This window comes from Rhizobium laguerreae, assembly GCF_002008165.1.
GTDB lineage: Bacteria > Pseudomonadota > Alphaproteobacteria > Rhizobiales > Rhizobiaceae > Rhizobium > Rhizobium laguerreae.
This window is the reverse complement of the sequence record NZ_MRDM01000010.1, coordinates 676,081-732,129: the sequence shown is the minus strand read 5'-3', so window position 1 is coordinate 732,129 and position 56,049 is coordinate 676,081. Positions and strand designations below refer to the sequence as shown.

The following is a 56,049-nucleotide window of genomic DNA, read 5'->3' as shown; positions in this document are numbered from 1 at the left end:
GATTGAGCGATGCTCAGGAGCTGCTGCTGCAGCTGACCGATTTCTTCCTGAACCTTGGCCTTGTCAACGCCGCTTTCAGTTGCAGCAACCAGCTTGGCCTTGATATCGCCGACGACGTCGATGGCGCTGTCCATTGCGGTGTAGGCGGTATCGACCTTGGCAGCGCCTACGCCGAGAGCGTCGGAAACAGCCGAGAGAGCCTTGTTGTCCGAACGCATGGTCGTTGCGATCGACCAGTAAGCGGCGTTGTCGGAAGCCTTTTCGACGCGATAGCCCGACGAAACGTGGTTCTGCGTCTGGTTGAGGCCCTGGTTGACGGCACGCAGCGTCTGGAGAGCGGCCATTGCGGAAGAATTGGTGTTAATGCTTGTCATAAGTCTGTCCCCTGGAAAACAAGATACAAAAAGGAGGACATACCGGACTATAGTACCGGCGATGACGGACCAGCTTCATGCTACTCGGCGCCTTTTTGTTTGGCCCAAACCCGTCATGTCCAGAGCAATTTCGCAGCCAATGCTTGCCAACTTCTTAAAAATACAGACCCTGGGCCGGCTCCTTGCAGGGCATAGTTAATGCCTTCTCACAAGGCTTAGTTAATGCCTGCTGAAGATAATTTTTGGCATCCGAAAGGTGCGCTTTCCTGGGACAGTCGAAGGCTTTCCGGACAAAGCAGGCGCTCATCGCGCCACCGGTTTCAAGCAAGCTTCGAATGCCAGTGTGGCGGATGCCGGGATAGCATCATCGGACCGACCCCGTTTTTGGGAGGACGACCCATGCGCGCTTCGGCGATCGACAGCCATGCCAGAACATTTCCTTCACGGAGTTGAGTTTTGAACAGCAAAGTTTCGTTCTCTGCGGCATCCAAGGATTACCAGATGGGCCGCTACACACAGTCCTTGGCGACGCTCAACCAGTTGATGGATATCCAGCAGGACGCCAAGACCTATGCGCTGCTGGCCAAAAACCTCGTGCAGCTCGGTTTCAAGGCCGATGCTGCGAAAGCCTATGGCCTGGCCGGCAGCTGCGAAGGACCGAACGCCTACGAATACCAGAAACAGGCTGCCAAGCTGCACTACGAGACCGGCAGCGAGGACGACGCCCTGCTGATCGCCATGCGGAACCTCAGCAAGGCGCAGGAAGACCCGGAACTCGCCTTCATCATCACGGCGATCTATCTGAAGCGACAGCAGCGGGATATCATTCGCCCGTTCAAGACGGTGCTGTCGGAGAGCCAAAATCCCGATCATATGCGCTTGGCAGCCCTGCTGCTGAGCGACGATCTGCACGACGCAACCAACCAGGCCCTGGCGCGCAACCTCTTCAAACGTTTTCCCGGCAATCTCGCATTCCGCTTCCTTCATCTTGTTTTCGCCCGCGAATTCAACGAGTTCGAAGAGGCAAGCAGACATCAGGCAGTGATCGACGCCACCCTTGCAAAGGGCGATGTCGAGATCCTACGTAAGGACAACCCGTTCTATCATCTGCACTGGTGCGGCAACGAGGATTTCAACCGGTATGCGACGATCGGCACCACGGCCCTCAACCCGGAACGGGTGACCTTCCGCCGCAGCCAGCCGCACACATGGTCGGACAAGATCCGGATCGGCTACATGTCATCGGACTTCTGGGATCGCCACGCGACGATGAAGCTCTTGCAGCGCATCCTGGAACTACACGACAAGAACCGTTTCGAGATCACCCTTTTCTGCCACACAGGCCCGGAGTTCCTGAAGCACAACGATACCGACCGCAGCCGCTGGGGCAGGATCATCGACGTTCACGGCTTCTCCGACCAGGCAGTGCTGGAGGCGGTGCGACAGCATAATATCGACATCATGGTTGACCTGAAGGGTCATACGTCGGGCAGCCGTGCAACGGCCTTTAACTTGCCGCTGGCACCGGTGCATGTCGGCTGGCTCGGTTTTCCCGGGAGCACCGTCAATATCGATCTCGACTACGTCATCGGCGACCATGCGGTGCTGCCTGATGTGGCAAAGCCCTTCTATCACGAGAAGTTCTGCCGCCTGCCGGAAAGCTACCAGCCGAACGACCCGATGCATCGTCCGAAGCCGCGTGCTGTTACACGCGAGCAGCTCGGCCTGCCTGATGACGCCTTCATCTTCGCGTCCTTCAACGGCAACCGCAAGATCACGCCGGAGACGATCGACAGCTGGTGCCGCATTCTCAAGCGTGCGCCGAACAGCGTCCTCTGGCTGATGGCGAATACACCGCGCAACCAGGCAAACCTCTTGAAGCAGTTCCAGACGGCGGGCATTTCGCCCAAGCGCATCATCTTCTGCCCGCGCGCCCCTTATGAAGAACATATAGACCGTCAGCAGGCAGCCGACCTCGGCATCGACACCTTCCCGGTCAATGGCCACACGACCACCTCGGAGCAGCTCTGGGGCGGCCTGCCGGTCCTGACCGTCAAGGGCACCAACTTCGCGTCACGCGTCAGCGAGAGCCTGCTCAGGGCCATCGACCTGCCCGATCTCGTTGCGCCCGACCTGCAGGCCTATGAGGATATGGCTGTCGAATTGGCTGAGAACCCCGGGCGGATCGCCGAATACAAAGCGCATCTCAAGGAGAAGCGTTATATCGCGCCGCTCTTCGATGCCGAACGGTTCCGCGACCATCTGGAGCAAGCCTATGAAATCATGGCCGAGCGCGCCAAGCAGGGTCTTGCACCCGATCATATGGACATTCCGGCGCTGCCACCGCGCACGGCGCCGTTCGCGGCCGAGTGAGGCTTTTCGACCACTGCAGCGCCGCGCGTCTTTCAGAGGCGTAAACGACGCTTGGCACCTTGAATTGCTGCATAATGAAAAAACCCGCCGGAGCAATCCGACGGGTTTTCTCATTGGCGAATATCCAAACGGCGGCAGCCGTTCAGCTGAACGAGCGCACCAAGCTGCCGACGAGCAGGTTCCAGCCGTCGATCAGCACGAAGAAGAGAATCTTGAAAGGCAGCGAGATCGAGGTCGGCGGCAGCATCATCATACCCATCGCCATGGTGATGGTCGCGACGATGAGGTCGATGACGAGGAACGGCAGCACGACGAGGAAGCCGATCTCGAAGCCGCGGCGAATCTCGGAAATCATGAAGGCCGGGATCAGCACGCGGTAGTCGATCGGATCGGTCGTCTGGATATTCTGTCCGCGTTCGCGCGCCAGATCGACGAAGAGCGCCAGATCCTTGTCGCGGGTATTGGCCGCCATGAAGGTGCGGAAGGGTTCGCCGATACGCTGGACCGCCTCGGTCTCGTTGATCTGATTGGCAAGCAGCGGCTGCACGCCGTTCTGCCAGGCCTGATCGAAGGTCGGCGACATGACGTAGAAGGTCATGAACAGCGACAGCGACAGGAGGATCATGTTGGAGGGCGTCGAGGAGAGGCCCATCCCTGAACGCAGGATCGAAAAAGCGATGATGAAGCGCGGAAAGCTCGTCACCATGATCAGGATACCCGGCGCGACCGAAAGAATGGTCAGCAGGCCGAATGTGCGGATGATCCAGGCGGCGACGGAGCCATCGACCGGTATATTCAACAAGTCAGTCGGCAGCTGCTGTGCCACCGCCAGTTCCGGTACCGCCATCATGGCGGCAAGGAAAACTATGAGACGAATCATTCGATGACAAATGTCCTGAACATGACCTTCGATACCCGCCCTTGCGAGCGAAGGTCAACACGTTCCTGAATGTCATCCTTGAGATATTGAAAGCCCCGCGGCCCCTCGATCTGCTGGAGGGAAACGGTCCTGATATAAGCGAGGATATCCTGGTGAATATCCTCGGAAACCTTGACATCCGGCGGCCCGTTGAAGAGCAGCGCGACTTCGAGTCGCACCCAGTTTTCTGAGGGGTAGGCGAGGTTCGAGGTGATCGGCTCTAGCTGGACGACGTTGTTGGCCTCGGTCGAAATGCGTGCCAGGCCTTCCTCGGCCTTCTTCTTCGCCTCCGCATCCTTGGCCTGCTCGACCTCCTTGGCCCCCTTGATGTTGGGCGCGACGATCGTACCGACCGCCCAGCCGCCGCCGGCGCCGAGCAGGGTCAGCACGGCGATGCCGATGATCGTCATCAGCGCGCCGGATTTCTTCTTCGGTTGACCTGTGCTTGCGTCTGGCTCTGCCATCGTCGTTCAGCCTCAAAGCGGCGAGAAAAGGTCGACGGCCTGCTGGCCGCGCGGAGGCTGCTGCACTTCCATCAGACGGCCGCGGCCACCGTAGGAGATGCGGGCTTCGGCGATCTTGTCGTAGGAGATCTGGTTGTCGGCATTGACGTCCTGCGGGCGAACGATACCGGCGACATTCAGGATGCGCAGCTCCTGGTTCAGGCGGACTTCCTGCGAGCCCGAGATGACGAGGTTGCCGTTTTCGAGAATGCCGGTGACGACGGCGGCGACCAGAAGGGTGAGCTTGTCGGTGCGCTCGATCTTGCCCTTGCCGTCGGTGCTGGTGTCGGAGCCATAAGTCAGGTCGGTCTTCGACTCGGGCGTCCAGCCGAAGATCTGGGCGTTGACGTCCCAATTCATGCCGCTCGAATTCGTGCGGCTGCGGTTGGTCTCGTTGTCGAAGGAGGCCTTGTCGTTGATCTGGATGTCGACGGTCAGGATGTCGCCGACGTTGAGCGCGCGCGCATCCTTGAAGAGGGCGGCCTGAGAATCGCTCCACAGCGAATAGCCCTGCGCTACAGCACGCGGCTGCTTCGGATAAAGCGCCATCTGTGGTGTCTGGCCGTAGGCGAGGCCGCTGCCGATCGGGCTCATGGCAGGCGCACGACCGATCTCGCTGACCGCCGTCGGAGACTGGCAACCTGCAAGGAGTGCGAGGGCGGCGATCGCGGCCGGGAAACGCATATTCATGAAGGATCCTTCGACGTATTGGGATCGGACGCACTGGCGATGACGCTGGCGATGACCGCGGCTTTCTCGGGGTCCATCTCGTTGAGGATGAGGCTCGACTGACGCGGGCCGAGCCGCATGATCACGGCGGAGGCCACCTCGATCTTCATGTCCTGCAACTGAAGCGCAGCCGCATCCGGCTTCATCTTCCTGTAGATTTCGGTGAGGCCGGCTTCCGCCTGCTTCAGGAAATCGTCGCGCCGCTTCAGCCAGTCCTGGTATTCGGCCTTCCGCTTGTCCATTTCCGCCATGCGGGCGTCGATGTCGGCGCGAAGCTTTTCCAGTTCCTGCTTCTGCAGAAGGTAACGCTGGTCGCGGGCGGGCTCGGCGATGTTGGTGCAGAACTGCTTGATCTCGTCCTGGGAGGTGATGTCGCCTGCCGGCGCATGTTCCTGCGCGAAGGCGCTGGGGATCGACAGAAGGACGAGGCCTGCGGCCGGCAACGCCAGCCGGCGCAGCAATTGCAGAACCGTCATGTCAGGGTTGATGGTATCAATCATTGCAGCACAAGCTCCGCCTGCAGGGCGCCTGCCGACTTGATGCCCTGGAGAATGGCGATGATGCCATCCGGTTTCACGCCGATATTGTTGAGGCCGGCGACGAGGGTCCTGAGGTCGGGACCGTCGATGATGGCGACGCGCCCGCCGGTCTGCTCGGCCGCGATATCGGTCTGCGGCTGGACGGCCGTCCGGCCGCGCGAGAAGGGTTCGGGCTGGATGATCTGCGGCGTCTCGGTGACCTGGACAGTCAAGGTGCCGTAGCTGACGGCGACCGGCGAGACCCGGACGTCCGAGCCGATGACGATCGTTCCGGTACGCTCGTTGATGACAACCTTGGCCGGCGTGTCGGTTTCGACGATGAGATTTTCGACGTCGGCCATCAGCCGGGTGAGATCGGCCGCGCGCGGCTTCTGGATCACGACTTCCTGCGAATCCTTGGCCTCGGCGACCGGGCCGCCGAAACGGGCCGAAGCATAACCGTTGACGATGTCGGCGATGCGGATTGCCGTCGAGAAGTCTGGGTTGCGCAGCTGCAGGACGAGATTGACCGAGTCCTTGAAGCGGGACGGCAGTTCACGTTCGATGATCGCGCCGCCGGGCACGCGGCCTGCGGTGGTGACGCCTTCGGTCACGGTCGCCGCCTGGCCCTGCGCCTGAAAACCGGAGACGATGACGGCGCCCTGTGCGACGGCATAGATCTGGCCGTCGGCGCCGGAAAGCGAGGTCATGACGAGCGTGCCGCCGCGCAGCGACGTCGCGTCGCCGAGCGAGCTCACCGTAACGTCGATACGACTGCCGGGACTTGCGAAGGGCGGCAGGTTGGCGGTGACCATCACCGCCGCGGTATTCTTGGCGTTGGACTGGCCGCCCTGCGTCGAGATGCCGAGATTTTGTAGCATTGCCCGCATCGACTGCTCGGTGAAGGGCGAGGCACGGAAACCGTCGCCGGTGCCCTGCAGGCCGACGATGAGGCCATAACCGATCAACTGGTTATCGCGCCCGGCCTGAAGGGAGGCAATATCCTTGATGCGGGAGGTCAGCGCCCAGGCGGGCGCGACATCGGCCAAATTCATGGCGAGAACCGCGACAAGGGTGACGAAACGGAAGAACAATTTCATTTTGCCCTCACATGGACCGTGCCGTCAGCAAGCACCGTGCCGCTGACGATGACGCCGGAGTCCATATTGCGCGCGCGAACGACCTGCCCGATCGTGCCGTCTTCGAGCGGCGTGCCGGCGGCGGAGATCGTCATCGCGCCGAGCGATAAGACCAGGCGGATCGAAGAGCCGCGCGTCACCGTATAGGCTTCGCGCAGGCCCGAAACCGAAATCGTGCGGCCCGGCAACAGCGTGCGCTTGGAAACCATGCCTTCGACCTGGGAAATGGATTTGGCATAATCGCCGGCGAGGTTGGGGTTGGTGACCTCTACCTCCTGAAGCTGGCTCGACGACAATGTGTCGCCGGGGTAGATGATCGTCGTCGGGACGACGGCATAACCCATGCTGGCATCCACGTCCGCGGGCAGGAAAATGCCCGCGACTGCGATCGTGGCTGCCGCCACCCATCCTGAGATGTGTCCTGCCCGGCAAAACATCATGTTTCGGCCCTTCCCTTTACTTCAGGTTCTTGCTGACGATGGAGGCCATTTCATCAGCGGTGGTGATCACCTTGGAATTCATTTCGTAGGCGCGCTGGGCCGAGATCAGCTCGGTGATTTCCTTCACCGGGTCGACGTTCGAAGATTCCAGGTAACCCTGCTTCATGTAGGCGAAACCTTCCTCGTCAGGATTGCCGATGACGGCTTCGCCGGAGGCCGGCGTTTCCTGGAAGAGATTGTCGCCGAGCGGCTGGAGACCCGCCTCGTTGACGAAATCGGCAAGGGTCAACTGGCCGAGCTCGGTCGCCTCCGTCGCTCCCGGCAGCTTGGCCGAGACCTGGCCGGAACGGCTGATCGTCAGTTCGGTCGAGCCCGTCGGAATGGTGATGCCGGGAAGGACCTCGTAGCCGTCGATGGTGACGAGTTGGCCCTGGTCGTTCTTGTTGAAGGCGCCGGCGCGGCTGTAAAGCGTCGTACCGTCGGTCGACTGGATCTGGAAGAAGCCCTTGCCGATCAGCGCTACGTCGAGATCGTTGCCGGTCTGGGTCAGTTCGCCCTGGAGATGCAGGTTGCGGACCGCCGAGGTCTGGACGCCGAGGCCGATATTGGCACCTTCCGGAACGACGGCCTGGTTGGCGCGGTTGGCGACACCCTTGGCACGTTCGGTCTGGTAGAGAAGATCCGAGAATTCGGCGCGGGCGCGCTTGAAACCGGTCGTATTGATATTCGCGATGTTGTTCGCGATGACTTCCAGATTGGTCTGCTGGGCATCCATGCCCGTTGCTGCGATGGCGAGCGCTCTCATGTGTTCGTCCTCAAATCAGTTACATCTGCATCTTGGTGACTTCGAGAAAGGCCGAGACGACCTTGTCGCGGATGGCAATCGCGGTCTGCAGCGTCTGCTCGGCCTGGAGCATGGAATCGACGACTTCACGCGTCGTCGCCGTGCCTTTGATACCGGCAAAGGACATGCTTTCCGCACCCTTCAGGCTGTTGACCGCCTCACTCGCCATGTTGCCCATGACGGAGGCGAAGCTCATGCCGTTGGCCGCTCCTGCGGCGCCCGACATGGTGGCGGCAGACGAGGAGGCGGAATTTTCGGTGTCGACGGCGCCGAGCGCACGGGTCATCGAAAGGTTGCTGACATTCTGGACGCTGCTGATCATTATTATTGGCTCTTCAGGAGGTCGATCGTGGAGGAGATGAGATCGCGGGTCTGTTTGATGGTCTGCAGATTGGCGTCATACGAGCGGTTGGCTTCGCGCATGTCGGCCATCTCGACCAGGATATTGACGTTCGGCAGTTTGACGACGCCCTTCTGGTCCGCAGCCGGATTGCTGGGGTCGAATTCAGTGCTGAAGTCGCCTTCGTCGACGCCGACCTTTTTGACGCCGACAGTCTCGACGCCGTTGCTGCGATCCATCTGCTGGCCGAAGGTAATCGTCTTACGGCGATAGGGATCGGCGCCGGGCGTGTCGCCGGTCGAGCGGGCATTGGCGATGTTTTCCGAAACGATGCGCAGGCGCGTCGATTGCGCCTCGAGCCCGGAACCGGCGATTTTCATTGCTGCTGAAAGCGGATCCATGACTTTACCTCCTGACCGTCATCAACATCATGCGGTTGAAGGAACTGACCAGCGAAGTGTTCAGATCGTACTGGCGTTTGATATCGCCCGACTTGGAGAGCTCCTCGGCCAAACCGACCGTATTGCCGGATTCCTGGACACCGATTTCCTGGTCGAGCGCGGCGTCCTTGACGTCGATATCGCCGCTGTCGCTGAAATCGTTGCCGCTGAGATGCGCCGGATTGGTGCGCGCCATGTTGATATCGGAATTGTCGAGCACCGCATCAAAGGGCGTAACGTCCTTGGCGCGGAACTTCGGGGTATTGGCATTCGCGATGTTGCCGGCAACAACCTGCTGACGGATCGTCAGCCATTCCGCCTGCCGCGAAGCCAAGTCGAAAAGTTGGATCGGTTGCATGAGAACTCTCCGTTTTTACTGTCCCGAACCTAGTGCGGTAATCTTGCGTGGGACTTACGGGGAATTCAGGCGTCGAGGCGGTTTTCGGGGGAACGCCGCCGCGACGCTGTAACTCTTTGAATAGCTGCGTCATTCCATAAATCGGAATCGATCTAAGAAATGACGGAATAAAAAACAGGGGCTCCGGCCGGTTCACGGCGGAGCCCCTGTTGCCTTCAGCGTTTACGGAAAGGTTCAATTGTTCTGGTAGATCTCGCCTTTGGAGGTGACGATCACCCATTTGCCGTCGCGCTGCTCGAGTGTCGCAAGGCGGCTTTCGTCGGGCAGGATCGAGCCGATGCGCACCACATACATGCCCGAGGGATCCTCGATCAGCGCCCGGCCGTTGGAAACATGCAGCAGGCGGAAGGAAGATTTGCCGGGGAAAGGCTGATCTTCCTGTATGGCGCGGCCATCGCGCTCCTTGCCGAGATCGGAGACCGTCGCCGTCGTCAGCGGATCGATCGGCGGGGCCTTCTTGTCCGCCTCGTTCCTGTTGACCATGGCAAGCGGCGAGACGCTGAAGACGTTGCGGGCCGGCCAATCCGGCAGTTCACGCGAATTCTCGCTGGCGGCGACATTGATGCCGAATTTGTCCGCATTGAAGAAGACGTACCAGGGAAAGAAGGCGGAGGCGCCGGCAAGCGCCAGGCCGGAAAAGGTCAGAAACCGATCCAGGATGGCGGCTTTCCTGCGCTGCTTCAGTGAACCGATACGTTCGTCGTCGAAATCAGCCACGTCTAGCCTCTCCTCTGAATAGGGGCGCCCTGATTGCCCATGCCGGCTGCAGCCTTGAGCGCGCCGGCGAGATCGGCGAAAGCGTCGAGCGAGTCACGATCGCCCGGAGACTGCTTCAGGACGTCGTAAATAATCGGCACCTGCTTGATCGCCATGTCGAGATCGGGATCAGCACCCTGGCGGTAACCGCCGATCATGCGCAGGTCGCGCGTCTCTTCGAAACGATGGATCAGCACCTTCAGCCGCGATACCAGCTTTTCCTGATCCGGCGTCCAGGCCTTGCGGGCAAGGCGCGAGATCGAGGCGAGCGGATCGATCGGGGGATACCGCCCTTCTTCGGCGAGACTGCGCTGAAGGACGATATGTCCGTCGAGGATGCCGCGGGTCGAATCAGCGATCGGGTCATTGTGATTGTCGCCGTCGACGAGGATCGAGATGATCGCCGTGATGGTGCCGGCGCCCTCGGGACCGGGACCGGCGCGTTCCAGGAGGCGAGGCAACTCGGTGAAAACGGAGGCGGGATAACCGCGCGCGATCGGCGGTTCGCCGGAGGCGGTCGCCACCTCGCGGATCGCATGGGCGAAACGCGTGACGCTATCGACGATGAAGAGGACATTCTCGCCCTTGTCGCGGAAATGCTCGGCGATGGTGACCGCCGTCAGCGGCGCCATCTTGCGCAGCATCGGGCTCTCGTCGCTGGTGGCGACGACGGCGATCGCCTTCTTCATATTGCTGCCGAGCGTATCCTCGATGAATTCGCGCACTTCACGGCCGCGTTCGCCGACGAGCGCAATGACCACCTTGTCGAAGGCATCGGCGCGGGCGAGCATGGACAGAAGCGTCGACTTGCCGACGCCGGAACCGGCGAAGATGCCGAGGCGCTGGCCGAGGCAGAGCGGCGAGAAGATGTCGATCGCGCGCACGCCGGTCTTGAAGCCGGTCTCGACACGCTTGCGGGTCATCGAGGGCGGCGCGGTATTGGAGATCGAGCGGCGATCGAGGCCCTCGGTGATCGGGCCCAGCCCGTCGATCGGCTCGCAGAGCGAGTTGACGGTGCGCCCGCACCAGCTGTCCGTCGGTGAAATGCGGAAGGCGCCCTTGCGGATGACGGTATCGTGGATACCGATCGGTTCGCCGGGTTCGATCGGGCAGACATAGATCAGTTCCGGCTCGACACGCACGACCTCGCCGAGATGGATGCCGGTGGCCGATTTATGGGCCACGAACTCGCCGAGACGAACATGGCGGGAGAGACCGTGAACCGTGTAGTGGCCTGCAGCGATGGTCTGCACGCGGCCGCCGTGGGCAACCGCGAACTCCGGCGATGCGTATCGGTCGACGAGGTCCGCCAGATGCGCCAGCTTCGGAGAAAGACCGTCCACTGATAGTAGCGTGGTGCTCATGCTTCAAATCCCGCCCTAAAACACGTCGCGTACAGCTTGCTGCATGCGACGTATTTTGGATCTTTGTTCTTGTGCATGTCGCCCAAAACCGCCGGACACTTTTGGGCGGCATGCATCAGCGGCTGCCCCCAAGCGTCTGGACGGCTTCCTTGAAGGAATCCTCGCTGTCGCGCATCAGCGACGAGACGCTTTCGAAGGCGCGGTTGACTTCGATCAGCTGGGTGATCTCGCGCATGGCGTTGACGTTGGAGTTTTCGAGATACCCCTGCTCGACGCCGACATTGAAGCGGTCGACGACGGCGCGCGGCTGGTCGGTGGTCATGATGCCGCTGTTTTCGTAGCGCAGGTAACCCTTGCTGATATCGGCCTCGAACAGGCCGAGCGAGCCGACCTGGCGGCCGCCCTGATAGATGATGCCGTCGCTGCCGACGGCCGGCTCGCCGCCTGTCGTGTTGAGCTGGATCGGCGCGCCGCCGGCGTCGAGAACCGGATATCCCCGGATCGAGACGAGTTCACCGGTATCCTTGATCGTGAAGCGGCCGTCCCGCGTCAGGACGCGGCCGGCCGGCGTATCGAGCGAAAACCAGGCATCGCCCTTGATGGCAAAATCGAGCATGTTGCCGGTCTGCTGCAACTCGCCATTTCCCTCGTTCAGGTAGTCGTTGCCCTGGGAAACGAAGGCGACCTTGGTGTTCAGCTTGTTCTTGGTGGCTGCCACCATCTCGTCGAACTTCACCTCGGTGGCGCGAAAACCGGTCGTGTTCACGTTCGCCATGTTGTCTGCGATGGTGGTCAGGCGCTTTTCGAGGGCCATCTGCGACGACAGAGAAACATAAAGACCGGATTGCATGTCGGTAAGCTCCAAGCATTGGCGATGAACGGAACGAAAAGCCGGGCGTCGTCTTATGCGGTTCGGCCGGGATTTCGCTGAGGCGGCATCTCAGAAACGGGCATGGGCACCCATTCGTCCCCTTTAGACTGACGGCAGATGCTTGCGCGAAGCTGGCACGCGGAAATGCCTCGCGAGCGGGCCTTTCATCAGCCTCACGCAAGGCAGAAACCCTATCGGTCTCAATGAAAAGCAACGTTCAGATTGGGCTGACGATGAACATCATTATCGGATTTATAGTGACTTGCGGCTGTGTCATCGGCAGCTTCATGGCGATGGGCGGTGACGTGAACGCTCTGTTCCAGCCCTTCGAATTCGTCATCATCGGTGGCGCCGGTCTCGGCAGCTTCATCATGGCGAACCCGATGAAGGTGGTGAAGGATTCCGGTAAGGCGCTCGGCGAAGCCTTCAAGCATGCCGTGCCGAAGGAACGTAACTATCTCGATACTCTCGGCGTGCTCTATTCGCTGATGCGCGACCTGCGCACCAAGTCGCGAAACGAAATCGAAGCCCATATCGACAATCCCGCCGAATCGACGATCTTTCAATCGGCTCCGACCGTTCTGAAGAACAAGGAACTGACGGCGTTCATCTGCGACTACGTGCGCCTGATCATCATCGGCAACGCCCGCAGCCACGAGATCGAGGCGCTGATGGATGAAGAGCTCAACACCATCATGCACGACAAGATGAAGCCCTACCACGCGATCCAGATCATGGGCGATTCCTTCCCGGCGATCGGTATCGTCGCGGCCGTTCTCGGCGTCATCAAGGCGATGGCTCACATCAACGATTCGCCTGAAGTGCTCGGTCACCTGATCGGCTCGGCGCTCGTCGGCACCTTCCTCGGCATTCTCTTGTCCTACTGCGTCTGCTCGCCGCTGGTCTCCCAGATCAAGGTCGTGCGCAACAAGCAGCACCGCCTCTACGTCATCGTCAAGCAGACGCTGCTTGCCTATATGAACGGCTCGGTACCGCAGGTCGCTCTCGAATACGGTCGCAAGACGATCTCGGCTTACGAGCGTCCGTCCATCGATGCGGTTGAGCAGGAAATGATGAACCCAGGTGGCGAAAACAAGGCGGCTTAAATGACTATGAGCAATGCTTCGCATGACAAACCGGCAATGGATCCTGCCCTCCTCGCCAAGCTGACAGGCGGGCTTGGCGACAGAGGCAGGGTCGCCAAGATCTGCAGCTCCTTCGGGGAAATCTACAGCGAATTCTTTCCCGACGTCATCAAAAGCGAGACCGGCCTCGACGTGACGGTCAACTATCTCGGCTGCGAGATTGGCTATAAGAACCACCTCATCGAAGACCTGAGCGCGAACGTCACGCTCGTCGACGCGACACTGCGCAACTGGTCGCAGAACATTACGCTTGCCTGCGGCAACGGCTTCGTCATTACGCTGATGGAGCATCTGCTTGGCGCCACAGCCGATACGATCGAGGAACCGGCCGACCGGCTGCTGTCGATCATCGAGCTCGATCTGGCGGTCATGGTCTTCGACAAGATCGCCAAGGTGCTGCGATCGGCTGTCAACGCGCCGGGCGGTTTCGAACCGAGCCTTTCGGCTCCGTACGGCCATGACATGCGCGCCCGGCCGCAGGAGGATCGTCCGGATGAATTCGCGGCCGCCATCAACATGTCGATCACGCTTGCCGGCATCGTTTCGGAATTTTCGTTGATCGTTCCGCAGACGGCACTGCTCAAGACCAAGGTGACGCCGCCGAAGCCGAAACGCCAGGCCAGCAGCAACTCAGCGGAATGGACCGAACAGCTCGGCGACCAGGTCCGCCGCTCACATGTCACGCTCGAGGCGAAGGTCAGGCTGCAGGACCTGACGCTGCGCACGATATCGAAGCTGATGGTCGGCGACATCATTCCGTTCCGCGACCACGGCGAGGTGCGCGTCGAAGTCAGCGCCAACAGCAAGGAATTGTATGTGTGCGAGTTCGGGCGTTCAGGCGAAAACTACATGGTCCGCGTCAAGGATACGATGAACTCGGATGACGAACTCATCCGTCATTTAATGAATTAATCGGTTCTCTGGCCTTTGGGCTGCAAAGGCAGTTTGAGGCAAGTTTCAACTGGAATAGTGATTTCATGGCTACGAAGAAAACACAGCAGAACAGCGACCTCTCCCTGGATCTTCCGGGCAGCGAAGCCGATCTCGACCAGGCGATCGACGATCTGCGCGGCGTGCTGAAGCAGGATGCCGATGGCGACCTGTCGCAGTTTGGCGGCGACCTGCAGAGCGATCCCTTCGCAGCAGGAACGGACCTGGCGGCCTTTGGCGGCGAGACTTCGGAAACTCCGTTTGGCAGCGACGATTTCGGCGGCGACTTCGGCGGCGGCGATGCCGACCCGGCGGCCGGCATGGATTTCGGCAGCAACCCCTCCTTCGAGGCGTCGCCGGCCCCGCTCGGCAGCGCTTTGAATTCCAACTTCGACCTGATCATGGACATCCCGATCGACGTCCAGATCATGCTCGGCACCAGCCGCATGCAGGTCTCCGGCCTGATGAACCTCAATGAAGGGGCGACGATCGCCCTCGACAAGAAGATCGGTGAACCGGTCGAGATCATGGTGAATGGCCGCAGGATTGCCCGCGGCGAAATTACGGTGCTTGATAACGACGACACGCGATTCGGTGTGAAACTGATTGAAGTTTTGAGTACGAAAAAAGCCTGATCCCTGTGTGGGACGGAGAGGTTAGACCATGATGGACTTTGACGATTTCGGCGGCGCACTAGCCGGGAAACCGTTGACCCAGGCTGAAAAGGCGGCGGCTGTTCTTCTCGCTATGGGAAAGGGCGTCGCCGGCCGGCTGTTGAAATATTTCACCCAGGCCGAACTGCAGACCATTATCTCATCCGCCCAGTCGCTGCGCGCTATTCCGCCGGACGAGCTCCTGTTGCTCGTCTCCGAGTTCGAAGACCTCTTCACCGAGGGCGCCGGACTGATGGACAACGCCAAGGCGATCGAGGCCATTCTTGAAGAAGGCCTGACGCCCGACGAGGTCGACAGCCTGCTCGGCCGCCGCACCGCATTCCAGGCCTACGAAACCTCGATCTGGGATCGCCTCAGTGAGGCGGAGCCGACATTCATCGCACAGTTCCTGCTGCGCGAACATCCGCAGACCGTCGCCTATATTCTTTCGATGATGCCCTCCGCCTTCGGCGCCAAGGTGCTGCTGCAGCTTCCCGACAACCGCCGCGCCGACATCATGAACAGAACGGTCAACATGAAGGCGGTCAGCCCGAAGGCTGCGCAGATCATCGAAAACCAGGTCATGACGCTGCTTGCCGAGGTTGAGGCAGAGCGCAATGCAGCCGGCTCGACGAAGGTTGCCGATCTCATGAACGAACTCGACAAGCCGCAGGTCGACACGCTGCTCAGCTCGCTCGAATCGATCAGCCGCGAGTCGGTCAACAAGGTTCGCCCGAAGATCTTCCTGTTCGAGGACCTCATGTACATGCCGCAGCGCAGCCGCGTCATGCTGCTCAACGACATCTCGACAGACGTGCTCACCGTCGCGCTACGCGGGTCGCCGCCCGAGATCCGCGAATCGGTTCTCTCCGCCATCAGCCCACGCCAGCGCCGCATGATCGAATCGGATCTGCAGAGCGGCATGGGCGGCGTCAATCCGCGCGAGATCGCGATTGCCCGCCGCGCCGTGGCGCAGGAAGCGATTCGCCTGGCCAATTCCGGCCAGATCGAGCTCAAGGAAAAGGCAGGCGACGCTTCGGCGGCCGCCTAAAACGTCGAGACTGTTGACAAATCCGGCATGCCGAAAGGCGGCTGTTGATCGCCGTGTCACAGACGACTACCCTTCCAACAATAGACCGTGCTCTAGAGCGCGTCGCATAGAACTCGGTTCTTGCGACGCGCTTTAGGTCTTTGTTCTGATGCATGTCGTCATCCCAAAAGAGCTGCACGTTTTTGGGCGACATGCATTAGGCGCGGCCTATTTCTTTGACGGAGGGCCGCGACTTGGCAGACGATGACAAGGACAGCAAAACAGAAGCCCCAACCGCGAAAAAGCAAAGCGATGCCGCGGAAAAGGGCAACGTGCCGTCTTCGCGCGAACTTTCGATCTTTGCGACCATCCTTGCGACCTTCATTTACCTCGTATTCTTCCTTCCCGACAGCGTCGGGCGCATGAGTGAAATGCTGCGCGACATCTTCGAACAGCCCGACCAGTGGAAGATCGAGACGGGGCCGGATGTCCTGGCGCTGTTCGTCCGGATCGGCTGGGCAAGTGCCGCGCTGCTGGCGCCCGCCTTCATCCTGTTCATGGTATTCGGCGTCGCCTCCTCCGTCTTCCAGAATCTGCCGACACTGGTGCTTGAGCGCATCCGCCCGCAGGCCTCGCGTATCTCGCCGATCAAAGGCTGGTCACGGCTCTTCAGCGTGCCCGGCCTGGTCGAATTCGGAAAGTCGCTGTTCAAGGTGGTCGTCGTCGGGGTGATCCTGTTCTTCGTGCTCAGGAGCGAATATTTCGGCTCGATCGACGCGATGTTCTCCGATCCGCAAACGATCCTCGTGCGCGTGACGGCGGCGATGCGCAAGATCATCATCGTCATGCTGATCGCCACGGCTATCGTGGCGATCGCCGATCTTTTCTGGACGCGCCATCACTGGTTCACCGAACTGAAGATGACGCGGCACGAGGTCAAGGAAGAAAACAAGCAGGCGCAGGGCGATCCCTTGGTCAAGAGCCGGCAGCGCTCGCTGATGCGCGACCGGGCGCGCCGGCGCATGATCGCCAACGTGGACCGCGCGACGCTGGTGATTGCAAACCCGACGCACTATGCGGTGGCGCTGCGTTACGCGCGCGAAGAGAACGACGCGCCGGTGGTGCTGGCCAAGGGTCAGGACCTGATTGCGCTCAAAATCAGAGAGATCGCCGAGAAGAACGGCATACCGGTGTTCGAAGATCCGCCGCTTGCACGCTCCATGTTTGCGCAAGTCTCGATCGATAGTGTCATCCCGTCAGTCTTCTATAAGGCGGTAGCGGAGCTCATCCACCGGGTCTACGCTGCGGACGCCAAGAACAAACGGGTAAGATAAGCCGAATGAAAAAATGCCCCCACTCTACCCAGCGTGAAAAGATCCTCGCAGACGCGATCAGCCCGGTCGCCACTGAACTACGCCTTCTGGATGCTTCTGACCTTATTTCACTGCTGCGCTTCGAGTATTACGGCAATCTTTCCGATCTCGTCGCTTCGGCGGCGGAGCTTTTCTTTCATCCGGGCACGGTGAATTTCGGCCTTGGCGGCAACTATACTCTGGAGTGGGGCGGCAAGCCCGAAGTCGTTCTCGATCTGGAAATCAAGCCGCGCGGCGTCACCGTTTACGCGCAGCTCACCCTTGCCGAAGATCACGCCGGCATCGAGATCAGCCATATCGCTTTCCAGGAGCCCTCGGCCGATCCTGACGAGAATACCATCTTCCTCAAAAAGAGCCTTCGGGAAGCGCGTTACAGCGTGAACCAGCCGCCTCAGGCGCTGGCCGGCTGACTTTCTTTCGAGACAATCGCGCTTTCATTTCGACTTGGACAACAAGTCAAAGCTTGACAGCGTCCGTTGCGGTCAAGGACTGGGCGGGTTCAGCTGATATAACCGAGCCGGATCGCCTTAGCGATCGCCTGGATACGATTGACGGAATCGAGCTTGATGGTCGCCGAGCCGAGATAGGCGTTCACGGTGTGCACGGACAGGCCGAGCTTGTCGGCAATCTCTTCGCTGATGCGGCCGTCGCCGGCAAGCTGCAGACAGGCGATCTCGCGTTCGCTGAGCGCCTCGGCGGCAGCCGTGCGGCGTTCGTCGAGCGAGAGCAGGTCCATCATGATGTGGCAGCAGCGACCGTGCAGCTCGACGATGGTATCGCTCGAAGGGTCGATCTCATCGCCGGTGAAAAGGATGAAACCATTGCCGACGGCGCCGAGCCGCACCGGAAAGGCAAGTCCGGAGAAGGGCAGAATACCGTCCTGCAGTCGCGTCATGAACGGCGAGAAGTCTGCCGGACCGGGTGCCGCACGGTCGTAACCGCCGGCCCATGAGAGCGGCAGCAGCGACTTGTCGATATGATCGAGAAGAATATCGCCGTAGGCATCCGTGAAGGCCTTGCCGAAACCGGCATTGGAAGAACCCCAGTTCTCAAGCTCGCAGACAAGCCTCTGCTTTGCCGGAAGGCCCGAGCCGCTGACGCGGAAGATCGCGAAGCCTTGCGCATCGGCGAGCTTCTGCATCGCGATCAGCCGCGGAAAAAGATCGGACCGGCTGGAAATCCTGTTCACACGCACCGTGCGCAGCTGCTCGGCGCTGCTCATCGTCCTGCCTGCTGGATAGCCCATAGATCCCCCTATACGAGATTATTGCGGACGGCGAAGGCAATGGCCTCGGACCGGGTCTTGGTCGCCGTCTTGCGCATCACGCTGGTGATGTAGTTGTTGATGGTATTGCGAGAGATTCCGAGGATCATCGCGATCTCGTCGCTGGTCTTGCCTTCGGCGATCCAGAACAGGCATTCCAGCTCGCGGTCGGTCAATTCGAAATCGCGATCGACCTTCGTACCACCGCAGCGCAGGAAGCTCGCGACATAACCTGCAAGCAGGCCTACGTCCCGCAGGCGCTCCGGCGAAAGGATGAACCCCTCGCCGAACAGGAACATCAAGGCCAGCCGCGACCGGCCGACATTGAAGGTCACCGAACAATATTGGCGGCTGGCGCCATCCGGAATCTCGGCACTGTCAGGCAGAAGAGCAAAATTCGGCTGGAAGACCTGCATGCATTTTTCCAGCTCTGTCGAGCGGGCATAGCCGCGGACCAGATCATTGGCGATGTCCCTGACCAGATCGAAAGGCCAGTCCGACGAAACGATGAAATCGAGGCCACTTTCCTGAAGGAGATCGCAGCGCGCCAGAAGGTAGTGCGAAGCACCCACGTAATCCGTCAGAGCGCGCAGACCAGACTGCAACCTGCCGGTGCTGGCAACGCCGTGGAGGCGCTGGAGCAGCTCATCGCGCGGCAGCAGATCCGGCACCACCGCACTCGCGAAATTCGCCATATGCCTCTCGCCTTTGCTCGCCTGAATTACATTCATATCCATTGGCAATGTCCTGCGGCTGAGAAACGATCGAACTCGGTGCAACAGCATTTTTTCTGTAAAGGATTCAGGTCAAGTCCCGCTCGAATCCCATTTCGAATCACCTAAGGGTAAGCCAGCCGATGCAAATCACCATCTCCGACTTCTAGGGATTTACTTTCGCTGTCGCCAATGCACTGATTCGACCACTCGTTCCAGCCTTCAAGATCTAAGGAGGCTAAGGTGATTCTGGCGGCATCGCAACCAGCTTCGCGTTTTACGCGAATCCCTCTCATCATGTCGCGTTACAGCCGCATTTAAGGAGTCGGGTCTATAGTGTTGTTCGAATTCCCAACCCTGATTGTCATGCCCCAAGTCTCTCACATAGCCGGTCATGGTTTTCAGCAACAGCGGTCAGGAAATCCAGCTTTGGTACCGATATGAAAAAAGGCCGGTTGCCCGGCCTTTCCTTTACGCTGCTTCGTCGATCGCCCATTTCCTGAGGATTTTCGCGGCGCGTTCCTCGTTGATCTCGACCATACGGGAAAGCTTGCGTTCCGGACCTTCCTTGACACGGCGATTGAAGTTTCCATCGTCGTCGCCGAGGCTGAGCAGGTCTTCGGTACTGTCGAAGCCGAAGTCGGACCCGAAGCCGTCCATGAGAGCGCCGCCGGGTGCTGCCGATGCAGGCGCGAAGTCCGGAAGCTCGAGGCCGGCCGCTTCCGGCGTCGCGTCGCCGAAAGCCGCGGAGCTGCCGTTGCCGTTGATGCTGCGCACCAGAGGCCGCAGGCCCATCCAGACCACCACGAAGGCGACCGCGACAAAGGCGAGCGAGTTGATGATGCCGGCAAGGTTGCGGCTCAGCATGTCCATGACGCGGACACCGCCGGTGGCGTCTTCGAGCAACTGGTTCTCGAGGAAGTCCATGGCCGTCACGGTGACGACGTCGCCGCGCTTGGCGTCGATGCCGGCCGCCGACGCGACGATCTTCTGCATTTCGGCAAGATAGGCGTCGACCTTGGTCTGATCGGCGGGCTCACCGACCATCTTGGCGATGCGGCCCTTGTTGACCACCACGGCGATCGAAAGCTTTTCGACCTTATAGCTGCTGCGGGTCGTCGCCGTCGTCTTGCTGTTGATTTCGTAGTTGGTCTGCTCTTCGCGCTTGTCGGACTTGTCCTGCGATTCAGGCCCGGCGGAGCCGCCGGCCTCGGGAGCCGCCTGCGGAATGTTCTGTTCGACCGTCGTCGCGCTATCGGACTGCTTCTGCTGCGACTGCTGGGCTTCCTTCGTCGAGCGGACCGAGCGTTCGACCTTGGATTCAGGATCGAAAACCGTTTCCTGGATCTGCTGGGCGTCGGTGTTGAGATCGGCGGTGACGCTGGAGCGGAAGTTGTCCATGCCGAGGAAGGGTGCCAGCGCCTTGTCTATGTTGGATTCGACTTCCTGCTGAACGTTCTGAACGATGTTGAGCGAGCGGTTCAGCGAGCTGTTGCTCGCCTCGTCGCCGGAAGCGAGCAGTTGGCCGGCGGAATCCAGGATCGTCACGTCATCGACGTCAAGCCCCGGCACGGCCGAGGCGACGAGGTGGCGGATCGAGGTCGCCGCGCTCCGCCCGGTGGTGGCGCTCGCGCGAATCATGACGGATGCGGTCGGTTTTTGCTCCGCCTTCCGGAAGTTTCCGACCTCCGGCATGACGATATGAACGCGCGCGGCGGTGATACCAGAGATCGACTGGATGGTGCGGGCGATTTCGCCCTCCAGCGCTCGAACCCGCGTTACCTCCTGCATGAAGGAGGTCAGGCCGAGGGAGCCGACATTGTCGAAGAGTTCGTAACCGGCATTGGCGCTGTTCGGCAGGCCGCGCTCGGCAAGCATCAGGCGGGCCTTGCCCGTCATCCCCGCGGGAACACTGATGCTGGAGCCGTCCGTGCCAACCTGGAAATCGACGTTGGCTTCGGCAAGCGCCATGCTGATCTGGTTGAGATCCGGCGAGTCCAGACCGACATAGAGCGTTTCCTGTGCCGGTTTGTTGACGAAAAGGGCGGCCGCAAGGACGATTGCGATGGAGACGGCACCGACACCTCCGAGAATCATCAGGCGTGTTCGGCCCAGGGAACCGAAGTTCTTAAAGATCTGAACTAATTGATTTAACAGATTCATTCTGTTCTCGCACGATCCGTCAAAGACAAAGCAGGCTTATTGCCTCATCTGACGAATAGTCGGCGAAACTTGTGCGAGCGTTTCGTGAGAGCGTGCGGGAGCGAAAAGGCCTAAAGTAATTCCAGCAAAAGTGCGCAGCGGTTGCGTCCGGAATTGCGCTAGAACAAAGAGAGAGCGTTTCCGTGACTCGGAGAAAAACGGGTCGTTCTAGAAGAAATCGAAGTCGCCGGCTGCCTTGCTCAATGGCTGGGAGTGGCCGTGACGTGTGGCGCCGCCCAATGCCTTTTGCATCTCCGCCAGCTTGACGAGGCTGAGCGCGGTTGCGACGTCGACTGCCCAGCCGTGCGGGATTTCGCCGGTGATGGTGTCGATGAATTCTGCAAGGCCGCGTGATTTCTGCACAGCCAGATCGATGCCCTGCATGACCTTCATGGCATCCGGCGAATTCAGGATTTCGGCGCCGCCGAGGTCGAGAAGCTGCGGCTCGATACGCTCGATGAGATAGGCGACATCGTGCAGTTCGGACACGATGCGCATCAGGATGTCGCTCAGCGCTTCGACAGGCGCAGGCGGCTCCATCATCTGGGTAAATGTCATATGAAAATCCTCGCCATCAAAAAAATTCGATACTGGTTTCGACGGGCTTCTGCGGAGTGGCGGGGCGCTGCTCGAGAGCGACGGTTCTCTGCGTTTCGGCGCCGGTCAGGGGGTATTGCCGGGCACGACCGGAGACCGGCCAATATTCAAGCTTGCGTCCATGCTCTCCGCCGGTCGAGGAACCGACCACCGGAATGCCTTCATCCCTCAGGAACTGCACGGCGAAGGCCGCGTTCTGCTCACCGACATTGGAGAATGTCGAGATCGTCTTCGCGCCGCCGAAGATCTTTGCCTCCAGCCGGTCGCGCCGGGCGCCCTGCTTCAGGAGACCGTTGATCAGCAGTTCCATCAGATGCACGCCGTACCGCGTGGCATCGCCGCCTGACGTCGGCGACGTCGCCGAACCGGGCAGCAGAAAGTGGTTCATACCGCCGACACCGGCGACAGGATCTCTGAGGCACGCAGCCACGCACGAACCGAGAATGGTCGAGAGGACCGCATTCGGATCGTTCAGAACCTTATACTCGCCCTGAATGATGTGCACGCGGCGGGCTGCCCCCTCAGTGATCATTTCAGGGCTCCAAACACGGCTTCGATGGCCGCTTTCATCTTCTCGATCGTGAACGGCTTGGCGAGCACGTTGTTGGCGCCGAGCTGGGCCGCCTTCTGCACCAGTGCGCGGTCGCCCTGGGCGGTCAGGATGATGAAGGCCGCCTTCTTGGTGTTGGGGTTGGTGCGCACCGCCTGAAGGAAGCCGATGCCATCCATCTTCGGCATGTTGAAGTCCGAGATTACCAGGTGGTGCGGCTGCTCGGCCATGATCTTCATGCCCTGCTCACCGTCACCGGCCGACGTGATCTGCTTGAAACCGAGCTGGGTCAGCGCATCGCTGAGCAGCAACCGGCTCGTTACCTGATCGTCGACGATCAGAACTTTGATTTTCTCCGCGAGCGACATTTATTCGGTCCCTTCCTTTCGGGCGGCTGTCATTTTCAATATTTCTTCACCGATGGCAGACAGCGGCAGCTGCTGCTCAACGGCGCCAAGTTCGTGAGCAACCCTTGGCATTCCGTAAACGACACAGGTTTTTTCGTTCTGGCCGAGCGTTCTGGCGCCGGCGTGGCGCATTTTCAACAATCCGGCGGCGCCATCGCGGCCCATTCCGGTCAAAATCACGCCGACGGCATTGCGGCCCGCCAGTTCCGCGACCGAATCGAACAGCACGTCCACCGAGGGGCGGTGACCGTTGACCGGCGCGCGGTCAATGAGACGGCAGCAAGGCGCCGAGGCACCGCTGACCTGGAGGTGGCGTTCGCCGCCGGGCGCCAGATAGATCTTGCCGATTTCGAGCCGGGCGCCATCGGTCGCTTCCTGCACCACCGGCGCACAGAGGCGGTTCAGCCGTTCGGCGAAGCTCTTGGTGAAGGTCGGCGGCATATGCTGGGTGATGACGGTCGGCGGGCAATTCGCCGGAAATTTCTGCAGCACGGCAATGAGTGCCTCGACGCCGCCGGTCGACGAGCCGATCGCAACGATCTTGCGGCCGACGCGGAAATCGGCGACCGAGGGTGGTGGCGCGACGGCGGCGACGGGCTGGGAATACTGGCGTTGCGTGCGTGCGGCGGCCTTGACCTTTTCGGCGAGGTCGCCGAAAGGCCTGAGTTCGCCCGGCGCCGGCTTGCCGACGCAGTCGAACGCGCCGATCTCCAGCGCCGCAAGCGTCGCCTCGGCGCCGCGATGGGTCATCGTGGATACCATGATCACCGGCATCGGACGCAGCGTCATGATCTTTTCGAGGAAATCGAGGCCGTTCATGTTCGGCATCTCGATGTCGAGCGTCAGGACGTCGGGGTTCAGCCGCTTGATCGCCTCGCGCGCTTCCAGCGCGTCGCCGGCCTGGCCGATGACGTTGACCTCGGGATCGGAACTCAAGACGGCGGTGATCAGCCCCCGCATCGTCGGCGAGTCGTCAACAACGAGAACCCTTGCCGGAGCGCTCATGCCTTCCTCCCGAGACCTTTGGCCGTATAGCGATAGGTCGTGATGCCGATATTGTCGAAGACGTGTTTTGCCTCGCCCGAAACACGTTCGGAATGGCCAATATAGAGATGCCCGCCCTCCGGCAGCAGACCGGCGAAACGCTGCCAGATCTTCATCTGCGTCGGCTCGTCGAAATAGATGACGACGTTGCGGCAGAAGATGACGTCGAACTTGCCCTTGAACGGCCATTGCGCCATCAGGTTCAGTTCGTTGTAGGTGATCAGCCGCTTCACGCGGTCGTCGACCTGGAACTTCCGGCGGCCCTGCACCTCGACTTCGCTGAACCATTGCTTGCGCATGGCGGGCGATACGGTTTCGAGCGCGCTCTCGTCATAGGCGCCGGCCCGGGCGATCGCGAGGATCTTCGGATCGATGTCGGTTGCCAGGATCTTGAAGTCGTAATCGGCGACATTCGGCATCAGCGACAGCACCGTCAGCGCGATCGAATAGGGTTCCTGCCCGTCGGAGGACGCGGCCGACCAGATGCGCACCCTGCCGCCCGATCTCGCCCGCTGCAGAAGCTCCGGCAGGACATGGTCGCGCAGATGGTCGAAATGATGGTTTTCGCGGAAGAAACGGGTAAAATTGGTCGTCAGATGCGAAAGCATCTCGCGACGCGGCGCAGCACCCGCCGGCGAAGCGACGAGGTCGCAATACTCCCGGAAGCCGGACAGGCCGAGATTGCGAATATGCTTCGACAGGCGCGAATAGACGAGCGACGCCTTGGTCTCGTTGAGGAAGATGCCGGCATCTGAATAGATCATCGCAGCGATCTCGGTGAGGTCGCGGCGCGTCAGCGGATATTCTCCGCTCGCCAGGACCTCGTCGGATCCTTGCCTCTGATCTTTTGCGCCCATTACACTCATGCGGCTTCGCTTTCGGTCTCTGGAAAGAGGGATTCGAGTTCGATCAGGCAGATCAGGCGCTTCTCGATGGCGAGAACGCCGCGAGCAAATTGACGCTCGAGCTCGGAGGTGATCTCGGGCGTCGGCTGAATGGTTTCTTCGGTCACCGTCAGGATGTCGGAAACGGCATCGACCAGCAGGCCGACGACCTTGCGCCGGACCTGGGCGACGATGATGACATGTCGGGCAGTCGGATCGGCCGGCTTCATGCCGAGCCGGGCCGCAAGATCGATGATCGGCAGCACCGCGCCGCGCAGGTTGATGACACCCAGCATATAGCCAGGCGAATGCGGCATCGCGGTTGCCGGGGTCCAGCCGCGGATTTCGCGAACCGACATGATGTTCACGCAAAATTCCTGATCCCCGATGCGGAACGCGATCAGCTCGCGATCCCCCTCGTTCAGATTTTTTACAGTGTACGACATTCCCTTATCCCACCGCTGCTAACGACATTTCCGCTTTGAGCGACTGGCCGCGCGAGGCACCGACGACCGCGTCGACATCGAGGATGAGAGCGACGCGCCCGTCACCGAGGATGGTGGCGGCGGCAATGCCCGGCACATGGGTGTAGTTCGCTTCCAGGCTCTTGATGACCACCTGGCGCTGACCCTGGATGGCGTCGACCATCAGGGCGCGCTGGCCGCCGCCTTCGGATTCCACCAGAAGCGCCACGCCCTCGACCGGATTGGCCTGGGTAGCGCGGAAGTTCAGGATGCGGCCGACATCGACCAGCGGGCAGAAGCTGTTGCGGATCGAGATCAACCGGTGGTTCGCACCGAAGGAGTGGATCGCGGCCGCTTCCGGCTGCAGGGTTTCGACGATCGCCGTCAACGGCACGACCAGCGTCTGGCCGGCGACGGTGACCACCATGCCGTCGAGGACGGCGAGCGTCAGCGGCAGGCTCATGGTGAAGACCGAGCCGTGACCCGGCTTCGAGGTGATGTTGATGCGGCCGCCGAGCGCCTGGATCGAGCGCTTGACGACGTCCATGCCGACGCCGCGGCCGGAGATGTCGGAGATCTTGTCGGCCGTCGAGAAGCCCGGCAGGAAGATCAGGTTGTCGATTTCTTCGTCCGACAGGTTGGAATCGGCCGGGATGAGGTCGTTGTCGATCGCCTTCTGGCGGACCTTCTCGCGGTTGATGCCGGCGCCGTCGTCGGCAAGCTCGATCAGGATGCGTCCCGAACGATGCTTGGCGGTCAGGCGGACGGTGCCTTCGGTGTTCTTGCCGGCGGCTGCGCGCTTTTCGGGCGTTTCGATGCCGTGGTCGACGGCATTGCGGATCATGTGGGTCAGCGGTTCGGCGAGCTTGTCGATCACCGTCTTGTCGACTTCGGTGTTTTCACCCTCGGTGATCAGGCGGATCGACTTGCCGGTCATGTCGGCGATTTCGCGAACGATACGCGACATGCGCTGGAAGACCGGCTTCACCGGCTGCGCGCGGATGGCCATGACCGAGTCCTGGATCTCGCGGGTGAGCTGCTGCAACTCCTCGAGGCCCATATTGATCGAAGAGGTGCCGGTCGTGTCGTTCTCGATGACGCTCTGCGACAGCATCGCCTGGTTGATGACCAATTCGCCGACGAGGTTGATGAGGCGATCGACACGGTCGAGATCGACGCGGATCGTCTGGCCGGCGCCGGCGGCATTGTTCTGGGCGGCGGCACTTGCTGCGGCCGCTGCGGCGGCTGCCGATTCCTTCTTCTCGACGCGGGCGGCGACCATCTGCGTGACGTTGGAGGCAGTCTCGGCGGCAGCAACGGCTGCGGCCGTCTCCCGCGCGTCCGAGGCGGAAACTTCTTCCATTGCGCCCGTTTCGTCCAGGATCGACAGATCGAAGGGAACCGGCACCATCGGCAGTTCGTCGTTGCTGGTGGCGCCGGCCCTTGCTTCTTCGACCGGCTTGACCGTCAGCTCGCAATCCCACTCGGCGAATTCGAAGACGGTGCGGATGGCGTCCTCGCCCTTGTCCGTCTTGATCGTGACGTTCCAGAAGAAATAAGCGCCTTCCGGGTCGAGTTCCTCGAGGCCCGGCAAGTCATCCGTATTGCAATAGATCGTCATTTCACCCAGGCGCGAGAGATCACGCAGCAGCAGGGTGGCGTCATTGCCCTTTGAATAGAGTTCGTAGCGCGGCTTGAAGATGACTTCATAGGTCGGCATGCCGCCCGCATCGTCTTCGCCGCCAAAATCGTCGAAGGAAAAGGGGACCGGCTGGAAGCCGCTGTCGTCAGTCGGCTTGGAGGTCGGCGCCGGAGCGGCCGGAGCAACTTTTGCGGCGGTCTTCGGCGCAGGCGCCTCGGCTGACGCAGAGGGAGACGGCAATTCGCCGTTGGCCAGCGCCTCGAGCTCCTTGACGAGGCCGCGGCTGCGGCTTTCATCGACGCTGCCGCCGTCGCGTGCAGCATTCGTCAGGTCGGCGAGCACGTCGGCCGACTTCAGCATCACCTTCAGGACATCCTGGCTCGGCTCAAGCTTGTTGGATCGAACGCAATCGAGAGTGGTCTCGAAGACATGGGCGAAGGCGACCAGATCGTCAAGGCCGAAGGCGCCGGCGCCACCCTTGATCGAATGCACGGCACGGAACACCGCATTGACGGTTTCCGGATCGCGATCGCCATCATTCAATTTCAGAAGACCGGATTCCAACTCGGCGAGCTGTTCCTCGCACTCCTGGAAAAAGATCTCTTTGATTTCGTTCATATCCATAGGAGCAAATCCTGGGTTTAAGCGGTTACACGCTCAATGGCATCGATCAGCTTGGCCGGGTCGAAAGGCTTGACGATCCAGCCCGTGGCACCAGCCTGGCGGGCGCGGTTCTTCTTTTCCGCGTCGCTTTCGGTGGTCAGAACCAGGATCGGGATCGCCCGATATTTCTCGTTGCGGCGGACACCTTCGATGAAGCCGAAACCGTCGAGGCGCGGCATGTTGATGTCGGTCACGATGACGTCAGGATTGGACTCTTCGAGGATCTCGAGGCCCTCGATGCCGTCTTCCGCCTGGATCGTCTCGAAGCCGGCATTGTTCAGCGTCACGAGAAGCATGTTTCGGATGGTGCGGGAATCATCCACGGTCAGCACTTTTTTCTTCATTGCCGGATCTCCTTGGCAAGCAGGTGGTCAATATTGACGCCAACCAGCTGCATGGTTTTCTGAAATGCGTCGGACACCTTGGAGAAGGTGAACGGCTGCTTGTCCTGCTCCCAGGTCTTCTCGGCGGACATCAGAACCTGGGCGCAAAGAGCACCGATCCGTTCGACGCCGGAAGCGTCTATCGAAAGACCGCTGCCCCGGAGAGAGAGGAGTTTATCGCGCAAGGCGGAAGCCTCGTTGAGGTCGAGCACCGCCGTCAAGTCCAGCGTCTTGCCACTCTTCTTTGCTGCCATCAGCTTTTCCTTATCCCCTTATCCCCGGCCCGAAGACGAGCTGAGGCAATCATCCGATAGGTTAGTAAACATTCCGCCCACCTCCGACGTTTGCGAACGCTTGCGGAAGGCCAAAATCGTCATTTTTGTATTCGTCCACGACCGGTGCCGGGCGGGTAGCGCCCTCAAGGGCGCGCGGCGGTGTCACGCGCACCGGCGCCGGGCGCCCGGCTGTGGCGTTTTCCCGGGCGATGCGGAATTCGCGAATCGTCTGGCCGAGCTCGAGAATGACGGTGTGGAGGTGGTCGGCGCCTTCGGTCGAGCGCTCCGCAAGGTCGGCGCTGTCGGCCACCTCGCTACCCAGGCCCTTGACGTCGGCTGTCACGCTGTCGAGGCTTGCGGCATGTTCGCCGGTTCGGGTGGCGATGCCTGATATGGCGGCGTTGATGTCGGTGACCTGACGCACGATGCTGCCGATCGAATCCTGTGTGCGCCCGACCATCTGCACGCCGGCATCGACCTGCGCCTTAGTCGTCGTCACCAGGGTCTTGATCTCGCGGGCGGCTTCAGCCGAACGCTGGGCAAGGGCGCGGACTTCCTGGGCGACGACGGCAAAGCCGCGGCCGGAATCGCCGGCGCGAGCGGCCTCGATGCCGGCATTCAGCGCCAGAAGATTGGTCTGGAAGGCAATCTCGTCGATCGCACCGATGATCTGGCCGATCTTTTCGGCCGACTGCTCGATATCGGCCATGGCGCTGATCGCGCGGCCGACGACCTCACCGCTTTCCTCAACGGCGGCGCGCGTCGAGGCGGCCGCCTGTTCGGCAGCGCGGCTGTCGGCGGCGCCATTCCGGACACTGCCGGCGATGCCGGCAAGGGCAGCGGCGGAAAGCTGCAGCCGGTCGGCCTGGCCGGAAGCCGTGCCGGCGAACTGCCGCGACAGACCGGCAAGCGAGCCTGTCTCCGCTTCGGCCTTGGCCGTGCGCTCGGTAATAGTGGTAAACTCGGCCTGGAGGCCATCCAACGCGCCGTTCAGCGCGGCGGCGATCCCGGCATGAGCGCCGTCACCGTCGATGGGGGCGCGCCGCGTCAGGTCGCGTGCGGAAAGACCTTCGATGACATCGCCGAAGATCCTGATGATCTCGGCCTCGTTGTCGGCGCGCTGATCGGCGAGCGCGCGGCTCTGGGCGGCGCGCAGCGCATTGAAGCGGAGCGAGACGGCAATTTCCACATCGACCATGACGATGCGGATGATCGCCGTCATCAGATCGGAGATTTCGCGGGTGCGACGCTTGGCCGACGGCAGCAGCGGACGGCCGGCTATCTCTTCGGCGAGACCGGAAACGACATGTTCCAACATAACGCCATGGCCGGCGACGTGCCAGCGCGGGTCGAGGCCCATCTTGCTTTCGGTATCGGAGAGAACCTTGACGCGCTCGGCATAGAGGCTGTCGAACCGCGCATCCGTCAGCACGTCCCAATGCGAGGATTGCAGATCGTGCAGGCGCTCGACCTGGCGCTCGCTCTCGAAATTGCGCGAGGCGTCGGGGAATGACTGGAACCTGTGGAAGAGATCCCTGAGGCCTGCCTTCAGATGCGCTTCAAGCGCCGTCCGGTTGCGGCGCACCAGCTCGCACTGGTCGGCATCGAGACCGGCAAAGCGCAGGCGGTCGCGCAAGCTGCCTGCCTGCGCTCCACGAGCCTGATCTGATGGCATGTCCTGCCTCAACGCCTGTCCCCAACCACTTTCCGGGCGAAGGCCCGGCCAAAAACTTGCGCAGCATCCGTTGAACGCGAAGCGTGGAGACGGTTCTCACCACCGGTTACAACCGGCGGATCGAAACCCCCTGATCAGCTATGTTTCGGAGCTGTCTGAAGAGATGGATACCGGATCAACCCGGTACGGCGGGACGGCGTCATGCCTGGTGGGAACGAGTGCATCTTCCCATTCCGACGTGTACATCAATGTTTATGGTTAATTCCTTGCCTGAAGGTTAATAAGCCTTTCGCCGTGCAGGCTTTTGAAGCAATTCAAGGCCGTTCGCAGCAAATACTGTTGCGGAGTTGCATGGCTGCTACAAGGCACACGCAAGCTCCGTGTTATATGCCGGTCGATAACCAAGACATGACGTCGACAAGGACAGAGCAATGATTGTTCTCGGATTGGGTGCCTGCTTGATTGCAATGACGCTGCTTGCAGCCGTCGCCCGCCTCGATTCCCTCGCCGCAAACCGCGATATCCGCGCCCTTCGGGTGTTCTAAAGCGCGTCGCAATCTCCACCCTTGCCCGTTGGCAGTCCGGCGCCTTTGGTGTATCGCACTCGCGCCTTTCATGTCAGCGGAACTATCGGTTCATGTCCCCCAGATCTGGTCTCCTCATCGTTCTTGGCTTCACGCTCTGGCGCGTCGTCACGCTCAATTTCGATGCGACGGATCTTTTCGTCGACGAGGCGCAGTACTGGTTCTGGTCACAAAACCTCGACCTCGGCTATTATTCCAAGCCGCCGATGATTGCGTGGGTAATCCGGGCGATGACCGAGCTTTCCGGCTCCAACGCCATCTATTGGATCAGGCTGCTCGGACCGCTGATCCACATGGCCGCGGCACTGGTATTGATGAAGACGGCAAAACGTTTCGTCGGGCCGGAGATCGAAGGCTGGACGGGCGCCACCTACATCACGCTCCCCGGTGTGGCGCTTTCTTCGGTGTTCTTCTCGACCGACGTGATCCTGCTGTTTTTCATCGCGATCGCCCTGCTTGCCTATTTTGGCTTGACGCAGCGGCGCTCGGTCGGGCTGGCGCTGGTCATGGGCCTTGGCGTCGGCCTCGCCTTCCTGACGAAATATGCCGTGCTATTCGTCGTTCCGGGCGGCGCGATTGCCCTCCTCCTCATTCCGGCGGCGCGCATCGCCATTCGCGATTTCATCATCGCGGTCGCGGTCGCGGCGGTCGTCGCCCTGCCGAACCTCTGGTGGAACCTGCAGCACGACAACACGACGGTGCGGCATACGCAGGACATCGCCCATTGGAGCGAACTCGGGATCAATCTCCGTCGCGGGCTTGAATTCTTCGCCGCCCAGTTCGGCGTTGTCGGGCCGATCATCTTCTTTGCGATGCTCTGGGCGGTGTACCGCATGATCAGGGGCAAGAGCGACGATCGGGAAAAGATGCTGGTCTGGCTGTCGATGCCGGTAGTGCTGCTGATCACGCTGCAGGCAACGGTCGCCAAGGCTTACGCCAACTGGGCGGTGACCGCCTATGTTGCCGGCACCATCCTTGCCGTCTGGCTGCTTTACCTGAAGTGGCCGAAGGGGCTCAGGCTGTCGCTGACCATCAACGGCATCGCCAGCCTGCTCTTTCCTCTGGCGACAATCTTTCCGCATCACTTGCTGCTGCCGAACGGCGACGCGCTGATGAAGCGCTATCTCGGCCGCGCCGAGGTCAGCCGCGAGGCCGCCGCACTCGCAACTCAAGCCGGCACCGATATCATCGTCACCGACAATCGCGATATGGTCGCCGATCTTTTCTATACGCTCCGCGATGCATCCTACAGGATCTATGCGCGGGCGCCCGCGGGCCTTCCTGAAAGCTATTACGAGCAGGAATTCGCTTTGCCTGCCGACATCACCGGCAAGGTGCTTTTCCTGACAGACGGACCCTTCACCTGCGCCACCGAGACGCCCGAGGTGCTGAAGAACTGGCAGCCGACGGAGGGCAACTACAAGGGCAAGGCGCTCCACATCTACAAAGTCTCCGCCGCCTGCCTGGCGCCCTGAGCCGGTTCAGCCTGCCCGATGACAGCGTCGCGCGTCTCGAGGCGCAAAGGCTGTAACACTTTGAATTATGCAGCGGGTAGGCAGAGACCGGTGCCCGTCCCTTCGATCTCCACGAATTTGACGCCGCCTTCCTCGAAGGCGAGGCGCAGCTGCGCCTCCGTCGCCCGATGGATGTCGTGGTGCCGACCCTCGTAATCGCGGATGGTGCTGCGCGAGACCGCGGCCCTCTCGGCAAGATCCGTCTGGGTCCAGTCCAGCAGGCCCCGCGCCGCGCGGCAGAGAGCGGGGGTGAGAATTGTTTCCCTTGCGCCTTGACCCATGATTTCAAGTTGCCCATATTGGTCGATATAGACCATATATGTCATATTACGGACGGGATTTCCAGATCGGGAGACAAGGATGCCACACGATACGCCCTTGATTTCGACAATCGTCGGCGGCATCGTGCTGGCTTTCATCTTTGGGGCCTTCGCCCATCGGCTGCGGATGCCGCCGCTCGTCGGTTATCTGATCGCCGGCGTGCTCGTGGGGCCACATACGCCGGGTTATGTGGCGGATCAGAGCCTTGCCCCTGAGCTTGCCGAAATCGGCGTCATCCTGCTGATGTTCGGCGTCGGGCTGCATTTCTCCCTGAAAGACCTGCTGTCGGTGCGCGGCATCGCCGTGCCCGGGGCGATCGTGCAGATCGCTTTCGCGACATTGCTCGGCTGGGGGCTCGGCGCCTTCATGGGCTGGTCGACCGGCGGCAGCCTGGTCTTCGGCCTGGCGCTTTCAGTCGCCTCCACCGTCGTGCTCCTGAAGGCGCTGCAGGAGCGGCGCCTGGTCGAAACCGAGCGCGGCAGGATCGCCGTCGGCTGGCTGATCGTCGAGGATCTCGCCATGGTGCTGGCGCTGGTTCTGATCCCGGCCGCAGCCAGCATCGGCGGTGAGGGTCACGCTCCCGTCGAGCCGCTCTCGGCCGCGCTGAGCAGCCTGTTCGGCCTCGATCTCGGCATCGGCGGCATGATCGCCATGACGCTGGTGAAGGTGGCATTGTTCGTGGCGCTGATGCTGGTTTTCGGCCGCAAGCTCATTCCCTGGACGATGCACCGCATCGCCCATACCGGTTCGCGCGAACTCTTCCGGCTCGGCGTGCTGGCGATCGCGCTCGGCGTCGCCTTCGGAGCGGCGAAGCTCTTCGGCGTGTCGCTGGCGCTCGGCGCCTTCTTTGCCGGCATGGTGCTTGCCGAAAGCGAGCTCAGCCATCGCGCCGCGCAGGAAAGCCTGCCGTTGCGCGACGCCTTTGCCGTGCTGTTCTTCGTCTCGGTCGGCATGCTGTTCGATCCGAACATCCTGATCGACAAGCCGCTGCCGATCCTCGCCACCATCTTCATCATCGTCATCGGCAAGTCCGTCGCCGCCTTCCTGATCGTGCTCGCCTTCAAGAAGCCGCTCGGCACGGCGCTGACGATTTCGGCAAGCCTCGGCCAGATCGGCGAATTCTCCTTCATCCTCGCCGCCCTCGGCGTCGAACTAGGCCTGCTGCCGGAGGAGGGCCGCGATCTGATCCTTGCCGGCGCCATCATCTCGATCATCCTCAATCCGCTGCTGTTCTTCCTCTGCGACCGCATGCGGCCGCTGCTGGATGGCGCAAAGCGCGAAGACGTCGTGGCAGACCCTGCTCCCGTTGCGGATGCGATAGCAGCGCAGGAGGAGATGCTGCCCGAAGACGACGAGGTGCACCCGACCGCTCTCAGCGGCCACGCCATTCTCGTCGGCTACGGGCGGGTTGGCAGCATCGTCGGACAGAATCTCAAGTCGTCAGCCACACCTTTTCTCGTCATCGAGGACTCCGACAAGCGCATCGGCGAGCTGAAGGCGCAGGGTATCGAAACTCTGTCGGGCAATGCGGTGATGCGGGAAACGCTCGACCTTGCCAATCTCTCTGGCGCCCGCAGCATTGCCATCGCCATCCCGAACGCCTTCGAAGCCTGCCGCATCATCGAGCAGGCGCGCAGCGTCAATCCCTCGATCCTCATCGTCGCCCGCGCCCATTCCGACGCCGAGGTCGATGAGCTGAAGCAATATGGCGCCGACACGGTCATCACGGGCGAGCGTGAAATCGCGCTGGGCATGGTTGACCGGCTCGCTCAAGTGCATCATGAGAGTGTGCCCTATGAAGACGGGCATGGGCCTGATACAATTATGCCGACGGATGACCCTCCGCCGGAAAGAGAATGAGAGATTGGCGCGCTTTTGAGCCGATACGGGAGTGACATAACCGAGACGGGGAAGATGGAGCTGGACCAGCGCCGTCTGACGAGCCGTATCGCCGCCTCCCTCCTCGTCGCCGTCCTTGCCTATCTCGGCCTGCTTTTCGGCGGCAATCTGGTGATCTCGCCGGTCGCCGCCGCCAATACGCTTTCCTCTTCCGATCGGGATCCGCAGCCGCCGCAGCTGACTGCGCGCGATGCCGTGCGCGGGTTGCTCGCCACTGAACGCAAGCTTGCACCGAAGCAGGCGGCGCATGACGCCGGACCGCCTGCCCTGGCCGCCGCCCCGGCCGTCGATTTTTCCGGCTGGACCACTGCCGCCCCTTTTCCGGCATTTGAAGCTTCGCTTCATGCCGCAGTCTCCAGGACCCATCAGCCGCGCGCACCGCCGGTCGCTGCCTGACGCTCGCGCCGATCGGCGCTTCCGACCATTGACGACATGCCGCCAGCGCCCGAGCGCCGGCCCTCGATATCAAGGAATACAACATGCGTACTTCACCATGGCTGGTGCTCACCTATACGGTGATCATCCTACTCGGCCTATTGATCGCCCTGCCGAACGTCCTGCCGCAATCCGTCCTCCAGCGCGTGCCGGCCTGGCTGCCGCATGAGCAAGTGTCGCTCGGCCTCGACCTTCGCGGCGGTTCGCACCTCGTTCTGGAAGTCGACGAAGCCGACCTCACCAAGGAGCGGCTGCAATCGCTGCTTCAGGACGCGCGCCGCGTGCTGCGCGAGAAGGGCATCCAGCCGAAAGCCGTGGTCCGCAGCCAGAACCAGATCGTCGTGACGCTCGCCGATGCCGCGCAGAGCGATGCTGCCGTCACCGAACTCAAGACGCTTGCCAACCCGATCAGCACCGGCCTCAGCGCCGGCCAGGCGGATCTTGATGTCACGGCGAACGGAGCGACCATTACCGTCGGCTTCTCGCGGGCCGGCATCTCCGCCAATGTCGACAACGCCGTCCAGCAGAGCCTTGAAGTCATCCGCCAGCGTGTCGACCAGGTCGGCGTTTCCGAGCCGACCATTCAGCGCATCGGCGCCAACCGCGTGCTCGTCCAGCTTCCGGGCGCGCAGGATCCGTCGCGCCTGCGCGAACTTCTCGGCTCCACCGCCAAGATGTCGTTCCACATGCTGTCGCCGAACAATGCGCCCGGACCCGGTGTGACCATGCTGAACGATGATGAGGGCAGGTCCTATCCGGTTCTCGACCGCGTCGAAATCTCCGGCGACCGCCTTTCGGATGCCCGCGTCAGCTTCGATCCGAATACGCGTGAGCCGATCGTCAGCTTCCGCTTCGACAGCGCCGGCGCCACCCGCTTTGCCGAGATAACCCGCCAGAACGTCGGCAATCCCTTCGCCATCGTCCTCGACAACAAGGTGCTGAGCGCGCCCGTCATCCGCGAGCCGATCACCGGCGGCTCCGGCCAGATCTCCGGCAGCTTCTCGGCTGACAGCGCCACAACGCTGGCCGCCATGCTGCGCGCCGGCGCCCTGCCCGCCAAGCTGACTGTTATCGAAGAGCGCACCGTCGGAGCCGATCTTGGCGCCGACGCCATCAAGATGGGCATCTATTCCGGCATCGTCGGTTTTGCCCTCGTCGCAGCCTTCATCTTCGTTCTCTATGGCTCCTGGGGCTTTCTGGCGAATATCGCGCTGTTGATCCACACGATCCTGACCTTATCGGCGCTAACGCTGGTTGGTGCGACGCTGACGCTGCCGGGCATTGCCGGTGTCGTTCTCGGTATCGGCCTTGCGGTCGACGCCAACGTTCTCATCAACGAGCGCATCCGCGAAGAAACGCGCAAGGGCAAGAGCGCCTTCGCCGCCATCGACACCGGCTTCCGCCGTGCCTATTCGACCATTATCGACGGCAACATGACGGCCCTGATCGCTGCGGCCATCCTGTTCTTTTTCGGCTCCGGACCGGTTCGCGGCTTTGCCGTGACCATGGCGCTCGGGCTGATCATCTCGATGTTCACATCGGTTGCCTTCGTGCGTGTAGCGATGATCGAGATCACCCGCCGCCGCAAGCTCAAGGTGCTGAACATCCGGCCGTTGATCCCGTTCAGCCCCTATGACAAGCATATCGAGTTCATGAAGGCCCGCTTCTTCGGCGTCACCGTCTCGGCGCTGCTTTCGATCGCCTCCGTCGTGCTCTTCATTTATCCCGGTCTCAACTACGGCGTCGATTTCCGCGGCGGCATCCAGATGGCCGTCAAGACCCAGGGTGCGGCCGATCTAGCGAAGTTCCGCGAAGGTCTTGATAGTCTCGGCCTCGGCGAAATCACGCTGCAGTCCTTCGGCGACAAAAGCAGCATTCTCGTTCGTGCCCAACGGCAGGAAGGCGGCGAAGAGGCGCAGACGGCGGCGGTGACCAAGCTGAAGGCCGAAGTCACCAAGATCGACCCGGGCGCCACCGTCGAAGGCACCGACGTCATCGGTCCGAAGGTCAGCGGCGAGCTTGCCTGGGCCGGCATCCTGTCGGTGGTGATCGCAAGCTTTGCGATGCTCCTCTACATCTGGGCGCGGTTCGAATGGCCATTTGCCGTCGGCGCCATCGTCACGCTTGTGCTCGACGTCACCAAGGCGATCGGCTTCTTCGCGATCACCGGCCTCGACTTCAACCTGACAGCGATCGCCGCCATCCTGACGCTTGTCGGTTATTCGGTGAACGACAAAGTCGTCGTCTATGACCGCATGCGCGAAAACATGCGGCTCTACAAGTCGATGCCGCTGCGCGAGATCATCGACAAGTCGATCAACGAGACCTTGGCGCGAAGCCTTTACACCAATGCGACGGCCTTCCTCGCGCTGGTGCCGATGGCGATCTGGGGCGGTAGTGCTGTCTCGAGCTTCGCGATCCCGATGGTCTTCGGCATTCTGGTGGCCGGCGCCTCGTCGATCTTCATCGCAGCACCCATCCTGCTCTTCCTCGGCGACTGGCGCCGCCGCCATGCCAAGGCCGCACCGGCAACCGATGAGGCAGTCGAGATCATTCCGCCGGAACAGGGTCGCCCGCGCAAATCCGCGAGCTAAAATCCCTTTAACGCATCCTGATAGGGCGCCGGTTGCAGAGCCGGCGCCCTCTTTCTATTGTCGGGTACTGCATTATGTGCCAATTCAAGGTGTTACAGCATCTTTCGCGCGTCTCAAAAGACGCGCGGCGCTGTCATTGAGATCGGGGAAGCCGCCAGATGTCATCCGACCCGACAAGACCGCAGGAAACCACCGTTGCTGGAGACAGCGAGGAGCGCATCAAGCGTTTTCTCGCGACCGCTTCGCACGACCTGCAATCGCCGCTCCGCCATATCGCCATGTATGCCGAGCTACTGCTCGACGATCTCGAGGAGACGCTCGACGGCGAACAGCTTCAGAGCCTGCGGATGATCATGGAAAAGGCGCAGACGGCGCAGCGTCTCACCAAGGCATTGATGAGCCTTGCCGGCGGCATACCCCAGGTGACGCCTGAAGAGGTCGATCTGCAGGCGCTCGCCGAAAATGTCTGGGGCGAACTGACCGACGAGGCGGCGGTCGGCGAGGCGACGCTCGAAAGCAACGGCCTGCCCTCCATCCGGACCGACCCTGCCCTCTTCGGTCTGGTGCTGCGGCACTTGCTGACCAATGCCCTCATTTATCGCAGCGAAGCGGCGCCGCATGTGGCCATTGCCGCAGAGCGCGAGGGAACGGACTGGTTCATCCGGATTTCCGACAATGGGGCGGGCATCGATCCCGCCTATCGGGAGCGGATATTCGAGCCTTTCTGGAAATTGCCGAAGCCGGGAACGGTCCAGGGCGCCGGTCTCGGGTTGACCACGGCGCGGGAGTTTCTGACGGCGCTCGGCGGCGATATCAGCCTCGAACATTCGGATGAAAGCGGCAGCCGCTTCATTATCCGCCTTCCGATTGCCTGAGATTAGAGCAATTCCAGCAAAAGTGTGCAGCGGTTTTGCGTCCGGAATTGCGAAGTACAGAGACGACTAAAGCGCGACAAGCGAATCCGAAAGATCGCGACGCGCTTTAGATACTGTAATCGTCCTTCCAGAAATCGGGGACGTCATAGGTCACATATTCGCGGATGATGTGCTGCAGTGCCTGGGCATCGATTTCGTCCTTGCCGATGCGGAAATCGACGCCGTAATCCGGGAATTCCTGGAAATAGCCGCCCGATATATCGGTCGAGACGACGCCGATCGGACCGGTGTAACCGATGCCGCGCAGCTCCGGCACCGTGTCGCGGAAATCGGCATTGGGCAAAAGGCGATTGTCGAGCAGGATGAGATCGAAGCGCGCCGAGCGGATCTTTTCCAGCGCGTCACCGATCGATTGCGAATATTCAACCTCGACAGCCGGCTCGGAGAGATCGGCGATCTTCTTCTTGAGCGCGCGGAATTCGATGAATTCGTCGTCGACAAAGAGGACCTTTACGGCATTCCTTCGGCTCGTTTCGGTGATCATCGTCTCATTTCCCCAATCCGAAACCATCTTCACGAAACCAAACCATTCCTCAAGGCGATCGCCACCATATGAACGCGGTTCACAGCGTCAAGTTTGCGCGCGGCCGCGGTGATGTGCGAATTGACCGTATGTTCGGAAAGACCGAGAATGATCGCGATTTCCGCCGACGTCTTGCCTTCGCTCGTCCATTTGACAATTTCCGATTCGCGCTGGGTCAGCCGTCCGGACATTTCCGGCGTCAGGATTTCCTCATAGAGCTTGTCGAAAATACGCATGGCGTCGAGAAGCATGTCGGCGATCTCACTCTGATCCGGCTCCTGGCGCTCGCCGCTGAGGACGAGGCAATATCGCCGCCCTTCCGGCGTGAACAGCGGGATGAAGAGAAAGACGCCGCTCAGGAACTCGTTGAAAACAAGATCGGACGGATAATCTGCCGGCTGTACGTTCCGGCCATGGACCGGCGTTGCCAGGAACTGGGCGGTCTTCGCCCGGACGGTGCCCAGCGCTTCCTTCAACGTCGTGATGAAAAGGCCGACACGCCGCTCGGCAACATTGGTGATGACGATATCGCGTTCGCCGAAAGGAGCCGAAGCCTCGGAAATGCGAGCAAGCGCGAAATTGTCGAAGTTGTAATGCTGCGCCGCCGATTTCAGCAGACGGAAAAAATCGGTGCGGTTGATCGCCCGGCTCAGCTCCGGTCCGGCATGAAAGGGAATTGCCTGGGCATTGTTCATTCCCACTCTTCCTCTCCTCCCGCCAAGCCTCTAGTCCCGAAATCTTGGGATATACGTCTTAAACGCGAAGAGCTACAAAAATTGCGAGACGATTGATGAGAGATATCGAAAACGGGGACTTTCGATATGTAAGGCGGAAATCATCAATCATCTCAAACGACAGGTGATGCACGGGCAGATTTTACTGAGGGGCAGTAGTTCTTACCTGGGTATCGTATTCTTCCTGCATTCAACATCCATGAATGCGAGAAGGCAGTGCCAGACGTAAGCGCGAGAGAGCCGATAGACCCATTCAGCTAAGGGGTTGGCTGATGTTCGTGGCGGCGAACGCGGGTTGATCGGTTCTCTCAGCGCTTATTTTGCGTTCCATATTCTTCGCTTCGGTTGCATCTTGTGATGCGTCCTCGCCCTTGTCAATTGCGGTTTGTCATATGGTTGGGACGAATGAGGAGGAATAGGTCATGCGGCTTTCGCCGTTTTCTACATCTCAAGATTGAGAATGACCGTGGCAAGGTCAAGTGGCTTTTCCAGATAGACATCGGCGCCCGCATCGAGTGAGCGCGCCCGGTCCTCGGCAGCATCCGATCCGCTGCAGATAGCAAGCCGCATCGCCTTGAAACGATCATCCAGGCGCAACCGAGTGATCAGGCCGATGCCGCTATCGAGCGGCATGTAGAGATCGGCGACCAGAAGATCAGGTGAGGTCTTGCCTTCCGCCGCGCGCGTCTCCAGTGCCTCCAGCGCCATTTCGGCGGTCGAGAAACAGAATAGATCGACGTCTATCTGCTGCTTTTTGCTCATATAGTCGACATAGAAGAGGTCATCCTTGCTGTCGTCGACATAAAATAGGGTGGTCATCTAGCACCGTGATTTGGATATTGTTCGAATGAACCTCGCTGTCCTTCGACATCACGATACCGCGGTTCCACTAAAACTCGATATACCTCATCGCGGATCATTTCGCAAAAAGCGCGGCACCGCCCTGCCTTTGCCTATTGAGTATTGCTCGATTTCGGAAAAGATGGCCGCGCAAACCGAAGGAGGACACACGGGTGCAGGATCAGGGCAACGTGGACCTGCAGGACCAGCCAAGACGGCACTACCGAGCCTTTGCGATTGCCGTCGGCTGCCTGATGTTCCTTCTCGGCGTGACGGCGCTTACCGGCTGGCTGCTGCAGGTCGAGATTGTCATTTCGCTGGTTCCCGGCTTTCCGTCGATGGCCTTCAATACCGCGCTCTGCTTCGTGCTTTCCGGTGTAGGGCTTGCCGCTTCGACACTCGCCGCCCGCCGTTTTCGAGCAACGGCGGCGATCACGGCAGGGCTTGCGGCGGCGATCGCCGCGGCCCGGCTCGTGGAAATCGTCATGATCGGGCGGACTTATCACAATGTCGACCTGTTGATCTCGCGCTTCCTGGTTTCGCCGGATTTCATCACTGAGATCGGCGGTGGCATGGGGCCGAACACGGCGCTGATCTTCCTGATCGCCAATCTTTCGCTGCTGCTCTCGCTCCAGGTGGAGAGGTCGAGAAGCCAGGTGGTGCAGGAATTGACGAGCTATGTCGTTATCACGCTCGGCATGATCGCACTGGCCGGCTATGTCACCGATGCCGAACAGGGCTACCGCTGGGGGCCCTATGCGGCGATGGCGCTGCATACGGCGGTCGGCATGGTGATCTTCGGCTCTGGGCTTCTCGCCCGCTCCTGGTGGATGCAGCCGGCAAACCGGGCGCAGATCCCGCTGTGGATCCCGGCTGCGGTCTGCTTCACCGGCCTTCTCGTCGATCTGTATACGCCGCTGGGTGTCGCCAACGGCATTCTCTATGTGCCGCTGGTGCTGACGGCACTCTGGTTCGGCAACAGAAATGCGCCGCTTTTTTTTGCCTTTGCCTGCACCGTGCTGTTGATGCTCGGCTTCTTCGCCGTCAGGCACGACGAGGCAACATTCTGGCAGGAGATCGCCAACCGCACTATTACGGCTGCCACGCTTTGGCTGATCGCGCTCCTCGTCTTCTATTTCATGCGCAACAATTATAACCTCGAAAGCGAGCGGGTCCGCTTCGGCGCGTTGGTGCGCGGCACGCCTGATGCCGTCATCGTCATCGACGAGCGTGGAACGATCAGGAATTTCAATCCGGCGGCTGAAGCCATGTTCGGCTACTCCCCGCAGGAGACGATCGGCAAAAACATCAAGATGCTGATGCCCGAACCCTACCATTCCGAGCACGACGGCTATCTCGCCCGTTACCGGCAGACCGGCGAGGAGCGCATCATCGGCACGACGCGCATGGTCTCCGGACGACGCAAGAACGGCATCGTCTTTCCGATCGATGTTTCCATCAGCGCCGTCGTCACCGGCCATACCAAGACCTTCGTCGGTATCGTGCGCGACATTAGCGAGCGCGTCCGGCAGGAAGAACGGATGAAAACGACGCTTTCCCAGCTCGAAGCCTATACGGCCGAGCTCGAGCGCAGCAACCACGACCTCGATGAATTCGCCTATATCGCCTCGCATGATCTCAAGGAACCGCTGCGCGGCCTCCACAACCACTCCCGCTTCCTGTTGGAGGATTATGAAGACAAGCTCGATGCGGACGGCGTGCGCCGGCTGAACCGGCTCGTGCGTCTCAGCCAGCGCATGGAGAAGCTCGTCAACGAGCTTCTTTATTTCTCCCGGCTCGGGCGCCAGCAGCTGGCGGTCAAACGCACCGACATTGGCCTGATTGTCAAGGATGTCGTCGCGACGATGGAGCTGCTGCTGGAGGAGCGGCATGCCAAGGTCATCATCGACGGCCGGCTGCCGGAGGTGGTTTGCGACGCGCCGCGGTTGACCGAAGTCTTCCGCAATCTCATCACCAATGCGATCAAATACAACGACAAACCGGCGCCACTCGTCTCGATCGGTTATCTTGACCGGTTCGTCGGCAAGGACGGCACGGTTGCCCGCAACGTGTTTTTCGTTAAGGATAACGGCAAGGGCATTCCGCAGGAATTCCACGAGGATATTTTCCGCATTTTCAAACGGCTGGAAAAGTCGCAGGATTCCGACGACGGGACCGGAGCAGGCCTCACCTTCGTTCGCAAGATCATCGCGCGGCACAATGGCGATATCTGGCTGGAATCCGAGGTCGGTACCGGCACGACATTCTACTTCACTCTGGGAAAAAAGCGCGAGGGGCAGAATGCAGCAGCGTGATACGCAACCGATCCTGATCGTCGAGGACAGCGAAGACGATTTCGAAGCGACAATGCGCGCCTTCAAGCGCACCAACCTGCGCAACTCGATCCGCTGGGCAGCCTCCGGTCAGGAAGCGCTCGACATGCTCGCCGAGATGGTGCCGAAACCGGGGCTGATCCTGCTCGACCTCAACATGCCGGGCCTTGACGGCCGCAAGACGCTGGAGGCGATCAAGTCGAACGCCGGCTTGCGCAAGATCCCGGTGGTGATCCTCACGACCTCCGACGACGAACGTGACATCGAAGGCTGCTATGCGCTCGGCGCCAATACCTATGTGCAGAAGCCGGTGGATCTCGACGGGCTCTTCGCCGCGATCCAGCGGCTGAAGGAATACTGGTTCGAAATCGCGATCCTGCCACTCGAGGACTGACAGATTGGCGGAACACTGCTCCATTCTCATCATCGACGACAACATCGACGATCTCGAGGTCTATCGCCGCATATTGGGCCGCGTTTCCAGCACTGCCTATACCGTCGTGGAGGCGGAGACGGGCGAAGAGGGTCGTGCACTGAACGGCCGGAAACGGCCGGACTGCATCCTGCTCGACTATTCGCTGCCAGGGCGCGACGGGCTCGGCGTTCTTGCCGATATCCTGGAGGATGATCCCGCCGCCAACGTCATCATGCTGACCGGCCAGGGCAACGAAACTGTGGCCGTCGAGGTGATGAAGAGCGGGGCACGCGACTATCTGACGAAGGATGCGCTTTCGCCCGAGACACTGCATCGCTGCATTCAGAACGCCATCATGCACGGCATGCTGGAAGCGAAGCTGGAGCAGAAGCGGCAATCGCTTGAGATCTTCACCCGCGCCATGGCTCATGATTTGAAGGAGCCGCTCCGGACGATCAAATCCTTCAGCCGCATCCTGCACGGTTCTGCAGCGCTTCCGGCCGAAGACCGGGAATTGCTCGATTACGTGCTCAGCGCCGCCGACCATATGGAAGATCTGATCGTCAAGGTCTCGGGCTTCACCAAGCTCGAGGCCTCCGGCGGGCTGGAGCTCAAGCCGGTCTCGCTCTCTGATGTGCTCGGCCAGGTGGAGGACAATCTGCGCCAGCAGACCGAAAGCCGCGGCGCCGTCATCATCCGCGGGGCGCTGCCGGAGGTCATGGGCGACGCGACGCTGCTGACCCAGCTCCTGCAGAACCTGGTGTCGAATGCCATTCGCTATTGCGAGCAGAAGGTTCCGGAGATCAGCATCACAGGCGAAGCGCAGGGCGATACCTGCCGCCTCACCGTGCGTGACAACGGGCCCGGCATCGATCCTGAACATCGCGAGCTGATCTTCCAGCCGTTCAAGCGTCTCGTCGGGCGCGGCATCGAAGGCACCGGGCTCGGCCTTGCCATCTGCCGCCGCATCGCGCAGATGCATGGCGGCTCGATCTGGTGCGAGGCGGAAAATGGACCCGGCGCCACCTTCATTCTGGAAGTGCCGCTCGCCGAGGCGCGGCCCACGCCGCCGGCCGCATCGCCCGTCCCGCACAGCGCCAGGCCGGCGGAGCAGCCAGCCGAAGGTCCGGGCAGGCTCGCCGAAGTGCTGCTGGTCGAAGACAGCCCGGCCGACATCCAGCTTCTGAAGATCAAGCTGATGCGGCGGGACAAGGTGAATTTCAACCTGCATGTCGCCACCAACGGACGCGAGGCTATGCGGCTGCTCGAAGAACGCGCCGGCATCGCAAATGTGCCGCAGATCGACCTGATGCTTCTCGACATCAACATGCCGATCATGGACGGCTTCGAGGTGCTGCATGCGCTTTCCGTCGATGCCCGCCTCAAGCGAATTCCCGTCTGCATCCTCAGCACATCGAGCGACGAGACCGACATGCGCCGGGCCAAAAATCTCGGCGCACGCGCCTATATGGTCAAGCCGCCGACCCTGCAGCAATTGGAAGAGGCGCTCGAAGATGTCGAACATTTGGAGTTATTGCAGCGCGGCGATTCGCTTGCGCTTTGTGCGGAACAAAATTAAGCGATGGTCATTGGCAACGGTATGACCTTCGCAGCTCTCATACTCGCGCTCCTGACGACGCCGCTTCAATCAGGACTGCTCTCGATGGTATCAGGCATACATCACGTTACGGCCATCACCCGAAAGGTGCAGGCGAACGTGGACTTCTACGCCGGCTTTCTCGGCATGCGGCTCGTCAAGCAGACGGCCGGTTACGAGGACGCGACGCAACTTCATCTCTTCTACGGCGATGCGGCGGGAACGCCGGGATCCCTCCTCACTTTCCTCGCTTGGGAAGACGGCGCGCCCGGCCGGGCCGGTTACGGCCAGATCAGCGAAATATCGCTGTCGATCGATCCCACCAGCATCGGCTATTGGCTGACGCGCGCCATGAGCTTCGGTCTGAGGTCAGAGGGACCGGCCGACGAATTCGGCGAGCCTGTCCTGCGGCTGAAGGATCCTGACAACATCATCCTCAAGCTCGCGGGCGCAAAGAACCTGACATCGCCGTCCGCCTGGGACGGCGCCTCGATCCCGGTCGAGCATGCCGTTCAGCGCGTGCGCGGCGCGACCATGCTGACGGAGAAGCCCGCCGAAAGCCGCGGCTTCCTCGAGAGCCATTTCGGCTACCGCTTCCAGACCAACCGCGGCACGATCGACAGGCTGGTTTCGGAATCGGGCGACGTTATCGACGTGCGCGATGCACGCGGCTTCTGGTCCGGTGCGCCAGGCACCGGCACGGTCGATCACGTCGCCTTCCGGACCCCTGATGAAGACGCGCTACGTTCGGTATCCAAGGCTCTGGAGACGACCGAGGCATCGCCGACCAACATGCATGACCGCAAATATTTCCGCTCGCTCTATGCCCGCGAGCCTGGCGGCACGTTGGTGGAGCTTGCAACCGACAAGCCCGGCATGACTGTAGACGAAGAGCATGCATCCCTCGGCACCAAGCTCTTCGCGCCGCCGGAAACAATCACCAATATCGACGACCTGAAGGTGATTCTGCCGCAGTTTTCGATGCCCGGCCAGCCCCGCATCAACTACCGCGAACTGCCGTTCGTCCATCGCTTCTATACGCCGCCGAATCCCGACGGCAGTGTCTTCGTGCTCCTCCACGGCTCGGGCGGCAATGAGACGACGCTAATGCCGCTCCTGAACAAGGCGGCGCCTCGAGCAACCCTGATGGGCGTGCGAGGGCGCGCGACGGAAGAGGGTTTTCCGCGCTGGTACAAGCGCATTACACCCTTCTCCTTCGATCAGAACGACATCAAGACTGAGGCCGAAGCCTTCGCGGCCTTCATCGAAGGCGCTGTCAAATCCTACGGCCTCGATCCCAAGAAGGTGGTCTATGTCGGCTATTCCAACGGCGCCAACCTCTTGAACTCTCTGCTCTACCTGCACCCGAACCTTGTTCACAAGGCGGTACTGCTACGCTCCATGCCGGTTCTCAGCGACTATCCGCATGCCGATCTCAAGGGCACCGACCTGCTCGTCATCAGCGGCAAGACGGATGCCTACGGCAAATATGCGAGCGACTTGGAAGAGAGGCTGAAAAGTTCGGGTGCCACCGTCGATTCCGACGTCATCCCCGGTGGTCATGACCTCGGCGATGCCGATGTACCGATCATCCAGAAGTGGCTGCTGCAGAGGATGGGTGATGATCCACAGCCGCTGGAGCAGCAAGCGGTTAAGCCGGCGCGCGAGACGTCCGGGCAACCATGATGCCGGCGAGCACCACCGCGGCGCCTAGCGCCTGCATCGTCCCGATCGCCTCATTGAGCAGCGCCCAGGCAAGGATTGCCGCAACGACCGGCTGCAGCAGCAGCGTCAGCGATGAAAAGGCCGGCGGCAGATAGGCGAGCGCATAGGTGATCGCCACCTGTCCGCCGGCATGGCTGATAAAGGCGAGGCCGAAGACGATCGACCAGCCATAGATGGTCACGGGCAGCATATCGCCCTCATAGATCAGGCCGATCGGAAAGATGCAGACGGCAGCGCAGGCCGTGCTCCACAGCATGATGCGGATCGTATCGAAGCGGCTGCGCAGCCTGCCGATCGCAAGAATGTAGCAGGCATAGAAGAAGGCGGCGATCATCGCGATGCCGTCGCCGCGAAGGTCGCCATTGCCGATGGCTGCCGGTCCGCCCTTCAGAATGACGACGCCTGACAGCGCCAGGACAAGCCCGAGCAGGAAGATGCGGCTGATCCTCGCGCTGAAAAAGACGAAGGCGATCAGCGTTACGAAAACAGGCGCGAGGTTGGCAAGCAGCGTCGCATTGGCGACCGACGTCATGGTGAGCGAAAGGTGCCAGGCGGCGAGGTCGAGCGCCAGCATCACGCCTGGCAGGATGAGCATGACATAGTCGGAAAGGCTTTGCGGCTTCGGCCCTCTTTCCTTCTTCAGCAGCGAGACGATGACGATCGGGATCAGCGCTAGCGCCACGCGCCAGAAGGCCGTCGCCATCGGACCGACTTCGGACAGCCTGACGAAGATCGGCGAGCCGCCGATTGCCGCCCCGCCGAGAAGGAGCGCCGCAAGGGCGAAACGATTGGAAGGCGAGGCTTCGGAAAGGGTGGAGGCAGCCTGCGACATGATCTCGATATTTCTGGTCGCCCAAATGCCGGGCCGGCGGGTATTACAGCGCCGCGCGTCTTTTCAGACGCGCAAAGGACGCTGTAACACTCTAAATTGCTGCATAATTTTATCCTTAAATCGATTTCGATTTAAGGAATTATGCAGTGATGGCCAAGGGACTATCAGAAGTCGATCACCGGGAACAGCCGAAGAGCGACATATCGGTGGAAATCAGGCAGGATGCCTATTCGTCGCGCTGGTCCGCAGCTTTTCGGCGATCTCGCCGGCGATGAAGAACGCATGCTCGGTCACCTGCGGCAGTCCCATCAGCTCACCAAAGGTGCCGCGCGCCAGTGGACCGGAGATCAGCAGCGAGGGATCTGCTATTCCTGACGGGCCGATCGCCTCCGAACGTTCGGTGCAGGCAAGGCCGAGGCCGGTCGGGTCGAGTGACAGGTGACCGCTTGCCGCGAGTGCGGCGAGCCAGGGCTGGGTTTCGAGAATGCCGCCATGCGCCGGCCCGGTGGTGACAACGGCGGCGTCATAACTTCGCTCTAACGGCTGGCGCTGATGACGCGGCTGCAGAGTGCAAAGAATGAGCTCGCCCTCGATGCGCGCATCGGCGACGGAGCCGGCCAGTATATCGAGACGGCCCGCAGCAACAGCTGCGTCGAGCACGGCCTCGACCTGCGGGGCGATCCGGAAACGATGCACATCCCAATAGGGACGCAGATGGCGAACGAGACGGCGTCGTTCGGCAACCGGTAGCGCCTGCCAGAGATCGTATCCCTGCGCCCGCACCTGATCGATCACCCCATGCCAGCTTATGCCCTCTTCCTTCGCCGCACCTATGGCGGCGCGGATCCCTCTTAGCAGCGACACCGCGGAATGGGCTGCACTGGAGACGAAATCGCCGAAGAGCTCCTGCGGTACCGACGGATGGCCGCGAGACCGCAGACCGCGGCGCGAGATCGTGGTCACCGGACCATCATGCCCGCGCTCAGCAAGCGAGGCAATGACATCGGCGGCCGTCAGGCCGTTGCCGATGACCAGCACCCGGTCATGCGGGCGGATCACCTCGAGCGCGCCCGGCTTGGTGGTGTCCGCGACGAAACGGGGATGGGCGGCAAGCCGGCTCGCAAGCCGGCCGGGGGCTGCCGGCGGCGGATGGCTGGTGGCGATCGCGACGATATCGGCCTCCGTCACGCCGCCTCCATCGTCGCGGATCGACCAGCGGCCGGCACGGCGTTCGACAGCCGTCACTGCAGCGCGGCAATGACGCACGGTACCGTTTTCCAGCAGCGGCTTCAGCAGCGAGGCGACATAATCGCCGAACAGCCGGCGCCGGGGGAAGAGCGAGCCATCGGGCTGCCTGGCCTCAGGGTCGCCGGCGACGGCGTCGCGGGCTTCGAACCAGGCCAGAAATTCGCCCGGATCGTCGGGCTGCAGGCTCATCTTGGCGGCTGGAACATTGATGCGGTGGGCCGGATCGGCCGTGTCATAGGCAAGGCCGCGGCCAAGCTCGGCGCGCGGCTCGAAGACCACGATGGCAGGGCGCTCGCCGCAGTCGGCTCTGGCGAGATGATAGGCGACGCCAGCGCCGGAGACACCGCCGCCGATGATGGCAACGACGGGCTGTTCAGACGTCGGGAGAGGCTTGGGCTGCATGGTGGCCGGGATCATTGCTTTCGATGCCCGAGCATAGAAGCGGGGCAGTACTCACGCAATCCTCCGCTCTCGATTGTCTATAATTATTATGTAGATTTAGCCTCACCCCGATATCGTCGTCGAGAACTCGGGATTGCCGCGGATGGTGTTGCTGACCGTGCAGATCTCGTCTTCGGCGGCATGGGCGATTTTCTGTCGGGTTTCTTCGTCGATATCGCCCTCGATCGAAAAAACGACGTTGAACTTGGCAACGCGCGAAAGGCCTTCCGTCGCCTTCTCGCCGGTGACCTCTGCAGTGATCTCGCTGATCTTGTCGAGAACGCCCATCTGGCTGGCGGCGATGCGGGCGCTGAGCACCAGACAGGCCGAGAGCGAGGAATAGAGCAGATCGAGCGGATTGAAACCCGGCTGCGACGGCGCGGTGACGATATCGATCTCGCCCTTGGTGGCGGAGGTGACGTGCGGAAAACCGGTACGGCCGAGAACGGCGGTGGCACCAGTCGGGCGGGGACGAGCCTTGAGATCGGCCATGTTGAAATCCTCTTGCGAACCTCTTGCAGATGGTGATTTCACCCGGCGCGGCAATGGCAAACGCCGCCCATGGGTTTCGGAACCTTTCCATCCGTCATCAGTTGAATACACCTGAACGAAATCAGTGACAAAGGTGGATTGCGATGCGTGACATCCGCAGCACGGGTATCCAAGGCCGGCGGATGGATGCTCGCGATCGGCTGATCGTTGCGCTCTATGCGCAGCTGAAGGCCGAGCGGGAAACCCGCGAAACGCTGGAATGGGCGATCCGCAACGGCGCCGTCTCACAGGAGGTGCTGGAAGCCATCGCTGCCGATCCGGTTCCCGTCGTCACCAGCGAGGATATCGCGTCGCTGGAGAAGATCATTGCGCTCGACGAACGGCGCAAAGCAAATCGGAACTAGCCGACGACATCATGCACCCTATTTGAGTGAGAAGAGGAGATCCGAAATGGCCGATATCACCTATCAGGTCGTGCCGCATGACAATGGCTGGGCCTATAAGCTCGGCGACACACTTTCGGAGACTTATGCGACAGCGGACGAGGCAATTGTCCATGCCAAGGACGCCGCATCGCGCCAGAAGATCGGCGATGGCGATGCGCTCCTCGCCTATCCCGCGCCTGATGGCGGCTGGGAATTCCAAGAACTCGAAACCGACAAGAGCGGCAGCCGGCTCTGATTTGCTGCGGAGGATGGAATGGCCGCTCGGGCAAGCTGGAAGGGCCATCTGAAGGTGGGCGACCTTGCCTGCGCCGTTGGGCTCTACACCGCCGTTTCCTCCTCCGAACGCGTCTCCTTCAACATCATCAACCGCAGGACCGGCCACCGGGTGGAACGACAATTCGTCGACAGCGAGACCGGCAAACCGGTCGAGCGGAGCGACCAGGTCAAGGGTTACCAGATGGAGAATGGCGACTACATCGTCATTGAAGGTGACGAGATTGCCGAAATCATCCCGGAAAGCGATAAGGTGCTCGATGTCAAGGCTTTCATTGCCTATGACGATATCGACAAGCTCTATTTCGACCGTCCTTATTATCTCGCGCCCATCCACGAACATGACGAGGAGGCGCTGTCGCTGATCGCCCGCGCCATGCGCGACGGCAAGGTCGCGGCTCTGGCCGAAGCCGTGCTTTTCCGGCGCAACCGGACGCTGCTGATCCGTCCGCATGACGACTATATCGTCGCGACGATGCTGAATTTCGACTACGAGGTGCGCTCGGCCGATACGGTTTTCAAGGACATTCCCGACATCAAGTTCGACAAGGAAATGATCGCGCTTGCAGGCCATATCATCGGCACCAAGCAAGGCAGCTTCGAACCGAGCGAATACGAAGATCGCTACGAGGCTGCCCTGGTCGAGCTGGTGAAGGCAAAGATCGAGGGCCGGGCGCCACCGGAGAAGAAACCCGCCCAGGAACGCAAGGTAGTCGACCTGATGGAAGCGCTGCGCCAGAGCGCCAAGATGAGCGGCAAGGCTCCAGCAAAGAAGGCACCGGCGAAGAAGAAGGCACCGGCGCGCAGCGACAGCCGCAGCAAGAAGGCAAGCTGAGATGGCCTCGCCCCGGCGGGCGATGGGCAATCTCAGGCGCACCCGACCTCGCGCGAATGCATCGGTTTATCGCGCCGGCGAAGCCGGCTGGACCTGACGCGCGTCAACGTGGATTCCCGCGATGCGCTTTAAGTCTTTGATTTATTTATGTCGTTTCCCAAAATCGCTGGCCACTTTTTCATTGGCGCGGCTTCTGGCCGCCTTCGGCCGCCAGGCTCTTTTTCAGCGCATCCATGATATTGATGACGTTGCCGGTCGATTTCACCGGTGCAGGTTTTTGCACGGGCGCCGCCTTCTTCAGGCTCTTCTGCTTGCCGCGGATCATCGACTTCAGGCGTTTCTGGATCGGATCCTGCACCATGGCCGGGCTCCAATTCTTCGTCTCTTCCTTCACCAGTTGCGTCATCAGCGTCAGCAGCTTGCTGTCGATCTCGGCCTTGCTGTCGAGTTCGGCCACGGGATCACGCACCTCGTCTCCATAGCGCAGGGTCCAGAGAACGATACCTTTGCCCAGCGGTTCCAGCAGCACCGCACGCTCGCGGCGATAGAGAACAAGGCGGGCGATGCCGACGACGTCATTTGCCTTCATCGCCTCGCGGATGACGCAGAAGGCTTCCACCCCCACCTTGTCCTCGGGCGCCAGAAAATGCGGTTTGTCGTACCAGATCCAATCGATCGAGCCGCGCGGCACGAAACTGTCGATCTCGATGGTGCGGGTGCTTTCGAGCCCGACCTGCTCGATCTCCTCGTCCTCGAGAAGCACATAGTCGTCCTCGCCGCGCGGATAGCCCTTCACCTGGTCCCGCTCGGGCACCGGCTTGTGGGTGATGCTGTCGACATAGTGGCTTTCGACGCGGTTCTTGGTCTGGCGATTGAGGACGTGGAAACGGACCTTGTTGCTTTCGGTCGTCGCCGGCGTCAGCGAGACGGCGGCGGTGACGAGCGATAGCTTGAGATAACCTTTCCAGAATGTCTGACGTGCCATGTCTGTCCTGTCTCCCGGACACGGTTGGGCATGGCAATCAACGGCGGGTTCGGCCTTTGGTTCCGGCAGGTGCATTCCATTCATGTATCGGTTGCCGTGGGACCGAGCATTGCGGGCGGAGAGACCAGAGCCACTCTTTCCTTGCCACCGCCATTTTCCTCTTCAATAATGAAAGCCCCAAGACGTCAGGATATCGGTAATCTGAATGTTGCGACTTTTCGCCAACCTCCTCATCGTCCTCGCATGCAATTTCTTTCTCATCGTCGGCAATGCTGGCCCGTCCTTCGCACAGGAATGCCCTGACCCGACAAAAGCTACGAATGCCTCGGCCCAGCAAAAGCAGGCAAGCAAGCGACTTAATCGCGCTCTTCCCAGCTATCGCGCCAGATCGGCCCGATACAATCTGGCTCTTGTCGGCGATTCGCTCGTCGAACTCTGGCAGCCCTGGATCAAGGACAGCTTTCCCACCCGCCCGGTGATGAACCTCGCGGTCGCCGGCGACACCACGCAAAATGCATTGTACCGTCTCGAGGGTTTAGACCTTCCGGATTTCCATCCCGCGGACGTCGTCGTACTTATCGGCACGAACAACCTGGGTGCGAAAACCGCGCCATGCGCAGTGGCAGCTGGTGTCGTGGCTGTTGTCAGCAAGGTTCGCGCTCTTTGGCCGGGCGCCCATATTTACGCGTTATCCATACCGCCTCGGGGCAAGCGCTATGCCTTCTACGAGGATGTCAGAATTCCGGCCAACCAACTTGTCGCATCGTCATTGGCTGAAATGCCGGGTGTCACCTTCGTTCAAATGAACGATGATATGTTGCGGTGCGGTAAGCCAAGCGATAAGGATTGTTCCAACTACAAGCCTGACCATCTTCATTTCAATGAAGGGGCATACAAGCTGATCACGAGCTTCCTCGCCGCAGCGGGTCTACAGCTTTGATTTTTGCCGCTCAGGTGGTTACCAAAACGTAAGGCGGAATGTCATGAGCACCTCATTTGACAGCTACCAACCGATTGGCCTGCAAAGACATAGACCCAGAGCTCGCGCGCAATATCGTATTCGGCGTGAAACCCTCGTCCGGATCCTCCTCTCGGCAATATTTTATATTTCCCTCTGGAGAGCGACCGGCATGTGGTACGGGCTGCCCGCCGACTTCCAGGAGGGTGTCGGCAAAGATCCCATGCCAATGCGACTGTTGCTGATGTCGCTCGTTCCACTCATTGGCCTCTACTGTTTGCTGGAGCCCAGGCGAGTCGTTGAATTGCTCCGCAGCGCCTCGCCGCTGCTCGGCATAGTCTGCTTATGCGTCTTTCTCTCGATCGCTTTTTCCGTCAGCGTTACAGCCTCGATCCGAGCTCTCGTGGCCGTCGCATTGCTGACAGCTGGACCCCTTCTTTACAGAGCCCGTTATGGAGCCGTTGACACATTTGAAAGCCTGGCGAAATTTGCCATCGCGACGGCTTTCATCAATATTCTTTACACGGCAGCCTTTCCCCGGTTTGCGGTGATGAGAGGCAGCTATGCCGGGATGGTGAAAGGGGCGTTCTACCACAAAAACATGCTCGGCCAGTTTTCGGCAATAAACTTCATCTTGCTGCTTCCAGCCCTGCCGATGTGGCGTCTGCGCTATTATGATCTCCTGCGATGGGCGGCAATGCTGCTCTACCTCGTGCTCATCGTGCTGGCGAAATCATCAACGGCGATCATCCTGCTTTCAATTGGAATAGCTGTATACTACGGAATGAGCTGGATTCAGCGCTTTCCAGGCCGCATATTCAGATCCTTCGTCGTTCTTCTTGCATTCGCTCTGCTGGGCTTCGTCGTCTCCGTCGCGTTGATGGGTGTGGCACAGGCGATTGCCGAGTCATTCGGGAAAGACCTTACGCTCAGCGGACGTACGAATGTCTGGGAACAGCTGCTGCCGCTGATCTACGAGCGGCCGCTTACAGGCTGGGGATTTGCCTTGTTCCGACAGCCAGATATCATGGAGCAATATGTTCGCCTTACGTGGGACGCTCAATCCACCCACAACACCTATATCGAACTTGCGCTGAACATGGGCATACCCGCGACCATAATCTGGACGTCGTTCGTCGTGGTGCGGCTCGTGGCGAAGATGACCTCGTCGCCTCTCAATCGAGCGCTCGCCATCACCAAGAGAAAGGAGGTTGTCATTATCCTCCTGATCCTGATCGGCGCATTTACCGAAGCCGGAATGATGCTCGCCCCCTTCATCTTATGGCCCCATACCGTGATCGCACTTTCGAGCCTTGGCCCGGAGTTCCTGTCCCGCTTCCGCAAGCCGAACCAGGCAGGCGCGCAACATGCATCAGGCTAAAAAGATGACTTCAAATAATCGTAGACTGGTTGGCCTCGATGGGATTCGTGGCTTGGCGGCTATTTGTGTGGCCGTGCATCACACCGAAGGTTTTGTCGGATTTGATGCAGCACCTGCTGCCTATCTCGCCGTCGACCTGTTTTTTTGTCTCAGCGGCTTCGTGATCGGCCACGCCTATGAGAGGAAACTCATTCAAGAGTCTTCGCTCTCTGCCAATGATTTCGCCATCAAGCGTCTCATCCGCCTGTATCCCCTCTATCTGCTCGGTTTGCTGCTCGGCGTACTCGCCTATGCAGGCATGTCGCTCAGCAGAAATCAGCAAATGGACCCGACGCTGTTTGCCACCTCGTTGATTGCCTCGATGTTCTTCCTGCCGGCGATCGGTGGGACATCGCTGAAGGCGCCGAATCTGTTCCCCTTCAACGGTCCGTCATGGTCTCTATTCCTAGAGATCGTGATCAACCTCGCCTACGGCTATACGGCGAGATTGCTGTCCAACGGTGTGCTCGCTGTTATCCTGCTTGCGTCATGGGTTTGGCTGGCGGCGCAAACGCTAGCCCATGGAAGCGCCGACCTGATCCCGCTCGACGGTGCCTTGCTCTCCGGATTTCCCCGCGTTCTCTTTTCTTTCAGCCTCGGCATCTTGATGTACCGCTACCGTCAGCGGCTTTCCCCTTCAGGCATCGGAAAAGCAGCCGCAGTGACAACAATCGTCGTCGCGACTGCTCTTCTCGTCTTCCAGGCGCCAGCCGCCCTGGTTGGCATAAAGGACCTGATTGTCATCACTGCTTTATTTCCCCTCGCCGTGCTTGCCCTTTACACAGCCAACTTCGATGGCGTGCTACGGCAGCCCCTTCTCATTGCGGGAGAGGCGTCCTACGCGCTGTATGCAATTCATGTTCCGCTGCTGGGATTGCTGTTGGGAGCCTGGAAAGCCGCTGGCCTCGGACAACCGCCGGCCTGGGCGATCTTTGCCATCGTTCTTCCGCTGATCGTCGTATTGGCCATTGTCGTCACCCGCCTCTACGATGAACCGGTTCGCAAAGCGCTCAGCGCAGGAAAGGCCATGGGGCTTCGTTGGCGCCGATCCTGATCTTAGCGATGCTAGGATTGAAAGAGTTAGAGCGCCTTTTGTGCGTCCCAAAGGACGCACGGCGCTCCAATCGTCGTGCAGCCAAGCGATATGCCTCCTAAATCGAGAGGTAGCGCTTCTGCCAGGGCAACATGTGTTCCTGCCATGCGCGCGGCGTGAAATCGTCATAGGCAGTCTCAGCGATCGCCAGCATCCAGTTCTGCTCCTTGCGGGCCAGCAGGACGCATGACAATTCCATGCCGGGCTCGACCGTAATGGAAGGCCGGTTGGCGCCTGGGATATCGATGCCCTTGTTACGCCACTGGATGCGGATTTCGTCAGGCTCGGATGTCCATTCGCCGGAGGAAACGGAAGCGTTGCCGTCAGGCTTGAAGCGAAGCGGCGGCGGGGTGACATTCAGAAAGCTGCCATCGTTGCGATAGTTGCCATCGATATCACCCGCAGTCGCTTTGCCGTTTCCCTTGAGAACGATGTCCTGTTCGCACCGCAGAAATATGTTGCGCCGAAAGCTGCCGGACCACCGACGATTGACGAAGAACGCGATGTCGCATTGGCTAATGACGTTGTCGTGGATATCGATGTCTTTGCGAAATGCCAGCTCCTTATCCGAAAAGCCGCTCAGGCTGACGCCACGATTGGTGTTCTCGATCCAGTTGTCATAAATATGATGGCCGGCGTGGTCGGCCTTGTCGCC

Annotated in this window: 58 protein-coding genes (2 of these 58 cut by a window edge); 22 read left to right on the top strand and 36 right to left on the bottom strand. The window is 60.7% G+C overall.

Annotation, left to right across the window (positions count from 1 at the left end; all coding sequences use genetic code 11):
* Positions 1-374, bottom strand: the beginning of a protein-coding gene (locus BS630_RS12140) for a flagellin N-terminal helical domain-containing protein (RefSeq protein WP_077977613.1). 532 nt of this gene lie to the left of the window's left edge; the window shows 374 of its 906 coding nt (coding positions 1-374); the start codon lies at positions 372-374; the stop codon falls past the left edge of the window.
* A gap of 456 nt (positions 375-830) precedes the next feature.
* Between BS630_RS12140 and BS630_RS12135 the strand changes: the two genes are divergently transcribed.
* Positions 831-2,747, top strand: coding sequence for an O-linked N-acetylglucosamine transferase, SPINDLY family protein (locus BS630_RS12135; RefSeq protein WP_077977610.1), 1,917 nt, complete (start codon positions 831-833; stop codon positions 2,745-2,747).
* 142 nt (positions 2,748-2,889) lie between these two features.
* Here the strand turns inward: BS630_RS12135 and fliP are convergent, their stop codons facing one another.
* The 13 genes from fliP to flgF all read right to left on the bottom strand — a co-directional run bounded on the left by fliP (position 2,890) and on the right by flgF (position 12,007).
* Positions 2,890-3,627: a flagellar type III secretion system pore protein FliP gene (fliP, locus tag BS630_RS12130; RefSeq protein ID WP_020048481.1), complete on the bottom strand. Its 738-nt coding sequence runs from the start codon at positions 3,625-3,627 to the stop codon at positions 2,890-2,892.
* Complete coding sequence (locus BS630_RS12125; protein ID WP_077977608.1) at positions 3,624-4,130, bottom strand: flagellar basal body-associated FliL family protein; 507 nt, start codon at positions 4,128-4,130, stop codon at positions 3,624-3,626. The genes fliP and BS630_RS12125 overlap by 4 nt, the downstream gene beginning before the upstream one ends.
* 12 nt (positions 4,131-4,142) lie before the next feature.
* A complete protein-coding gene (gene flgH / locus BS630_RS12120; protein ID WP_011650477.1) occupies positions 4,143-4,859 on the bottom strand; it encodes a flagellar basal body L-ring protein FlgH in 717 nt (238 codons plus the stop codon).
* Positions 4,856-5,398, bottom strand: a complete 543-nt coding sequence (locus BS630_RS12115) for a MotE family protein (protein ID WP_077977605.1) — start codon at positions 5,396-5,398, stop codon at positions 4,856-4,858. The genes flgH and BS630_RS12115 overlap by 4 nt, the downstream gene beginning before the upstream one ends.
* Positions 5,395-6,516, bottom strand: coding sequence for a flagellar basal body P-ring protein FlgI (locus BS630_RS12110; protein ID WP_077977603.1), 1,122 nt, complete (start codon positions 6,514-6,516; stop codon positions 5,395-5,397). The genes BS630_RS12115 and BS630_RS12110 overlap by 4 nt, the downstream gene beginning before the upstream one ends.
* Positions 6,513-6,995: a flagellar basal body P-ring formation chaperone FlgA gene (gene flgA / locus BS630_RS12105; RefSeq protein ID WP_077977601.1), complete on the bottom strand. Its 483-nt coding sequence runs from the start codon at positions 6,993-6,995 to the stop codon at positions 6,513-6,515. Before flgA ends, BS630_RS12110 begins: the two co-directional genes overlap by 4 nt.
* 16 nt (positions 6,996-7,011) lie before the next feature.
* Entirely contained in the window at positions 7,012-7,800 is a 789-nt protein-coding gene (gene flgG, locus BS630_RS12100; RefSeq protein WP_003545534.1) for a flagellar basal-body rod protein FlgG, read from the bottom strand.
* A gap of 19 nt (positions 7,801-7,819) precedes the next feature.
* A complete protein-coding gene (gene fliE / locus BS630_RS12095) occupies positions 7,820-8,161 on the bottom strand; it encodes a flagellar hook-basal body complex protein FliE (protein WP_020048480.1) in 342 nt (113 codons plus the stop codon).
* A 2-nt stretch (positions 8,162-8,163) separates the two neighbouring features.
* Positions 8,164-8,580: a flagellar basal body rod protein FlgC gene (gene flgC / locus BS630_RS12090; RefSeq protein ID WP_003545531.1), complete on the bottom strand. Its 417-nt coding sequence runs from the start codon at positions 8,578-8,580 to the stop codon at positions 8,164-8,166.
* A gap of 4 nt (positions 8,581-8,584) precedes the next feature.
* Entirely contained in the window at positions 8,585-8,977 is a 393-nt protein-coding gene (gene flgB, locus BS630_RS12085; RefSeq protein ID WP_017958990.1) for a flagellar basal body rod protein FlgB, read from the bottom strand.
* A 234-nt stretch (positions 8,978-9,211) separates the two neighbouring features.
* Entirely contained in the window at positions 9,212-9,754 is a 543-nt protein-coding gene (locus BS630_RS12080; protein ID WP_077977598.1) for a flagellar protein, read from the bottom strand.
* Between the two features lie 2 nt (positions 9,755-9,756).
* Positions 9,757-11,157: a flagellar protein export ATPase FliI gene (fliI, locus tag BS630_RS12075; RefSeq protein ID WP_017958988.1), complete on the bottom strand. Its 1,401-nt coding sequence runs from the start codon at positions 11,155-11,157 to the stop codon at positions 9,757-9,759.
* 115 nt (positions 11,158-11,272) lie between these two features.
* On the bottom strand, positions 11,273-12,007 hold the full coding sequence (gene flgF, locus BS630_RS12070) for a flagellar basal-body rod protein FlgF (protein ID WP_077977596.1): 735 nt from the start codon (positions 12,005-12,007) through the stop codon (positions 11,273-11,275).
* A 254-nt stretch (positions 12,008-12,261) separates the two neighbouring features.
* On the opposite strand from flgF, the gene motA reads away from it, so the two are divergent.
* From motA to BS630_RS12040, 6 genes are all read left to right on the top strand, one after another.
* Positions 12,262-13,134, top strand: coding sequence for a flagellar motor stator protein MotA (gene motA, locus BS630_RS12065; RefSeq protein WP_011650470.1), 873 nt, complete (start codon positions 12,262-12,264; stop codon positions 13,132-13,134).
* Positions 13,135-14,085: a FliM/FliN family flagellar motor switch protein gene (locus BS630_RS12060; protein ID WP_077977594.1), complete on the top strand. Its 951-nt coding sequence runs from the start codon at positions 13,135-13,137 to the stop codon at positions 14,083-14,085.
* 65 nt (positions 14,086-14,150) lie between these two features.
* Positions 14,151-14,738 (top strand): flagellar motor switch protein FliN, encoded by a 588-nt coding sequence (fliN, locus tag BS630_RS12055; protein ID WP_077977593.1) that lies wholly within the window; start codon positions 14,151-14,153, stop codon positions 14,736-14,738.
* 28 nt (positions 14,739-14,766) lie between these two features.
* Positions 14,767-15,807, top strand: a complete 1,041-nt coding sequence (gene fliG / locus BS630_RS12050; protein ID WP_077977591.1) for a flagellar motor switch protein FliG — start codon at positions 14,767-14,769, stop codon at positions 15,805-15,807.
* Between the two features lie 233 nt (positions 15,808-16,040).
* Positions 16,041-17,120 carry a flagellar biosynthesis protein FlhB gene (flhB, locus tag BS630_RS12045; protein WP_026264917.1) on the top strand — a complete coding sequence of 360 codons (1,080 nt, stop codon included), beginning with the start codon at positions 16,041-16,043 and terminating at the stop codon, positions 17,118-17,120.
* A 5-nt stretch (positions 17,121-17,125) separates the two neighbouring features.
* Positions 17,126-17,569 (top strand): hypothetical protein, encoded by a 444-nt coding sequence (locus tag BS630_RS12040; protein WP_017958982.1) that lies wholly within the window; start codon positions 17,126-17,128, stop codon positions 17,567-17,569.
* Positions 17,570-17,658: 89 nt separating this feature from the next.
* On the opposite strand, the gene visR is transcribed toward BS630_RS12040, so the two are convergent.
* The 13 genes from visR to BS630_RS11975 form a co-directional block, all read right to left on the bottom strand.
* Entirely contained in the window at positions 17,659-18,405 is a 747-nt protein-coding gene (gene visR, locus BS630_RS12035; protein ID WP_028740340.1) for a transcriptional regulator VisR, read from the bottom strand.
* Between the two features lie 8 nt (positions 18,406-18,413).
* Positions 18,414-19,160 (bottom strand): transcriptional regulator VisN, encoded by a 747-nt coding sequence (visN, locus tag BS630_RS12030; RefSeq protein WP_026154436.1) that lies wholly within the window; start codon positions 19,158-19,160, stop codon positions 18,414-18,416.
* Between the two features lie 447 nt (positions 19,161-19,607).
* Positions 19,608-21,299 (bottom strand): flagellar basal-body MS-ring/collar protein FliF, encoded by a 1,692-nt coding sequence (gene fliF, locus BS630_RS12025; protein ID WP_077977590.1) that lies wholly within the window; start codon positions 21,297-21,299, stop codon positions 19,608-19,610.
* 207 nt (positions 21,300-21,506) lie between these two features.
* Positions 21,507-21,896, bottom strand: coding sequence for a chemotaxis protein CheT (gene cheT / locus BS630_RS12020; protein ID WP_017958978.1), 390 nt, complete (start codon positions 21,894-21,896; stop codon positions 21,507-21,509).
* Between the two features lie 16 nt (positions 21,897-21,912).
* Positions 21,913-22,467, bottom strand: a complete 555-nt coding sequence (gene cheD, locus BS630_RS12015) for a chemoreceptor glutamine deamidase CheD (RefSeq protein WP_077977589.1) — start codon at positions 22,465-22,467, stop codon at positions 21,913-21,915.
* On the bottom strand, positions 22,464-22,853 hold the full coding sequence (locus tag BS630_RS12010; protein ID WP_003545503.1) for a response regulator: 390 nt from the start codon (positions 22,851-22,853) through the stop codon (positions 22,464-22,466). The genes cheD and BS630_RS12010 overlap by 4 nt, the downstream gene beginning before the upstream one ends.
* Positions 22,854-23,897, bottom strand: coding sequence for a protein-glutamate O-methylesterase CheB (cheB, locus tag BS630_RS12005; protein ID WP_017958976.1), 1,044 nt, complete (start codon positions 23,895-23,897; stop codon positions 22,854-22,856).
* Entirely contained in the window at positions 23,894-24,802 is a 909-nt protein-coding gene (gene cheR, locus BS630_RS12000; RefSeq protein WP_018072553.1) for a protein-glutamate O-methyltransferase CheR, read from the bottom strand. The genes cheB and cheR overlap by 4 nt, the downstream gene beginning before the upstream one ends.
* Positions 24,799-25,266, bottom strand: coding sequence for a chemotaxis protein CheW (locus tag BS630_RS11995; protein WP_020048469.1), 468 nt, complete (start codon positions 25,264-25,266; stop codon positions 24,799-24,801). Before BS630_RS11995 ends, cheR begins: the two co-directional genes overlap by 4 nt.
* Before the next feature lie 4 nt (positions 25,267-25,270).
* The gene (locus tag BS630_RS11990; protein WP_077977585.1) at positions 25,271-27,550 is read right to left on the bottom strand and encodes a chemotaxis protein CheA; all 2,280 of its coding nucleotides are present in this window, start codon (positions 27,548-27,550) and stop codon (positions 25,271-25,273) included.
* Between the two features lie 17 nt (positions 27,551-27,567).
* Positions 27,568-27,933, bottom strand: coding sequence for a chemotaxis response regulator CheY1 (gene cheY1, locus BS630_RS11985; protein WP_017958972.1), 366 nt, complete (start codon positions 27,931-27,933; stop codon positions 27,568-27,570).
* Positions 27,930-28,226 (bottom strand): STAS domain-containing protein, encoded by a 297-nt coding sequence (locus BS630_RS11980; protein ID WP_003545491.1) that lies wholly within the window; start codon positions 28,224-28,226, stop codon positions 27,930-27,932. The genes cheY1 and BS630_RS11980 overlap by 4 nt, the downstream gene beginning before the upstream one ends.
* A gap of 61 nt (positions 28,227-28,287) precedes the next feature.
* The gene (locus BS630_RS11975; RefSeq protein WP_077977583.1) at positions 28,288-29,922 is read right to left on the bottom strand and encodes a globin-coupled sensor protein; all 1,635 of its coding nucleotides are present in this window, start codon (positions 29,920-29,922) and stop codon (positions 28,288-28,290) included.
* A gap of 637 nt (positions 29,923-30,559) precedes the next feature.
* On the opposite strand from BS630_RS11975, the gene BS630_RS11970 reads away from it, so the two are divergent.
* A complete protein-coding gene (locus tag BS630_RS11970; RefSeq protein ID WP_077977582.1) occupies positions 30,560-31,981 on the top strand; it encodes an ArnT family glycosyltransferase in 1,422 nt (473 codons plus the stop codon).
* Positions 31,982-32,046: 65 nt separating this feature from the next.
* On the opposite strand, the gene BS630_RS11965 is transcribed toward BS630_RS11970, so the two are convergent.
* The gene (locus BS630_RS11965; protein WP_077977580.1) at positions 32,047-32,346 is read right to left on the bottom strand and encodes a helix-turn-helix transcriptional regulator; all 300 of its coding nucleotides are present in this window, start codon (positions 32,344-32,346) and stop codon (positions 32,047-32,049) included.
* A 34-nt stretch (positions 32,347-32,380) separates the two neighbouring features.
* On the opposite strand from BS630_RS11965, the gene ybaL reads away from it, so the two are divergent.
* From ybaL to BS630_RS11945, 4 genes are all read left to right on the top strand, one after another.
* Complete coding sequence (ybaL, locus tag BS630_RS11960) at positions 32,381-34,201, top strand: YbaL family putative K(+) efflux transporter (protein ID WP_077977579.1); 1,821 nt, start codon at positions 32,381-32,383, stop codon at positions 34,199-34,201.
* 54 nt (positions 34,202-34,255) lie between these two features.
* Entirely contained in the window at positions 34,256-34,636 is a 381-nt protein-coding gene (locus BS630_RS11955; RefSeq protein ID WP_077977578.1) for a hypothetical protein, read from the top strand.
* Between the two features lie 83 nt (positions 34,637-34,719).
* Positions 34,720-37,269, top strand: a complete 2,550-nt coding sequence (secD, locus tag BS630_RS11950; protein WP_077977577.1) for a protein translocase subunit SecD — start codon at positions 34,720-34,722, stop codon at positions 37,267-37,269.
* Between the two features lie 158 nt (positions 37,270-37,427).
* Positions 37,428-38,144: a sensor histidine kinase gene (locus BS630_RS11945; RefSeq protein WP_077977576.1), complete on the top strand. Its 717-nt coding sequence runs from the start codon at positions 37,428-37,430 to the stop codon at positions 38,142-38,144.
* 106 nt (positions 38,145-38,250) lie between these two features.
* Here the strand turns inward: BS630_RS11945 and BS630_RS11940 are convergent, their stop codons facing one another.
* The 3 genes from BS630_RS11940 to BS630_RS11930 form a co-directional block, all read right to left on the bottom strand.
* On the bottom strand, positions 38,251-38,688 hold the full coding sequence (locus tag BS630_RS11940) for a response regulator (protein ID WP_025393135.1): 438 nt from the start codon (positions 38,686-38,688) through the stop codon (positions 38,251-38,253).
* A gap of 29 nt (positions 38,689-38,717) precedes the next feature.
* Entirely contained in the window at positions 38,718-39,422 is a 705-nt protein-coding gene (locus BS630_RS11935; protein WP_025393134.1) for a response regulator transcription factor, read from the bottom strand.
* A gap of 480 nt (positions 39,423-39,902) precedes the next feature.
* A complete protein-coding gene (locus BS630_RS11930; protein ID WP_025393133.1) occupies positions 39,903-40,280 on the bottom strand; it encodes a response regulator in 378 nt (125 codons plus the stop codon).
* Between the two features lie 194 nt (positions 40,281-40,474).
* Between BS630_RS11930 and BS630_RS11925 the strand changes: the two genes are divergently transcribed.
* The 4 genes from BS630_RS11925 to BS630_RS11910 are packed head-to-tail and all read left to right on the top strand — an operon-like array spanning position 40,475 to position 46,332.
* Positions 40,475-42,616: a sensor histidine kinase gene (locus BS630_RS11925; protein ID WP_077977575.1), complete on the top strand. Its 2,142-nt coding sequence runs from the start codon at positions 40,475-40,477 to the stop codon at positions 42,614-42,616.
* Positions 42,603-43,028 carry a response regulator gene (locus tag BS630_RS11920; RefSeq protein ID WP_017958959.1) on the top strand — a complete coding sequence of 142 codons (426 nt, stop codon included), beginning with the start codon at positions 42,603-42,605 and terminating at the stop codon, positions 43,026-43,028. Before BS630_RS11925 ends, BS630_RS11920 begins: the two co-directional genes overlap by 14 nt.
* Before the next feature lie 4 nt (positions 43,029-43,032).
* Positions 43,033-44,628 carry a response regulator gene (locus tag BS630_RS11915; RefSeq protein ID WP_077977573.1) on the top strand — a complete coding sequence of 532 codons (1,596 nt, stop codon included), beginning with the start codon at positions 43,033-43,035 and terminating at the stop codon, positions 44,626-44,628.
* A gap of 21 nt (positions 44,629-44,649) precedes the next feature.
* Entirely contained in the window at positions 44,650-46,332 is a 1,683-nt protein-coding gene (locus BS630_RS11910) for a VOC family protein (RefSeq protein WP_245310404.1), read from the top strand.
* Here BS630_RS11910 and BS630_RS11905 read toward each other — a convergent pair.
* The 3 genes from BS630_RS11905 to BS630_RS11895 form a co-directional block, all read right to left on the bottom strand.
* Positions 46,298-47,203, bottom strand: a complete 906-nt coding sequence (locus BS630_RS11905; protein WP_077977572.1) for a DMT family transporter — start codon at positions 47,201-47,203, stop codon at positions 46,298-46,300. The genes BS630_RS11910 and BS630_RS11905 overlap by 35 nt on opposite strands.
* A gap of 213 nt (positions 47,204-47,416) precedes the next feature.
* Entirely contained in the window at positions 47,417-48,868 is a 1,452-nt protein-coding gene (locus BS630_RS11900) for an FAD/NAD(P)-binding protein (protein WP_183594476.1), read from the bottom strand.
* Positions 48,869-48,955: 87 nt separating this feature from the next.
* A complete protein-coding gene (locus BS630_RS11895; RefSeq protein ID WP_077977570.1) occupies positions 48,956-49,384 on the bottom strand; it encodes an OsmC family protein in 429 nt (142 codons plus the stop codon).
* Between the two features lie 143 nt (positions 49,385-49,527).
* Between BS630_RS11895 and BS630_RS11890 the strand changes: the two genes are divergently transcribed.
* The 3 genes from BS630_RS11890 to ku (BS630_RS11880) are packed head-to-tail and all read left to right on the top strand — an operon-like array spanning position 49,528 to position 50,938.
* On the top strand, positions 49,528-49,788 hold the full coding sequence (locus tag BS630_RS11890; RefSeq protein WP_077977568.1) for a hypothetical protein: 261 nt from the start codon (positions 49,528-49,530) through the stop codon (positions 49,786-49,788).
* 46 nt (positions 49,789-49,834) lie between these two features.
* On the top strand, positions 49,835-50,065 hold the full coding sequence (locus BS630_RS11885) for a DUF2188 domain-containing protein (protein WP_077977567.1): 231 nt from the start codon (positions 49,835-49,837) through the stop codon (positions 50,063-50,065).
* An 18-nt stretch (positions 50,066-50,083) separates the two neighbouring features.
* Positions 50,084-50,938, top strand: a complete 855-nt coding sequence (gene ku, locus BS630_RS11880) for a non-homologous end joining protein Ku (RefSeq protein ID WP_077977566.1) — start codon at positions 50,084-50,086, stop codon at positions 50,936-50,938.
* Positions 50,939-51,116: 178 nt separating this feature from the next.
* Here ku (BS630_RS11880) and ku (BS630_RS11875) read toward each other — a convergent pair whose 3' ends face one another.
* Entirely contained in the window at positions 51,117-51,923 is an 807-nt protein-coding gene (gene ku / locus BS630_RS11875) for a non-homologous end joining protein Ku (RefSeq protein ID WP_077977565.1), read from the bottom strand.
* A 205-nt stretch (positions 51,924-52,128) separates the two neighbouring features.
* Between ku (BS630_RS11875) and BS630_RS11870 the strand changes: the two genes are divergently transcribed.
* From BS630_RS11870 to BS630_RS11860, 3 genes are read left to right on the top strand one after another with little or no spacing between them, the layout of a single operon-like run.
* Complete coding sequence (locus BS630_RS11870; RefSeq protein WP_077977564.1) at positions 52,129-52,863, top strand: GDSL-type esterase/lipase family protein; 735 nt, start codon at positions 52,129-52,131, stop codon at positions 52,861-52,863.
* 43 nt (positions 52,864-52,906) lie between these two features.
* Positions 52,907-54,262, top strand: a complete 1,356-nt coding sequence (locus tag BS630_RS11865) for an O-antigen ligase family protein (protein ID WP_025393123.1) — start codon at positions 52,907-52,909, stop codon at positions 54,260-54,262.
* Complete coding sequence (locus tag BS630_RS11860; protein WP_077977561.1) at positions 54,249-55,355, top strand: acyltransferase family protein; 1,107 nt, start codon at positions 54,249-54,251, stop codon at positions 55,353-55,355. Before BS630_RS11865 ends, BS630_RS11860 begins: the two co-directional genes overlap by 14 nt.
* 97 nt (positions 55,356-55,452) lie before the next feature.
* Here BS630_RS11860 and BS630_RS11855 read toward each other — a convergent pair whose 3' ends face one another.
* Positions 55,453-56,049 carry the 3' portion of a right-handed parallel beta-helix repeat-containing protein gene (locus tag BS630_RS11855; protein WP_077977560.1) on the bottom strand. Its footprint extends 549 nt past the window's final position, so only the last 597 of its 1,146 coding nucleotides appear in the window; the start codon falls outside the window, past its right edge — the gene reads right to left on this strand; its stop codon occupies positions 55,453-55,455.

Excerpts from the sequence above, each read along its gene's own strand:
- BS630_RS11900 (WP_183594476.1), bottom strand. The coding sequence starts at position 48,868 with ATGATCCCGGCCACCATGCAGCCCAAGCCTCTCCCGACGTCTGAACAG.
- BS630_RS11930 (WP_025393133.1), bottom strand. The coding sequence starts at position 40,280 with ATGACCACCCTATTTTATGTCGACGACAGCAAGGATGACCTCTTCTAT.
- BS630_RS11920 (WP_017958959.1), top strand. The coding sequence starts at position 42,603 with ATGCAGCAGCGTGATACGCAACCGATCCTGATCGTCGAGGACAGCGAA.
- BS630_RS11895 (WP_077977570.1), bottom strand. The coding sequence starts at position 49,384 with ATGGCCGATCTCAAGGCTCGTCCCCGCCCGACTGGTGCCACCGCCGTT.
- BS630_RS11885 (WP_077977567.1), top strand. The coding sequence starts at position 49,835 with ATGGCCGATATCACCTATCAGGTCGTGCCGCATGACAATGGCTGGGCC.
- BS630_RS11905 (WP_077977572.1), bottom strand. The coding sequence starts at position 47,203 with ATGTCGCAGGCTGCCTCCACCCTTTCCGAAGCCTCGCCTTCCAATCGT.
- fliG (WP_077977591.1), top strand. The coding sequence starts at position 14,767 with ATGATGGACTTTGACGATTTCGGCGGCGCACTAGCCGGGAAACCGTTG.
- flgH (WP_011650477.1), bottom strand. The coding sequence starts at position 4,859 with ATGAATATGCGTTTCCCGGCCGCGATCGCCGCCCTCGCACTCCTTGCA.
- fliN (WP_077977593.1), top strand. The coding sequence starts at position 14,151 with ATGGCTACGAAGAAAACACAGCAGAACAGCGACCTCTCCCTGGATCTT.
- cheT (WP_017958978.1), bottom strand. The coding sequence starts at position 21,896 with ATGACATTTACCCAGATGATGGAGCCGCCTGCGCCTGTCGAAGCGCTG.
- visR (WP_028740340.1), bottom strand. The coding sequence starts at position 18,405 with ATGGGCTATCCAGCAGGCAGGACGATGAGCAGCGCCGAGCAGCTGCGC.
- BS630_RS11955 (WP_077977578.1), top strand. The coding sequence starts at position 34,256 with ATGGAGCTGGACCAGCGCCGTCTGACGAGCCGTATCGCCGCCTCCCTC.
- BS630_RS11865 (WP_025393123.1), top strand. The coding sequence starts at position 52,907 with ATGAGCACCTCATTTGACAGCTACCAACCGATTGGCCTGCAAAGACAT.
- flgB (WP_017958990.1), bottom strand. The coding sequence starts at position 8,977 with ATGCAACCGATCCAACTTTTCGACTTGGCTTCGCGGCAGGCGGAATGG.
- BS630_RS11980 (WP_003545491.1), bottom strand. The coding sequence starts at position 28,226 with ATGGCAGCAAAGAAGAGTGGCAAGACGCTGGACTTGACGGCGGTGCTC.
- BS630_RS12040 (WP_017958982.1), top strand. The coding sequence starts at position 17,126 with ATGAAAAAATGCCCCCACTCTACCCAGCGTGAAAAGATCCTCGCAGAC.
- BS630_RS11965 (WP_077977580.1), bottom strand. The coding sequence starts at position 32,346 with ATGACATATATGGTCTATATCGACCAATATGGGCAACTTGAAATCATG.
- flgG (WP_003545534.1), bottom strand. The coding sequence starts at position 7,800 with ATGAGAGCGCTCGCCATCGCAGCAACGGGCATGGATGCCCAGCAGACC.
- BS630_RS11990 (WP_077977585.1), bottom strand. The coding sequence starts at position 27,550 with ATGGATATGAACGAAATCAAAGAGATCTTTTTCCAGGAGTGCGAGGAA.
- cheB (WP_017958976.1), bottom strand. The coding sequence starts at position 23,897 with ATGAGCGCTCCGGCAAGGGTTCTCGTTGTTGACGACTCGCCGACGATG.
- BS630_RS11890 (WP_077977568.1), top strand. The coding sequence starts at position 49,528 with ATGCGTGACATCCGCAGCACGGGTATCCAAGGCCGGCGGATGGATGCT.
- fliP (WP_020048481.1), bottom strand. The coding sequence starts at position 3,627 with ATGATTCGTCTCATAGTTTTCCTTGCCGCCATGATGGCGGTACCGGAA.
- BS630_RS12115 (WP_077977605.1), bottom strand. The coding sequence starts at position 5,398 with ATGATTGATACCATCAACCCTGACATGACGGTTCTGCAATTGCTGCGC.
- fliE (WP_020048480.1), bottom strand. The coding sequence starts at position 8,161 with ATGATCAGCAGCGTCCAGAATGTCAGCAACCTTTCGATGACCCGTGCG.
- BS630_RS12110 (WP_077977603.1), bottom strand. The coding sequence starts at position 6,516 with ATGAAATTGTTCTTCCGTTTCGTCACCCTTGTCGCGGTTCTCGCCATG.
- BS630_RS12010 (WP_003545503.1), bottom strand. The coding sequence starts at position 22,853 with ATGTCGCTCGCGGAGAAAATCAAAGTTCTGATCGTCGACGATCAGGTA.
- cheY1 (WP_017958972.1), bottom strand. The coding sequence starts at position 27,933 with ATGAAGAAAAAAGTGCTGACCGTGGATGATTCCCGCACCATCCGAAAC.
- fliF (WP_077977590.1), bottom strand. The coding sequence starts at position 21,299 with ATGAATCTGTTAAATCAATTAGTTCAGATCTTTAAGAACTTCGGTTCC.
- cheD (WP_077977589.1), bottom strand. The coding sequence starts at position 22,467 with ATGATCACTGAGGGGGCAGCCCGCCGCGTGCACATCATTCAGGGCGAG.
- ybaL (WP_077977579.1), top strand. The coding sequence starts at position 32,381 with ATGCCACACGATACGCCCTTGATTTCGACAATCGTCGGCGGCATCGTG.
- motA (WP_011650470.1), top strand. The coding sequence starts at position 12,262 with ATGAACATCATTATCGGATTTATAGTGACTTGCGGCTGTGTCATCGGC.
- flgF (WP_077977596.1), bottom strand. The coding sequence starts at position 12,007 with ATGCAATCCGGTCTTTATGTTTCTCTGTCGTCGCAGATGGCCCTCGAA.
- flgA (WP_077977601.1), bottom strand. The coding sequence starts at position 6,995 with ATGATGTTTTGCCGGGCAGGACACATCTCAGGATGGGTGGCGGCAGCC.
- BS630_RS11860 (WP_077977561.1), top strand. The coding sequence starts at position 54,249 with ATGCATCAGGCTAAAAAGATGACTTCAAATAATCGTAGACTGGTTGGC.
- secD (WP_077977577.1), top strand. The coding sequence starts at position 34,720 with ATGCGTACTTCACCATGGCTGGTGCTCACCTATACGGTGATCATCCTA.
- BS630_RS11995 (WP_020048469.1), bottom strand. The coding sequence starts at position 25,266 with ATGTCGTACACTGTAAAAAATCTGAACGAGGGGGATCGCGAGCTGATC.
- BS630_RS11970 (WP_077977582.1), top strand. The coding sequence starts at position 30,560 with ATGTCCCCCAGATCTGGTCTCCTCATCGTTCTTGGCTTCACGCTCTGG.
- cheR (WP_018072553.1), bottom strand. The coding sequence starts at position 24,802 with ATGAGTGTAATGGGCGCAAAAGATCAGAGGCAAGGATCCGACGAGGTC.
- fliI (WP_017958988.1), bottom strand. The coding sequence starts at position 11,157 with ATGAGCACCACGCTACTATCAGTGGACGGTCTTTCTCCGAAGCTGGCG.
- visN (WP_026154436.1), bottom strand. The coding sequence starts at position 19,160 with ATGGATATGAATGTAATTCAGGCGAGCAAAGGCGAGAGGCATATGGCG.
- ku (WP_077977565.1), bottom strand. The coding sequence starts at position 51,923 with ATGGCACGTCAGACATTCTGGAAAGGTTATCTCAAGCTATCGCTCGTC.
- BS630_RS11910 (WP_245310404.1), top strand. The coding sequence starts at position 44,650 with ATGACCTTCGCAGCTCTCATACTCGCGCTCCTGACGACGCCGCTTCAA.
- BS630_RS11975 (WP_077977583.1), bottom strand. The coding sequence starts at position 29,922 with ATGCCATCAGATCAGGCTCGTGGAGCGCAGGCAGGCAGCTTGCGCGAC.
- BS630_RS11940 (WP_025393135.1), bottom strand. The coding sequence starts at position 38,688 with ATGATCACCGAAACGAGCCGAAGGAATGCCGTAAAGGTCCTCTTTGTC.
- BS630_RS12125 (WP_077977608.1), bottom strand. The coding sequence starts at position 4,130 with ATGGCAGAGCCAGACGCAAGCACAGGTCAACCGAAGAAGAAATCCGGC.
- ku (WP_077977566.1), top strand. The coding sequence starts at position 50,084 with ATGGCCGCTCGGGCAAGCTGGAAGGGCCATCTGAAGGTGGGCGACCTT.
- flgC (WP_003545531.1), bottom strand. The coding sequence starts at position 8,580 with ATGGATCCGCTTTCAGCAGCAATGAAAATCGCCGGTTCCGGGCTCGAG.
- BS630_RS11935 (WP_025393134.1), bottom strand. The coding sequence starts at position 39,422 with ATGAACAATGCCCAGGCAATTCCCTTTCATGCCGGACCGGAGCTGAGC.
- BS630_RS12060 (WP_077977594.1), top strand. The coding sequence starts at position 13,135 with ATGACTATGAGCAATGCTTCGCATGACAAACCGGCAATGGATCCTGCC.
- BS630_RS11870 (WP_077977564.1), top strand. The coding sequence starts at position 52,129 with ATGTTGCGACTTTTCGCCAACCTCCTCATCGTCCTCGCATGCAATTTC.
- BS630_RS11945 (WP_077977576.1), top strand. The coding sequence starts at position 37,428 with ATGTCATCCGACCCGACAAGACCGCAGGAAACCACCGTTGCTGGAGAC.